Genomic DNA, 57,671 nt, shown 5'->3' with positions numbered 1-57,671 from the left:
CGGCCCCGGCCTGCACGGGCCGCTCGGCCTGCTGTACGGCCCGTACCTCGACCTCAGGGAGCCCTCCTACGGCGCCCTGCACGCCCACGGAGTGGCCCTGGCCTTCCGCAACGTCGAGCACGGCCGGCCGCCCTTCCACTGGCACCAGCAGGTCCACCCGCCCGCCTTCCGCCCGCTGCTCGCCCGGCATCTCGGCGCGCCACGGGTGGCGCTGACCTCGCCGCGCGAGGCGCTGACGGAGTCGGGCGACGGCCGGACGACCCGGCTGCTCCAGTGGATCGACCACGTCGCCGACCTGACCGTCCCGCGCCGGGTCGCCCTCGCCAAGCTGCTGGTCAAGCTGGGGTTCGACCGGTTCGCGCTGGGCCTGTTCTGCGAGCAGGACACGGCCGGCCACCAGGCCGAGGAGGGCCGGGCCGATCTCGCGTACGTCCTGGGCGCGGCCCGCGCCAACCTCGCCACCGGCTACGCCCTGGCCCCGCCGGGCACCGCCGCCGGCTACTGGCCGGCGGACCTGCTGCGGCTGGCCCGCACGGCGCCTCCAGGGAGCCGGGCGCGCCTGTCGGCCGCGATGTTGCTGTGCGTGCTCTTCGGCAAGATCGCCAAGGACGCCGCGGCCGTCGCCCACCACGCCGGTGTCGCCCGCGCGGCCTTCGCCCGGCTCGACACCGGCGGCGACGCCTTCCACCGCGACCTGACCCGCAGCATGATGCTGCGCGCGGTCTCGTTCGAGCCGATGATGCGCGGCGCCCGGGCGGAGGTGACGGCCCAGCTCGCCGAGGCCGAGGAGTTGGCGCGCGGCCTGGTCGCCGGCACCCCGGAACGGGAGCTGCTCAAGGAGGACAACCTCGCGATCCTGATGGAGACCCGCTGCCGCGAGGCGCAGTGGCTCGGCGACCTCGACCTCGCCGAGAGCCGCATCCGCGAGAGCGCCGCCCGCAACCCGCTCGACCCCATGCGGCACATGGTGCTGGGCGAGGTGCTGGAGCGGCGCGGCAAGTGGCGGGAGGCCGCCGGAGCCTACGAGCGCAGCGCCTGGCTCGGCCCGTCCACCAGCCCGATGGCCTGGTTCATGGCGGGCCGGCTCAGGGAGCGGCTGGGCGAGCCGGAGCAGGCGGTCTCCTGCTACCTGTCCTGTCTGTCGATCGACCCCGGCGCGGTCTCCGCCGGGCTGCGGCTCAGCGAGCTGCTGCCGCGCACGGGGCTGCCCGGCCTGGCCGTGCCCTGCCGCGACCACCTGCGTGAGACGTTGCGCGACCAGGAGCCCGTGGCGCCCGCGGGTCCCCGGCGGCTCTGGGACGAGAGGACGGCGGTATGACGACCGATGTGGCTGCCGAGATCGCGGCGGTGCCCTTCTCCGCGTCCGTCGTCGACCGGTTCGAGGACGACTTCCTGCACCGGCGGCCCGTCGTGCTCACAGGGGCCGCCCACGGGCTGCCCGCCCTGTCCCTGTGGGCGGGCGACGCGCTCGCCGGGATCTTCCCCGACGAGACCTTCCCCTGCTACGAGAGCCCGAGCGGCCCCATCTCCACCCACACCGACCTGCGCGGCGGGGTGCTGGAGACCGCCATGACCATCGCCGCCTTCACCGAGCGGGCCGCGGCCCCGGGGCCGTGGCGGGCCCAGCTCCGCGTCCGGCTGTCGGATCCGCTGGTGCGCGACCGCCTCGAACCCGGCCTGCGCTACCCGGCCGGGCTGTTCGCCTCGCCCGCGAACCCGGACGTGACGGCCGTCTGGCTGGCCTCGCCCGGCAGCCGCACCCCCGTGCACCGCGACGGCGGCGACGGCCTGCTCGGCCAGATCGCCGGGCACAAGCGCGCCCATCTCTTCCCGCCGGAGTCCGATCCCGCCGTGCTGGAGCAGATCGCCGCCATCAGGTCGTTCCCCGGCCCGTACGAGGCGTACGCCGCGTCCTGCGCCGCGCCGCCCCCCTGCCTGGCCGCGACCCTGTCGCCAGGAGACGTGCTCTACATCCCGAGCGGGTGGTTCCACGACATCGACAGTCTCGACGTCTCGGCCTCGCTCGTCCTGCGTAACTGATGATCACTACCCGAGGACGGTCAGCCATGCGCATACTCCTGGCGAACATGCCGACACCGCCGCAGGAGTCCTTCGGGCGGCGCAGCCAGCCGCTCGGCATCGCCTACCTCGCCGCCTACCTGCTCGAACGCGGCCACGACGTCGAGATCTTCGAGGGCAACGGCGAAGCCGGCGGGATCGACGCCCTGGTGGAGCGGTGCCTGGCCTCCCGGGCCGGCCTCATCGGCTTCTCCACCACCACGCCGTCGTTCCCGCTGGTCGGGCAGGCGGCGGCCCGCTACCGTGCCGGCGGCGGGACGGCGCTGCTCGTGGCGGGCGGCCACCACGTCAGCGCCGTCCTGCCGACAAGCGTGCTGGCCGAGGTGCCCGAGCTCGACGCCGTGGTGACCGGCGAGGGTGAGCAGACGCTCGCCGAGCTCGTCGAGGCGCACGCGAGCGGCGCGGGTTTCGCCGGCATCCGCGGGCTGAGCTGGCGCGACGGTGACGAGCTGGTCTGGAACGGCTCACGCAAACTGTTGTCGTCGCTCGACTCGCTGCCGCTGCCCGCCCGTCACCTGCTGCCGCCGCTGAGCGAGTACGCGGGCGTGCGCCGCTGGCCCACGCTCGACGTGGTGCCGTGCGCGACGATCGCGGCGAGCCGGGGGTGCCCGTACCGGTGCTCGTTCTGCGACATCCAGTCCTTCTACCGCCGCGAGGACGGGCCGATGCGGCGGGTACGGCGGCCGGAGTCGGTGGCCGAGGAGATGGCACTGGTCCAGCGTGACTTCGGTGCGGAGCACTTCGCGTTCGTGGACGACCTCTTCCCGTACGCGCCCGGCTGGGTGCAGCGCTTCTCCGACGCCCTGACGGAGGCGGGCAGGCCGGGCACCTTCTCGTTCGCCGCGCGGGCCGACCACCTGGTCAAGCACCCCACGCTGCTCGGCCCGCTGGCCGCGGCCGGCTGCTCGTCGATCGAGATGGGCATCGAGAGCGGCAGCCAGAGCGTGCTCGACCGCTACCAGAAGGACCTGAGCGTCGCGGTGAACCTGGAGGCGATCCGGCTCGTCCAGGCCAGCGGCATCCGGACGATCATCGACTTCATCATGTTCGACCCCTGGACGACGCCGGTCGAGCTGGCGGAGAGCCTCGACTTCCTGGAGGCGGCCAAGGCCGACGCCGGATACCCGACGACGGCGTACAGCAGGCTGACCTTCTATCCGGGCACGCCCCTGTACGACCGGTGGGCGGCGGGGCCCATGCCGCATCCCGACGATCCCGAGTGGTTCGGCGATCCCGACGTCCACCGGATCTGGGTCGCGCTCGGCGACTTCCGCGACGCGGCGCAGCGCCGCGTCAACGAGGAGATCGAGGGCTGGCGGCGCGTCCACCGGCAGGCCGTACACGACCAGGCGGAGGACGTACGGGGGGCCGCGGTCCGGCAGATGTACCGGCTGCGCCGGCTCCCCCACCGCGCCCTGCGCGAGCTGGTGTCGCTGACGCTCGGGGCCGGCCTCGACGAGGCGGGCACGGCGGGCGTGATCCGCCGGTCCGTGGCCGTGCTGGACGCCTCGCGCGACGAGCGGCGCGACCTGTCCGGCCGCGCCGCCGCCACGCGGGCGGACGTGCGCGAACGTGACAGCGACCGGCTGCTCAGCGCGTGCGAGTGAGGCCCACACCACGATGACCGGCGGACCACGATGACGGGCGGAGCAGGATGATCGGCCGAGTGCGGGGCGGGGCGCCGCCGGCACGGGCACGGGCACAGGCACAGGCACGGGCACAGGCGCAGGCGCAGGTACGGGCACGGACGCGGGCACAGTCGCGGCCGGGCGGGTCGTTCCGGCTCTTCCTCGGCGCCCGGCTGCTCTCGCTCCTCGGCGACCACCTGTTCACGGTCGCGCTGGTCTTCGCCGTGCTGGAGGCCGGGCACGGACCGGCGGCCCTGGGCGCGGTCATGGCCGCCGAGCTGGTGCCGAAGATCATCCTGACTCCGGCGGCCGGCGCCTGGTGCGACCGGCTCGACCGCCGGCGCGTCCTGATCGCCGGAGACCTCGTGGCGGGCGCGGTGACGGCGGCGGTCGCCGTGACCGTCCTGCTGGGCGTGGCGACCGTACCGGTCCTGATGCTCCTGGCGGCGCTCCTGGGCGCGGCGACGTCGTTCTTCGACCCGGCGGCCATGGGCCTGATCGCGGAGCTGGTGGACGAGCCGGGGCGCAGGGACGCGAGCGCCCGCCTCGGCCTGGCCTCCAGCGCGGCCATGATCGCGGGCCCGGCAGCCGCGGGCGTCCTGGTGGCCGCGGCCGGCCCCGGCCCGGTCATCGCGCTCGACGCGGTCAGCTTCGCGCTCAGCGCGGCCCTGCTCGCCCGGGTACGCCGCCGTACCCTCCCCGCGCGTCCGGCGGCGAAGTCGTCCCTGCTCGCCGGCGTGCAAGAGGGATGGCGGGAGTTCGCCGGGCAGACCTGGCTGTGGCTGCTCACCGCGCAGTTCGCCACGTTCGTGTTCTGCGGGCTCGCGCTGTTCAACGTGCTGGGACCGGTGATCGCCAGGGAACGGTTCGGCGGGGCGGCCGCCTGGGGGCTCATCCAGGCCGGGCTGGGCGCCGGGTTCCTGCTCGGACGGCTGGCCTCGTTCGTCTTCACGCCCGCCCGGCCCGCGCTGGCGGCCTGCCTGCTGGTGGCGGCGACGGTCCCGGCGAACGTGGCGCTGGCCTTCGCCGGCTCGCCCGTCCCCGTCATGGTGTGCCAGGCGCTCACCGGCTGCGCCCTCGCCATGTACGCGACCGTGTGGACCACGCTCGTCACCGTGCGGATCCCCGAGGACCGCCTGTCCCGCGTGGTCGCCACCGACCAGGCGATCTCGCTGGCCACGCTGCCCCTGGCCTCCGCCGCCATGGCGGCCGTGGCCGGCATGATCGGCTTCGCGGCCGCGCTCGCGGGCGGAGCGGTCGTGACCCTGCTCGTCACCGCGTTCGTCGCCCGTACGCGGGCCATCGGCGCGGTGCGCGAACGATCGGCGCCCCCTGACGAAGACGTCCCCCGATGACGTCCCCCGATGAGGAGGAGAGATGGAGCACCTGCAGGACCCGCCGGCCGCGACCTGCCCGGGGATCCGGCGGATCACCACCCCGGCGGGCGACCCCGCCTGGCTCGTCACCGGCTACGCGGCCGCCAGGTCGCTGCTGGCGGACGCCAGGGTCGGACGCTCGCACCCGGACCCGGACAACGCGCCGCGCTTCTCGGACTCGATGCTGCTCGGCCGCCCCTGGGGCACGGTGCGGACCGAGCGGACCGAGCACGCCAGGATGCGGCGGCTCATGGCCCGCGCGTTCTCCTCCGGCCAGTCGGAGGCCCTTCGGCCGCGTATCCAGGAGATGACCGACCGGCTGCTGGACGAGCTGTCCGGGCTGCCGCGGCCGGCCGACTTCCACCAGGCGGTGTCCCAGCCGCTGCCCGCCCTGGTCATCGCCGTACTGCTGGGCGTGCCCGCCGAGGACCGCGACCGTTTCCGCCGCTGGTCGGACGACTGGACGCATGCCGAGGACCACGAACGGGCCCGCTCCGGCATGGAGAATCTGCGGGCGTACATGACCGACCTGGTCGCGGCCAAGCGCGGCCGTCCGGGTGACGACGCGATCTCCGACCTGCTGAGCGTGGCCGACGGCTCCGGCGAGGTGACCGAGGCGGAGGTGGTCGCGCTGGCCACGACCCTGCTGTTCGCCGGGAACGAGACCACGGTCGCCGCCATCGACAAGGGCGTCCTGCTGCTGCTCGGTCACGAGCAGGCACGGGAGGCGGTGTGGCGTGACCCCGCGCTCGCGCCGGCCGCGGTCGAGGAGGTCCTGCGGGCGCGCAGCCCTATGCCGGTCGACCCCGCGACCGAGCAGCTCGGCATCGTCCGCTACGCCCACGAGGACCTCGACACCGGCGGCGCCGGCATCAGGGCCGGGGACCTGATCCTCGTCAGGAAGCTGGACGCCAACCAGGACCCCAGCGTGTTCCCCGACCCCGAGCGCTTCGACGTCGCCCGCCACCCGAACCCGCACCTGACCTTCGGGTACGGCCCCCGCTACTGCCCGGGGGCGCCGCTGGCGCGCGTCGAGCTCCAGGTGCTCTTCAGCACGCTGCCGCGCAGGTTCCCCGGGCTGCGGCTGGCCAACCCCGGCGAGCCGCCGCGGCGCCAGCCGGGGCGGCTCACACCCCACCCCGAGCATCTGCTGGTCACGTGGTGAGCGGTCAGGCCGCCCCCGCCGTGACCGGTCCGGCGGTCGACGCCGGGTCCTTCCGGCAGGCGATGGGACGCCTCGCGACCGGGGTGACACTCGTCACCACCCGGTTCGACGGGGTCGATCACGTGATGACCGCCAACTCGTTCACGTCGGTGTCGCTCGACCCGCCCCTCGTGCTGTTCTGCGTGCGGCGGGGCAGCCGCTTCCATCACGCGGTGCTGGCGTCCGGCGTGTGGGGCGTGTCGGTGCTGCCGGCCGCCATGGAGGACGCGGGACGTTTCTTCGCACAGCCCGGGCGGCCGGTCGGCGGGGTCACCCGCTGGCCCTGCCACCGGGGCGTGCGGGGCGTGGCGCTGTTCGACGCGGCGCTCGCGGTGCTGGAGGCGAGCACGCACGCCGTCCACGACGAGGGCGACCACGCGATCGTGGTGGGGGCGGTGACCGCGCTGGGCCCGCCCCGCGACGACCGCCCGCTGATCTACCAGCGGGGCCGCTACCGGACCTGCTGACCCGGACCTGCTGACCAGAGGCCCAGGACCTGGGCTCAGGATCCGGTCCTGGCGGTGGCGCGTTCCTCGGCCTGGCCGCGCTCGCGCGCGTAGACGACGGTCAGCGGGTGCATGACGAACTCGTCGCCGCCGGCCGCGTCGAGCAGGCAGACCTCCACGAGCCTGGCCAGCAGGTCGTGCGCGGCCGGCAGGTCCGCGCCGAGCAGGGCGGCGGCCGTGGCGGCGGAGAAGCGGGTCCTCCCGTCGAGCCCCAGCGACGTGAACAGCCGCCGGGCCGGCTCCTCCAGCAGCCGGTAGCCCGCCGCGAGCGTGGCCCGCACGTCCGCCGTCCCGTGGCTGAGCTCGTCCAGGCAGAGCCGCGGGTCGGCCAGTCGCGCCGCGAGCCGGCCGACCGGCCAGTGGGGCCTGGCCGCGAGCCGCGCACCCGCCACCCGTACCGCCAGGGGCAGCCCCGCGCACAGGCGGACCAGCTCGTCCGACGCCCGCGGCTCCCGCTCGAACCGTTCACGCCCGGCGATCGCGCGCAGCAGGTCCAGCGCGTCATGGCGGGGGAGCATGCCGAGCTGCCACGGCCGCGCCCCCGGCAGGCCCGGCAGCCGGTACCTGCTGGTGACCAGGACCGCGCTGCCCGGCGCGCCCGGCAGCAGGGGCTGCACCTGCGCCTCGCCGCCGGCGCCGTCAAGCACCACCGTCACCCGACGCTCCGCGAGCAGGTCGCGGTACATCTCGGCCCTCGGCTCCAGCCCGTCGGGGATCGCCGTACGGTGGACGCCGAGCGCGCGCAGGAAACGTTCGAGCACCTCGGCGGGGTCGGCGGGGCGCGGGTCCAGGCCGTGCAGGTCGACGTAGAGCTGCCCGCCGGGGAACGACTGGCACAGCCGGTGCGCCGCCTGCACCGCCAGCGCCGACTTGCCGACGCCGCCAGGGCCCGCGATCACCGCCAGCCCGACACCGTGCTCCGAGCTCCCGGCGAGGTGGCGGACCACCTCGTCGAGGGCCTGATCACGGCCGGTGAAGTCGGCGAGCGCGGCGGGAAGCTGACGCGGCCGCCCCACCACGGGAGCACCCACCACGGGAGCACCCAGCAGGTGAACGCCCGCCACGGGAACCGCGTGAGGAGCCGCGTGCGGAGCCGCCGTCGATGCGGTCGGCGCGGCGGGGTGCCGGTCCGGCAGCACCCGCAGCAACACTCCACGCAGGTCCGGGCCCGGCGCCACGCCGAGTCTGCTGCCCAGGTTCTCCTTGACCGCCTCGTACACCTGAACCGCCTCGGCCTGCCGTCCGCACTGGTACAGCGCCGTCATGAGCTGGGCCGCCAGCCGCTCGTCCAGGGGGTGGGCCATCGCCAGCTCATAGATGCGCGCCACGATCTCCTCCCCGCGGCCCGCGGCGAGCTGGATCTCGTGGTAGCGGAGCGCGGCGGCCACCCGCACCTGCTCCAGCCGGGTTCGCGTCCCCGCCGCCCAAGGGCCGGGCAGCCCTACCAGCAGCTCCCGCCTGCACAGGCTCAGCGCCTCGTGCAGCAGGGCCGCCGCCCACGGGCCCTCGTGGACGGCCTGCGCCTCGTCCACCAGCCTCAGGAACCGGTGCAGGTCCACCTGTTCCTGCTCCACCTGCAGGACATAGCCGCCCGTGTGCCGTCGCAGCTCCACGCCGTGCGCGTGCAGCGCCCTGCGCAGGCGGGCGACGTACGAGTAGAGGGTGCCGCGCGCGCCCGGGGGCGGCGCCGCGCCCCACAGGCCGTCCACGAGCTGGTCGGCGAGGACCACCTCGCCGGCGTCCGACAGGAGCATCGCCAGCACGCTGCGCTGTTTGGCCGGGCCGAGTTCGACCTCCTCGCCGTCGCCGGAGGTCGCGTGCATGTGGCCGAGCAGTCTGAACTTCACCGTCGTCGTCCTCCCGGTGCCGTCCTTCACGGCAGCAGCATGCGCGCGGGCCCGTATGGAAGGCGCAGGAAAAGCGCATGCCGGCGCCGGCGACGGGACATGCGGCCCTCGCCGGACCTCTTTCTGCGGCGATTCGACGATCTTCCCGGCCGTCCGCGCCTACACTTTCGCGAAGTCGCAAGGCACTGGAGACTCTGGAGCCGCTGGTGGAAGCTCGGGGACACGACGCGCCCGCGCCGCTGTTCCGGCTCCTCGGGCCCGTCGTGCTGGAGGCCGGCGCCGGGCGGGTCACGTTCACCGGCAAGCAGGGAGCGCTGCTGACCGTGCTGCTGCTGCACGCCGGCCAGGTGGTCTCGACGCCGCGCCTGGCCGAGACGGTCTGGGACCCGCCGATGCCCAGCGCGCCGGCCGCCCGGGTCAGAATGCTGGTCTCCGAGGTACGCCGGGCCTGCGCCGCGGTCGGCGCCGACGTCATCGAGACCCGCCGGCCCGGCTACCTGCTGTCGCCCGGCGCGGGCGGGATCGACCTCACGCTGTTCCGGTCACAGGTGGCGCTGGCCCGCGAGGCCGCCGCCGCCGGGCGCCACGCCGAGGCCCTCGCGCATTACGAACGGGCGCTGAGCTGGTGGCGGGGCGCGCCGCTCGACGGGGTCACCGGCTCGTTCGCCGAGGCGCGGGCCGAGCGGCTGCACGGGCTCAAGCTCGACGCGCTGGAGGAGCGTCAGGAGGTGCTGCTGACGCTGGACCGGTACGGCGACGTCGTGTCCGAGGTGAGCGCGCTGGCCGACGAGGCTCCGCTGCGCGAGCGGCTGCACGGGCAGCTCATGCGGGCACTGTACGAGAGCGGGCGGCGTACCGAGGCGCTGGAGGTCTACCGGCGGCTGCGCCGGCGGATGGTGGACGAGCTGGGGCTGGAGCCGACGTACGAGCTGCGGCGGTTGCAGTCGCGGATCCTCCGCTCCGACCCGCCGCCCGTCAGCGCCGGGGACGGCGCCGGCCCGCCGGGACCGGACGGCGGCGGCCCGCAGGCCGGCGCACCGGCGGCGGCCCGGCCGGCGGTCGTGCTGCCCGTGCCGTGCCAGCTCCCCGCTCCGCCTCCGTCCTTCACCAACCGCGACCATGAGCTGGAGGAGCTCGACGACCTGCGCCGGCCCGGCACCGACGGTGTGGGCGTCGCCGCGATCAGCGGGCCGGGCGGCATCGGCAAGACCTGGCTCGCGCTGCACTGGGCTCACGCCCGGCGCGACCGCTACCCCGACGGCCAGCTCTACGTGAACCTCCGCGGCTTCGACGAGGCCGAGGAGCCGGTGCCGCCGGGGACGGTGCTGCGGCAGTTCCTCGGCGCGCTGGGCATGCCCGACGCCGTCATCCCCACCGGGCAGGAGGCGCAGGCCGCGCTGTACCGCTCGCTCCTGGCGGACCGGCGGCTGCTCGTCGTCCTGGACAACGCCCGCGACAGCGCCCAGGTGACCTCGCTCATCCCCGGCAGCCCCGGCTGCACCGTGCTCGTCACCAGCCGCAACCCGCTCACGGCCCTGCACACCACCCACTCCGCCAGGCTGCTGAAGGTGGGCGCCTTCTCCGAGGAGGAGTCCCGGCGCATGCTCCGCCGGCACCTCGGCGCGGATCGGATGGCGGCCGACCCTGGCGCGGTCGCGGCGCTGGTGGAGCACAGCGGCGGCCTGCCGCTGGCGCTCGGCGTGCTGACCTCCCGCGCCGCCACCGACCCCGGCTTCCCCCTGGCCGCGCTGACGCAGGAGCTGCGGGACCCGGCCACCAGGCTCGACGCCCTGGAGACCGGCGACCTCGGCGCCGGCCTGCGTGCCGTGTTCAGGTCCTCCTACGCCGCGCTGGACGCCACGTCCGCCCGGCTCTTCCTCCTGCTGGGCTCGGCTCCGGGCCCCGACGTCGGGCTGGCCGCCGCGGCGGTGCTGGCCGGGCTGCCCATGTCCGCGACGCGTACGCTGCTGTCGGCCCTGGAGGCCGCCGGCCTGGTCCGCCGGCTCACCCCCGCCCGCTACTGGATGCACGATCTCGTACGGCTCTACGCCGCCGAGCGGGCTGCCCTGGACCTGCCCGCGCGGGAGCTCGGCCAGGCGCTGTCCCGCCTCGTCGAGACGCAAGCGGCCACGGCCTGCGCCGCCGACCGCCTCCTGTCGCCGCACCGGCTCGCCGTCCCCTCCTCGCCCGCCCCTCTCAGGGGCGTCTCTCCTCCAGGCGCGGTGCCTTTCGCGGACGCCGCCGCCGCGCTCGCCTGGTTCGAGGCGGAGCTGCCGGGTCTGACGGCCACCCAGCTCCTCGCCGAGGAGCTGGGCCTGGACCAGGCGTGCTGGCGGCTCGCGTGGGGGCTGACGACGTTCCTGCTGCGGCGTTACCTCACCCGCGAACGGCTCGGCGTCTGGACGGTCGCCCTGGCCGCCGCCCGGCGGATCGGCGACCTGCGCGTCCTCGCCCTCTGCCACTGGCAGGCCGGATACGCCTACGCCCACATCGGCGCGGACCGGCTCGGCGAAGGGCTGGAGAACCTGAACCGGGCGCTGGAGCTGTTCGAGCAGGCCGGCGACCGCTCCGGTCAGGCCCAGGTGCACCACACGGTGGCCTGGGTCTGGAGTGTACGCGGGCAGCCCGAGCGCGGGCTGGAGCACGCGCGGGCCGCGCTGCGCATCCAGCACGACGCCGGCGACCTCGTCTGGGAGGCGAACGCGCTCAGCGCCCTGGGCTGGATCCACCTGCAACTGGGCGAGCACGAGACGGCACGCGAGCTGTGCGAGCAGGCGCTGACGCTGTTCCGCCACCATCATGACGAGAGCGGCGAGGCCGCCACGCTCGACACCCTCGGCGGGCTCGCCCTGCGGCAGGGCGCCCACGAGCGGGCCCTGGACCTCTACGAGCAATGCCTGGCCGTGCGCGCGGGCAACGGCAACGCCTTCCAGGCCGCCGACACCCTGGTCGGCCTGGGCGACACCCACCACGCGCTCGGGCAGACGGAGCGGGCCCACGCCGCCTGGAGCGAGGCACTGGCTTTGTACGAGTCACAACACCGCCGCGACCTGGCCGAACGGGTACGGTCGAAGCTCCTTCGGCCGGGATCCTCCAGCGACGCTCACTGATCCAGCCGCCGCCGGGCCTGCCGCTCCTCCCGGCGCGCCACCTCCAGCCGGTTCCCGCTGTCGTCGAGCCTGCGGCGCGCCTTGGCGAGTTTGCGCTCCAGCCGTTCGACCTTGGCCGCGCGCTCGTCGAAGTCCCGCTGGGCGATCTCCAGGGCCTCCTGCCACTCCCGGTGCGCGGCCTGCGCCTCGGCCCGTTCCCTGGCCTTCCTCGCCGCCTCCTCCTCTTCCCGGGCACGAGCCGCCGCGGCCTCCTCCTCTTCCCGGGCGCGAGCGGCGGCGGCCTCGTTCTCGGGCGCGGGCTTCCTCTTCCCTCCCGCCCGCGCACCCGGCCCAGCCGCGGGCTTCCTCTTCCCGCCCGCCCGCTCCCCCCGCTCCGGCTCCGGCCTCGTCTTCCGGGCCGGCCGCTCGCGCGGCGTGGGCGCGGGCGCGAAGCCGCTGTAGGCGAGCGGCCTGGCGAGCCGGCCACGGCGCACCTGCTCGGCGGCGCCCGCGTCCACGACGGCCGCGTCCAGTGTCTGCTCCACCTCGGCGGTCGCGGCGGCCGACAGCTCGCCCTCCTGCCTGACGAGCCGGCCGAGCCGGCCGGTGACCTCGCCGCGGCGCCGGGTCAGCTCGGCGAGCGCGCCGGGGTCCTGCTCCTGCCAGGCGGCGCGCAGCCGCTCCCCCACCTCCAGCAGCTCGGCCACCTCGCCGGGGTGCGCGCGGGCGGCCCGGTTGACGGCCGCCGCCGACACTGTTGGCTTGCGCAGCTTGGCTATCTCGCGGGCGAGCCCGGCGTCGCCCGCGTCCCTGGCCGCGCGGGCCTCGGCCGTACGCGCGGCGGTGAACTCCGGGGGCGAGAGCCCGTACAGGCGGTCCGCCACCTCGTCAAGATCCACACAGGACAAATACCCCACATGGCGGGTTTTCTAGCGCATAGTGGAGGCAGCCCCCCAGCCGAACGGAGGCCCCCGGTGTTCGAACGCTTCACCGACCGAGCGCGCAGGGTCGTCGTCCTCGCCCAGGAGGAGGCGCGGACGATGAGCCACGGCTACATCGGCACGGAACACATCCTGCTGGGCCTCATCGCCGAGGGCGAGGGGCTGGCCGCGCTGGTGCTGGAGAGCAGCGGGGTGGAGCAGGACCGCGTACGCGCGTTCGTGGAGCGCGAGACGGAGCACGACGGCAAGCCGCCGAGCGGGCACATCCCGTTCACGCCGAGCGCCAAGAAGGTGCTGGAGCTGTCACTGCGCGAGGCGCTGCAGCTGCGCCACAACTACATCGGCACCGAGCACATCCTGCTCGGGCTGATCAGGGAGGGCGAAGGGCTGGCCTCCCAGGCGCTCGTGGACGTCGGCGCGGACCCGGCCGGGCTGCGCCAGCGCGTGCTCGACCGCGTCGGGCGGGGCTCCAGGGAGCGCCCTCCCGAGATGCTCTTCGCCGGCACCGGCTCACTGAACGAACGGCTCGCCCAGATCCAGGAGAGCCTGGAACGCATCGAACGCCACCTCGGCATCCACCCGCACGCCGACACCTCCGACCACAGGACGGGCGAGGGCGAGGGCGAGGAGGGCGTCGGCTGAACCGCCGTCAGACCGCCGCCATCGCGCCGACCGGCAGCCGCGCCTCCACCACGCCGGGGTCGTCGGTGTAGCCGAGCGTGGCGCCCAGCGACACCAGCAGCCGGCGCATCCGCGCGTTGTCGGACAGCATGGTCGCCCTGACCTCGGCGTATCCAAGGTCGCGGGCCGCGCGCACCAGCATCCGCGCCATGGCCACGCCCAGACCGCGCCCCTGCCAGCGGTCCTCGACGAGGAAGGCCATCTCGGCGATGCCGGGGTCCGGCGTGAACATCAGGTTCGCCATCGCCACGACCTGCCCGTCGTGCCCGGCGACCAGCGAGTGTCCCCGGTTCCTGTCGCACAGCCGGTCGAACATGTGGGGCGGCAGCGTGGGCATGGCGGTGAAGTAGCGGAACCTGCGCGACTCCGGCGAGCACCTGTCGTGCAGGTCGCGTACGGCCTCGCGGTAGATGGAGGTGAGCGGGCGCACCGTGACCTCGACGCCGTCGGACAGCTTGACCGCGCGCTCGACGCCCATCTGGCCGGCGGCGGGCTGGGCGAGCCGGGCGAGGGCGGCGGCCCTGGCGGCCTCGGTCAGCGTGAACGGGAGCTCGGCGCGGCGCAGCCGGACCGCGCGCTTGGCGGCGACGGGCACGACGAGCCTGGTCGGGTCTGGGAGATCACTCACGGCATCACCATAGATCCACCGGGCGTCGTCGGCGCGCAGCAGCTCTGCCAGCAGCTCGGGGAGTCGCCACGGCATCGTACGCAGCCGGGAGGCCAGCAGGAGCACGCGGGTGGGCTCGTCGGTCAGCTCGTGGGCGGTGGCGGGGACCACCCGCACCTCACGGCCGCCGGCCGCCTCAAGGGCCTCGCGCACGGCCTCCGGGCCTGCGGGGATGTCGGCGACGAACTCGTCCACGGTGCCGCCGGTGTCTGACTGGACGCTGAGTCCGAGGATGTTGCCGCCCCTCTCGGCCAGGGCCGAGGCGAGGGAGGCCAGCCGCCCGGGCCGCTCGTCCACCGTGGTGCGAATGCGCAAGAATCCCATGCGGCGAGCATGCCCTGAAGGTGTTACACGTCCGCTAACGACGTGTTTCATCGCGAAATGAACCTATTTATCCCGATAAGAGAGGCCGGTACGGCGAGCCCCTCCCGGTGGGCGCCTTCCGGCGGGCCCCTCCCGGCGGGCCCCTCCCGGCGGGCCCCTCCCGGCGGGCCCCTCCCGGCGGGATCCTTTCGGCGGGATCCTTTCGGTGGGACCCTCGGTGGGCGGCCCACGTCGGACGCGGCGACCCGAACCCCACCCCGGCCCGACCCACCCGCCCAATGGGCCTCGGCAATCTGGGTGCCTTCTTGCGCACCTCGGTCTCGTTGAGGATCCATCACGAATTTCGTTGCGAGATGCGGCACAGTGTCCGGATATAGCAGGATAAGGGGGCATGAGCGTGCGTGTTCCCTTGTCGTCCGAGTTCGTGAACGGCGACGTGTCCTTCTGGTACCGGTCCATGGGCGTCCCCGCCCCCGGCCCCCGTCTCGACGGCGATCTCGATGCCGACGTGGCGATCGTCGGCGCCGGTTATACGGGCCTGTGGACCGCGTACTACCTCAAGCGCGCCCGCCCGTCCCTCCGCGTGGTCCTGCTGGAGCAGGAGTTCGCCGGCTTCGGCGCCTCCGGCCGCAACGGCGGCTGGCTGACCGGCGACCTGGCCGGCTCGCACGAGCGCTACGGCGAGGGCGCCCGCCGCCTGCAGCGCGAGATGTACACCTCCATCGACGAGGTCATCGCCGTCTGCGAGAAGGAGGGCATCGACTGCGACCTGGTCAAGGGCGGCGTGCTGAACGTGGCCCGTACCCCCGCCCAGGTCTCCCGCCTGCGCGAGAGCGTCGAGTCGGCCCGCCCCTGGGGCATCGGCGAGGAGGACCTGCGCCTGGTGAACCCCGACGACCACCTGCGGGTCGCCGGCGCCATCGAGGGCTCGTGGAGCCCGCACTGCGCCCGCATCCAGCCCGCCAAGCTCGCCCAGGGCCTGGCCAGGGTGGTCAGGGACCTCGGCGTGTCCATCTACGAGCGCACGCCGGTCACCGAGATCGTCCCGCACCGCGCGGTCACCCCGTACGGCACCGTGACCGCCGGCCACGTCATCCGCGCCACGGAGGGCTTCACCTCCCGCCTGCGCGGCCTGCGCCGCCAGTGGCTGCCGATGAACAGCTCCATGATCGTCACCGAGCCCCTGCCGCAGTCGTTCTGGGACGAGGTGGGCTGGCGCGGCGCGGAGCTGCTCGGCGACATGGCCCACTACTACATGTACGCCCAGCGCACCGCTGACGACCGCATCGCCTTCGGCGGCCGGGGTCGCCCCTACCTGTACGGCTCCCGCATCGACGCCCGCGGCCACACCCACGAGTGGACGGTCGAGGCGCTGTGGAGCCTGCTGACCGAGTTCTTCCCCGCGGCCCGCTCCTCCTCGGTCGCCCACGCCTGGTCGGGCGTGCTCGGCGTGCCGCGCGACTGGTGCTCGACCGTCCACGTGGACCCCTCCACCGGCCTCGGCTGGGCGGGCGGCTACACCGGCCACGGCGTCACCACCACGAACCTGGCCGGCCGGACGCTGCGCGACCTCGTGCTCGGCGAGGAGACGGATCTCACGTCCCTGCCGTGGGTGGGCCGCAGGGTCCGCGCGTGGGAGCCCGAGCCGCTGCGCTGGATCGGCGTGCACGCGATGTACCGGCTGTACCGGGTGGCCGACGAGCGCGAGCGCACGATGCCCCGCACGTCGGTCCTGGCCCGCTTCGCCGACCTCATCACGGGGCACTGAACCGTAAAGATCACGAAGGAGACCAGATGGACATCCTCTTCCGCGGCGGCCGCGTCTTCACCCCGGACGGCGTCCGGGAGACGGCCGTGCTGGTGTCCGGCGGCCGGATCGCCGCCGTGGGCGCGGAGGGGGAGCTGGCCCGCCGCGCGCCGTCGCACGAGACGGTCGACCTGGCCGGCGGCCTGCTGACGCCCGGCTTCACCGACGCCCACATCCACCCGGTCCAAGCGGGCCTGGAGCGGGCGAAGTGCGACCTGTCGGAGGTCTACGGCCTGGACGCCTACCTCGCCGCGATCGACGCCTACGCCCGGCGCCACCCGGACAAGGAGTGGATCGACGGCGGCGGCTGGGACATGTCCGCCTTCCCCGGCGGCCTCCCCCACCGTTCCCAGCTCGACCACCTGGACCGGCCGGCCTACCTGATCCAGCGCGACCACCACGCCGCCTGGGTCAACGGCCGCGCCCTGGAGCGCGCCGGCATCACCAGGGACACCCCCGACCCGGCCGACGGCCGCATCGAGCGCGACCTCGACGGCACCCCGTCGGGCGTCCTGCACGAGGGCGCCATGGACCTCGTCGGCCTGCTCACCCCACGTCCCGCCCCCGGTGACCTGGACGCGGCGCTGGAGGACGCGCAGCGGCACCTGTTCTCGCTGGGCGTCACGGGCTGGCAGGACGCCATCGTGGGCTCGTACGCGGGCTCCGACGACCAGTTGCCCACCTACCTGTCCGCGGCCCGCCAGGGACGGCTCAGGGCCCGTGTGACGGGTGCCCTGTGGTGGGACAGAACCCGCGGCGCCGAGCAGATCGACGAGCTGGTGGCGCGCCGGGCCGAGGCGGAGGGCCTGGACCGGTTCCGGGCCGGCTCGGTCAAGATCATGCAGGACGGCATCACGGAGAACTTCACGGCCGCGACGCTGGAGCCGTACTGCCTGTGCGGCGGCACCGGCCTGTCCTACGTGGACCCCGCCAAGCTCCGCGAGTACGTCGCCGAGCTGGACCGGCTCGGTTTCCAGGTGCACTTCCACGCGATCGGCGAGCGCGCGGTCCGCGAGGCGCTGGACAGCTTCGAGGGCACCGACCCGGCCAACCGCCACCACATCGCGCACCTGCAGATCATCGAGCCGTCGGACGTGCCGCGCTTCGCGGCGCTCGGCGTCACGGCCAACCTCCAGCCGCTGTGGGCCACCCATCACGCCCAGATGGACGAGCTGACGCTGCCCTACCTTGGCGAGCCGCGCTCGTCGTGGCAGTACCCCTTCAGGGACCTGCTGGAGCACGGCACCCGCCTGTGCGCGGGCAGCGACTGGCCGGTGTCGGACGCCGACCCGATCCAGGGCATGCACGTGGCGGTCAACCGCACCGAGCCCGGCGGCTCGGTGCACGCGGGCTATCCGACGGCGCGCACGCCGTTCCTGCCGGGCCAGCGGCTCGACCTGGCCACGGCCATGGCCGCCTACACCTCCGGCTCGGCCTGGATCAACCGCTCACCCGCCGGCGTGATCGAGGCGGGCCGCCCGGCGGACCTGGTGGTGCTGGACCGCGACCCGTTCGCGCTGCCACCCGAGGAGATCTGGACCACCCGCGTGCGGATGACGTTCGTCGACGGCGAGCCGGTCCACCAGTAGCAGGCCCCGGACACGCGCGAACCCCCCGCCCTCACGGGCGGGGGGTTCGTCGTGACGCCGTCTACCAGGGGGACTTGTTGGCGCGCAGGCGCTCCAGTGCTTCCTCCAGGATCGCCTTGCCGTCCTTGTCGCTCCTGCGCTCCTTGACGTACGCGAGGTGCGTCTTGTACGGCTCGTTCCTCGGCGGGGCAGGGGGGTTCGACTCGTCCTGTCCGGCAGGGAGGCCGCAACGAGGGCAGTCCCACAGCTCGGGGACGGCCGCGTCACTGGCGAAACTGGGGCGCGTCTCGTGCATGTTGGCGCACCAGAACGAGACCCGCACTCTCGGAGCTGCCTCGCCGCGCTCGGCCTCCCCCATAGGGCCGGCGCCGACTCGGCTGCCACGGATCGCGTTGCCACTACCCACGGATGAACTCCTCGCTCGATCGCCCCGCGCGCGAACACGGGGGGAGAATCACTGTCACGCGTTGAACTTGTTGCTCAGGGCTTCACAAGCAGCCCGAGAGCGATGATGCAGACGAACCAGATGGTGCCCGTGATCACGGTCAGCCGGTCGAGGTTGCGCTCCACCACGGAGGAACCGCCGAAGTTCGACGAGAAACCGCCGCCGAACATGTCAGACAGGCCACCACCCTTGCCCTTGTGAAGCAGGACGAGCAGGATCATGAGAAGGCTCGCCAGGATGAGGGCGATGGAGATTCCGAGTTCCACGGTATGCCTGTTCCTTCAATGCTCTGTTACGCGTGACGATTCAAACTTGCCTTCTGAGGGTACGACGTACTGTCAAGTCGCACCCCCCGAACGGCTCTTTCAGCCAGGCATGTCGGAGAATCGGCAGATCTTGGCGAACTCCCCGGCGTCGATGCTGGCACCGCCCACGAGGGCGCCATCGACATCCGGTTGTGCCATGATTCCTGCGACATTTCCTGACTTGACCGAGCCTCCGTAAAGGATACGGACCGCCGAGGCCACTTCGGCGTCGTAGAGCTCAGCGAGTCTGATTCGCAATGCTCCGCACACCTCCTGGGCGTCGTCGGGGGTGGCCACCTCGCCGGTGCCGATCGCCCACACCGGTTCGTAGGCCACCACTATCGATTTTGCCTGCTCGGCCGAGATCTTGCGCAGAGCGCCGTCGAGTTGGCCGAGACTGTGCGCGATGTGACCGCCCTCTTGGCGCACCGCCAGGCCCTCGCCGACGCACAGGATGGGCGTGAGCGAGTGCCGGTAGGCCGCCTGGACCTTGGCGTTGACGACGTCGTCGTCCTCGCCGTGGTACTGGCGCCGCTCGGAGTGGCCGATGACGACGTAGGTGCAGCCCAGCTTGGCGAGCATGGGGCCGGACACCTCGCCGGTGTAGGCCCCGCCGTCGTGCGCGGAGAGGTCTTGGGCGCCGTAGACGATCCTGAGCTTGTCGCCGTCGACCAGGGTCTGGACGCTGCGCAGGTCGGTGAACGGCGGCAGGACGGCGACCTCGGTCCGGTCGAAGTCCTTGTCGTTGAGAGCGAAGGCCAGCTTCTGGACCAGCGCGATGGCCTCAAGGTGGTTGAGGTTCATCTTCCAGTTGCCCGCCATGAGCGGCTTGCGCTGCGACACCTACTCCTCCAGAGCGGCGAGTCCGGGGAGGGTCTTCCCCTCAAGGTATTCGAGACTGGCGCCGCCACCCGTGGAGATGTGCGAGAAGCCGTCCTCGGGCAGGCCGAGCCCGCGCACGGCGGCAGCGGAGTCGCCGCCGCCCACCACGGTGAAGGCGCCGGAGGCGATGAGCGCCTCGGCCACGGCCCTGGTGCCGCCGGAGAAGGCGTCGAACTCGAACACGCCCATCGGGCCGTTCCAGAAGACGGTCTTGGCGTCGGCCAGCTTGGCGGCGAACAGCTCGCGGGTCTTCGGCCCGATGTCGAGCCCCTCGCGGTCGGCCGGGATCGCGGTCGCCTCGACCGTCTCGTGCTCGGCGTCGGCGGCGAACTCGGTGGCGGCCAGCACGTCGACCGGCAGCACGAGCTCCACGCCGCGCTCGGCGGCCTCGGAGAGGAAGCCGCGCACCTGGTCGAGCTGGTCCTCCTGGAGCAGCGACCTGCCGACCTCGTGACCCTGGGCCTTGAGGAAGGTGTAGGCCATGCCGCCGCCGATGAGCAGCCGGTCGACCTTGGTGAGCAGGTTGGCGATGACGCCGAGCTTGTCGGAGACCTTGGCGCCGCCCAGCACCACGACGTACGGGCGCTCGGGCTGCTCGGTGAGCTTGCGCAGCACCTCGACCTCGGCGACGATCAGCCCGCCCGCCGCGTGCGGCAGGATCTTCGGCACGTCGTAGACGCTGGCGTGCTTGCGGTGCACCGCGCCGAAGCCGTCGCCCACGTAGAGCTCGGCGAGGCCGGCCAGCTGCTCGGCGAACGCGCCGCGCGCGGCGTCGTCCTTGGAGTCCTCGCCCGGCTCGAAGCGCAGGTTCTCCAGCAGCGCCACCTGGCCGTCCTGGAGCGCCTCGACCGTGGCGCGGGCGCTGTCGCCCACCACGTCGGTGGCGAAGGCGACGTCCTGGCCCAGCAGCTCGCCCAGGCGGACGGCGACCGGACGCAGCGAGTACTTCGGGTTGACCTGGCCCTTGGGCCTGCCCAGATGGGCGCAGACGACGACCCTGGCGCCGCGGCCGGCCAGCGCCTTGATCGTCGGCACCGACGCGCGGATGCGGCCGTCGTCGGTGATCGTCTCCCCGTCGAGGGGGACGTTGAGGTCGGCGCGCACCAGCACGCGCCGACCCTTCACGTCGAGATCGTCGAGCGTGCGCATGCTCTCATGCTCCTGTTCCCGCGGGGCGCGCGGCGCGCGCCCCGGCACATGGTCGTGGCCGGCCGGGGCCGGCCGGGTCAACCGGGTCAGAGCCCGCGGCCGACCAGCTCGATCAGGTCGACGAGGCGGTTGGAGTAGCCCCACTCGTTGTCGTACCAGCCGACGACCTTGACCTGGTTGCCGATGACCTTGGTGAGGCCGGCGTCGAAGATGCAGGAGGCCGGGTCGGTGACGATGTCGGAGGAGACGATCTGGTCCTCGGTGTAGGTGAGGATGCCCTTGAGCGGGCCCTCGGCGGCGGCCTTGACCGCGGCGTTGACCTCGTCGACCGTGACGTCGCGGCCGACCTCGACGGTGAGGTCGGTGGCCGAGCCCGTGGGGATCGGCACGCGCATCGCGAAGCCGTCCAGCTTGCCCTTGAGCTCCGGCAGCACCAGGCCGATGGCCTTGGCGGCGCCGGTCGAGGTGGGCACCACGTTGAGCGCGGCGGCGCGGGCGCGGCGCAGGTCCTTGTGCGGGCCGTCCTGCAGGTTCTGGTCCTGCGTGTAGGCGTGGATGGTGGTCATCAGACCCTTCTCGATGGTGAAGGAGTCGTGGATGACCTTGGCCATGGGCGCCAGGCAGTTGGTGGTGCAGGACGCGTTGGAGACGATCGTGTGCTTGGCCGGGTCGTAGGAGGAGTCGTTGACTCCCATGACGATCGTGACGTCCTCGTTCTTCGCCGGAGCGGAGATGATGACCTTCTTCGCGCCGTTGTCGGCGTGCGCCCTGGCCTTGTTGGCGTCGGTGAACAGGCCGGTCGACTCGACGACGACGTCCACGCCGAGGTCGCCCCAGGGCAGCTTGGCCGGGTCGCGCTCCTCGAAGACCTTGATCGCCTTGCCGTCGACGGTGATCTCGTCGCTGGTGGCCTTCACCTCGTAGGGCAGGCGGCCCAGGATGCTGTCGTACTTCAGAAGGTGGGCGAGCGTCGCGTTGTCGGTCAGGTCGTTGACCGCGACGATCTCGATGTCCTTGCCGCTGGCGGCGACAGCGCGCCAGAAGTTGCGGCCGATGCGGCCGAAGCCGTTGACGCCTACGCGGATGCTCACGCGATCTCCTCGAACAGATGGCGGGCTGAAACCTCAACCCGAACACTATCGGACCTAAATTGGTTTAGACCACTGCGACCCCCGCCCTGCGCACGCGGGTGCTACACACACTTTTTGCGACCTTCGAGTAAAGTGCCCGACTCATTAGAGTAAAATCGTGCATTCTCTGGGGGCTGAGATGTCACATAACCGGTCCGGGCTGCTTACCGGACTAGCGCTGGGCCTGATCGCGGCGCTCGTCGCCGCCGCCGCGCTGGGGGCGGCCGTGCTGTTCCAGAACCGCCTGCCCACAGGCGTCACGGCGTTCGGCAACGGGCACCCACTCTCGCTGGTGTCGTCCCTGCTGGTCGCGCTCCTGGTCGCGCTGGGGGCCGGCGCGGCCCGCCCGCGCGCGCTCACGCTGATCCCCGTGTCCGCCCTTTACGCCGGGGCCGCCATGGCCGCCGGGCAGGTGCTCGGCTCCTCGATCATGATCGGCGCCTCCCTGCGCACCCCGCCCGACGGACCCGACCCCGCCGCCCTGCCGGACGTCACCGTGGCGGACATCACATGGGACAACTTCACCGCCGGCCTCCCGCACGCGCCCAACCTCTACCGTGACCCGATCGCGGAGACCTGGGCCGCCTGGCTCTACCTCGCCGTCGCCGCCCTGGCCGCCCTCCTGCTGGTCACCCTGCGCGTCCTCGGCGTCCGCCGCGCCCACCGCCGCGGGGCGGAGACCGAGGGAGACGGCCGGGAGGAGGCGGAGTACCGCGCCCCCTTCGAACCCGCCCAGCCCCCGACCCAGCAGCCCACCACAGACCTGTTCGCTCCCCGCAAACCGGCCCGCGACTAACCCAGCCACCGGCCTCGCCGCCACGTCGCCACCACGTCGCCACCACGTCGCCGCCACGTCGCCGCCACCGCTTCGACGCCGCCACTTCGGCATCGCCGCCTTGGCACCGCCCTTTCAGCACCGCCACCTTGGCACCGCCCCTTCGGCACCGCCACCTCGGCATCGCTCCCGACGGCGAGGGGCGGCCCGCTGCCGGTGACGAAGGGCGCTCGCTTCCGGTGTCCGCGGGCGGCATCCGGCCTGGGCCTGCCGCGCGCCGGTCACATGCCGGTCGCCACACCGTCGCATGCGGGTCGCCACGCCAGCTGCGCACCAGCCGCTTGCCCATCGCCACGCCAGCCGCATGCCGGTCACCCACCACACCAGCCCACGCCGGTCTCCGCTCTGGTCGCCACGCTGGTCGCGCGACGGTCGCCATGAACCACGGAACCCGGCCGAGCAGGCGCTCGTCACGGCGAGCGCCCCGTGAGCCTTCACGACCGGCCATGACGGACGGGCACCCACGTCGGCGCGTGCGGCCGACCTGGCCTTGCCGTAAAGGATGGATCTAAAAAAGCGTCAGGGAGCAAGCATGTCGACGGTGAGGTTGGCCTCGGTGTTGGGGATGCCGAGATCGGACGCCCGCTTGTCCGCCATCGCCAGCAACCGCCTGATCCGCCCCGCGATCGCGTCCTTGGTCAGCGGCGGGTCGGCGATCTGCCCCAGCTCCTCCAGGGACGCCTGCTTGTGCTCCACCCGCAGCCGCCCGGCCACCACGAGGTGCTCAGGCGCCTCGTCGCCGAGGATCTCCAGCGCCCGCTGCACCCGCGCCCCGGCGGCGACCGCGGCCCTCGCCGAACGCCGCAGGTTGGCGTCGTCGAAGTTGGCCAGCCGGTTGGCGGTGGCCCGCACCTCGCGGCGCATCCGCCGTTCTTCCCAGGCCAGGACGCTGTCGTGCGCCCCCAGGCGGGTGAGCAGCGCGCTGATGGCGTCGCCGTCGCGTACGACGACCCGGTCCACGCCGCGCACCTCACGCGCCTTCGCGTGGATCTTCAGCCGCCGCGCCGAGCCCACGAGCGCCAGCGCCGCCTCGGGCCCCGGGCAGGTGACCTCCAGCGACATCGACCGTCCCGGCTCGGTGAGCGAGCCGTGCGCCAGGAACGCGCCACGCCAGGCCGCCTCGGCGTCACACGCGGCGCCGGCCACCACCTGCCGCGGCAGGCCGCGTACGGGACGGCCGTGGTTGTCGATCAACCCCGTCTGGCGGGCGAGCGCCTCGCCGTCGCGGTAGACGCGCACCACGTAACGGGAGCCCTTGCGCAGGCCGGCGGGGGCCAGCACGAGCACCTCCGCCTTGTGGCCGAACACCTCACCGATGTCCTTGATCAGGCGCCGCGCGGTGGCGTTGGTGTCGAGCTCCGCCTCGATCACGATCCGCCCGCCCACCAGGTGCAGGCCGCTGGCGAACCGCAGCAGCGTGGAAACCTCGGCCTTGCGGCAGCAGGGCTTCAGCACCGGCAGGCGGCTCAGTTCGTCTTTCACCACACCTGTCATCGCCATAAGCGTTTAGTCCTCTCCCCCATTCAGACCGGCTCACGCCAGTCTCTCGCACCTTCGCGCCACGCCGACCAGGATCAACGCTTCCGGAGGAAAATCTCGTCCAGGACGGAGGCAAGACGTCGTGGGTCGTGCCGGGGAGAGCCGTCGCCGGCCGCCACGTCGGCCATGACGAGCCGCGCGCCGAGCGCGGCGGCGGCCTTCTCCAGTGCGTCGGGGTCGTCGACCACGCCGGTGTCGGCGAGGACGACATCGATCGACAGGTCCGGCGCGTGCTGCCGGAGCACCTCCAGATGCTGCTGGGGGGAGAAGTCGTCGGTCTCGCCGGCCTGCGGCGCCAGGTTGAGCGTGACGAGCCGGCGGGCCCGGGTGGCGTGCAGGGCCCTCGCGAGTTCGGGCACTTTGAGGTGCGGCAGGACGCTGGTGAACCACGATCCAGGCCCGAACACCACCCAGTCGGCCTCCGACACCGCCGCCACGGCCTCGGGCCGCGCGGGCGGGTCCTCGGGCACGAGGGAGATGGCCTGGACGCGGCCGGGGGTCAGGGCGCACGCCACCTGGCCGCGTACGGTCGAGATGACGCCGTCGAGCTCCACCTCGGCGACGATGTCCAGCGGCACGGACGCCATCGGCAGCACCCGGCCGTGCGCGCCCAGCAGCCGCCCGACCCAGTCGAGCCCGGCCACCGGGTCGCCCAGCAGCTCCCACAGGGCCACGATCAGCAGGTTGCCGACGGCGTGCCCGTGCAGGTCGCCCTCGCTGCGGAAGCGGTGCTGCACCACCTCGCTCCAGGTGCTGCCCCATTCGTCGTCGCCGCACAGCGCCGCCAGCGCCATGCGCAGGTCGCCGGGCGGGAGCACGCCCAGCTCACGACGCAACCGGCCGCTGGAGCCGCCGTCGTCGGCGACGGTCACGACCGCGGTCAGCTCGTCGGTGACCATCCGTAATGCGGACAGGGACGCGAACAGCCCGTGCCCGCCCCCGAGCGCCACGACCCGTGGCCCTCTGCCGTCGGCGGGCGGGTCGTCGTCAGCGCGCGTGTCCGCCGGTGCCGCGACGCCGTCATCGGTCACTCCCGCCCCACATCCCGATGGCTCACCTGGACCTCCATGCCGCGGTCACGCAGCCGGGCGGCGACCTGCTCGGCCATGGCCACGCTGCGGTGCTTGCCACCCGTGCAGCCCACCGCGAGCGTCGCGTAGCTCTTGCCCTCGCGGGCGTAGCCGGACGCGACCACCTTCAGGACCTCCTCGTACGCGTCGAGGAACTCCTTGGCGCCCGGCTGCCCGAGTACGTAGTCGCTGACGGAGGCGTCGAGCCCGTTCATGGGCCGCAGCTCAGGCACCCAGTGCGGGTTGGGCAGGAACCGGCAGTCCACGACGAGGTCGGCGTCGACCGGCAACCCGTACTTGAAGCCGAAGGACACCACGTTGAGCCGCAGCCCCGGCCGGTCCTCCCCGCCGAAGTACGCGACGATCTTGTTGCGCAGGTCGTGGACGTTGTGCGAGGAGGTGTCGATCACCAGGTCGGCGTTGGCCCGCACCTCGCGCAGGATGCCCCGCTCGCGGGTGATGCCGTCGACCAGCCGCCCCTCGCCCTGCAACGGGTGGGGCCTGCGGACGTTCTCGAACCGGCGCACCAGCTCCTCGTCGCTGGCCTCCAGGAACACCACCCGCACCCGGACCCCGCGGGCCTCCAGCTCTTCGATGGCGGCGTTGAGGTCGGTGGTGAAGGCCAGGCTGCGCACGTCGACCACGGCGGCGACCTTGTCGGCGGCCAGCTTGACCTTGCCCGCCTCCTCTGCCATGGCGAACAGCAGCCCCGGCGGCAGGTTGTCGATGACGAACCAGCCCAGGTCCTCCAGGGCCTTGGCCGCCGTGCTGCGGCCCGCCCCGGACATGCCGGTCACGATGACGAACGCCGGGTCGGCGCTCATCTGCTCTTTCCGCCCGTCAGTCCGGTCACCGGCACTGCCCTCACGGCTGTCCATGTCAACGCCCTTCCCGGCCGGCGTCGCCCGCCGGCCCAGCGATCCGGGCGCATCCCGCACGGCGGCCCTCCGGCACGCCCGGCCCGGTCATCGCGGCACGCCATCCACCATAGCGGACGGCGGCGATCGCAGAGCGCGACGCGGCCCCTGCACGCCGTCGCCCTTTCACCCCGCTCCACCTTCCCGAGGCGCGACCTCCCCGGCTCCACCCCCGGCCACAAACCCCACCGCCTCGCTCCCCTCCCCGGAACCCGCCGCCACCTCAGCACCGCCCCCAGAACCCAGCGCCACCTCAGCCCCGTTCCCGGAACGCGTCGCCGCCTCAGCTCCGTTCCCGGAACGCGTCGCCGCCTCAGCTCCGTCTTCAGAACGCGCCGCCGCCTCAGTCCCGCCCCCAGAACCCGCCGCCACCTCAGCTGCTGTGTCCTTGGGGCCGGCGGCAGCGCTACCCGTCATGCCCTCCGGGGACGCGGGCCCGGCAGATCCGCCCGCCAGGGTGGCGACGATGACCTCGGCGATGGCCGGCCCGATGCCCGGCACCTCGCAGATCTCGGCCACGCTCGCCTCACGCAGCTTCTTCACCGACCCGAAGTGCTTGAGCAAAGCCTGCCGCCGCGCTGGCCCGAGCCCGGGAACGCCGTCGAGCGCGCTCTCCTTGACGCTGCGCGACCGCTTCGACCGGTGGTAGGTGATGGCGAAGCGGTGAGCCTCGTCACGCACCCGCTGCAGCAGATAGAGCCCTTCACTGGACCGAGGCATGATCACCGGCTGGTCGTCGTCCGGCAGCCAGACCTCCTCCAGCCGCTTGGCCAGCCCGCACACCGCCACGTCGTCGATGCCGAGCTCGTCGAGCGCGCGCTGGGCCGCGGCCGCCTGGGGGCCGGCGCCGTCGACCACGACCAGGTTGGGCGGGTAGGCGAACTTGCGCGGCCGGCCCGTCTCAGGGTCGATCGGGCCGTGAGCGCCCTCCCCGCCGTGCCCGCCGTCCTCGTCGTACTCGTCGGGGACCAGCTCGCCCGTGTCGGACCGTTCCTGCAGGTAGCGGCGGAACCGGCGGAGGATCACCTCGTGGATCGAGGCGACGTCGCCCTCCTTGGTCTTGACCGAGAAGCGCCGGTATTCGCTCTTGCGCGCCAGGCCGTCCTCGAAGACCACCATGGACGCGACGACGTTCTCGCCCTGCAGGTGGGAGACGTCGTAGCACTCGATGCGCAACGGCGCCTGGTCGAGGTCGAGCGCGTCGGCGATCTCCTGCAGCGCCTTGCTGCGGGTGGTGAGGTCGCTGGCTCGCCGGATCTTGTGCTGGGCCAGCGACTCCTTGGCGTTGCGCGCGACGGTCTCCATGAGCGTGCGCTTGTCGCCGCGCTGCGGCACGCGGACCTCGACGCGGGCCCGGCGCTGCTCGCTCAGCAGCTCGGCGACCGCCTCGCAGTCGGGCGGCAGAGCGGGTACGAGCACCTCACGCGGCATCGACTCGGCGCCGGCCTCGCCGTACATCTGCAGCAGGAACTGCTCGACCAGCTCGCCCGGCGTGGTCTCCTCGACCTTGTCGACCACCCATCCGCGCTGGCCGCGGATGCGCCCGCCGCGCACGTAGAAGACCATGACGGCGGCTTCGAGCGGGTCCTCGGCCAGGGCGATGACGTCGGCGTCGGTGCCCTCGCCGAGCACGACCGCCTGCTTCTCCAGCGCGCGCTGCAGCGCCTGGACGTCGTCCCTGAGCCGGGCGGCGCGCTCGTACTCCTGCTCGGAGGCGGCGGCGCGCATCTCCTTCTCCAGCCGCTTGATGAAGCGGCTGGTGTTGCCCGCCATGAAGTCGCAGAAGTCCTCCGCCAGCTCGCGGTGCTCGTCGGGGGTGACCCGGCCGACGCACGGCGCGGAGCACTTGTCGATGTAGCCGAGCAGGCAGGGGCGGCCGATCTGCCCGGCCCGCTTGAACACCCCGGCGCTGCACGTGCGTACGGGGAAGACGCGAAGCAGCAGGTCGACGGTCTCGCGGATGGCCCAGGCGTGCGAGTAGGGGCCGAAGTAGCGGGTGCCCTTGCGCTTGGCGCCGCGCATGACCTGCACGCGCGGGAAGTCCTCCCCCATCGTGACCGCGAGGTAGGGGTAGGACTTGTCGTCGCGGTATTTGACGTTGAAGCGCGGGTCGAACTCCTTGATCCAGGAGTATTCGAGCTGCAGCGCCTCGACCTCGGTGCCGACGACGGTCCAGTCCACGTCGGCGGCGGTGGTCAGCATCGACTGCGTGCGCGGGTGCAGCGCGGAGAAGTCGGCGAAGTACGAGTTGAGCCGCTGGCGCAGGCTCTTGGCCTTGCCGACGTAGATCACCCGGCCGTGGGCGTCCCTGAACCGGTAGACCCCCGGGGACTCGGGGATCGAACCCGGCTTCGGCCGGAAACTCACAGGACTGCGCGCAGATCTCGCCACATTTGAAGCCTAGTAGCCCCCACCGACAGACTCATCCGCCCACCAAGGAGCCCACCCCACCGCACCCCACCGCACGCCGCCGGCGCCGGGACACGAGGACGCGGGCCCGCCTTCGCGCCATGGGCGGACCCGCGTCCTCGCGCGCTCATCACCGTCGCTCAGGCGACCGTCAATCGGATCACCATCGGTCAGGCCAGGATGATCTGGTCACCCTCGACCTTGATCACCTGCTCCGGCAGCGGCCCCTGTGCAGGCCCGCCCGTCACAGCCCCGTCGGCGATGTTGAACTTGCTGTTGTGGCACGGGCAGACGATGGTGCCACCGTCGACGCTGCCCACCACGCACCCCTTGTGCGTGCAGACCGCGCTGAACGCCTTGAACTCCCCCTCGGTGGGCTGCACGACCACGATCTTCTGGTCCTTGAGGATCGTGCCGCCCCCCACGGGAATGTCGGCCGTCTTGGCCAGTGCTGCGCCGCCGGCCTGCGGCGCGCTGGACTCACCTGCGCCCGCCTTGGGCGCGGCAGAGCCGGTGGCATCGCCGCTGGTCGGCGCATCGGTGCCGGTCGCCGTGTCGGTGCCGCCACAGGCCGCGAGGGCCAGCGTGAGGCCACCTGCGCCGACGCCCGCTATCACTACCCGTCGGCTTCGAAGGTCATCTCCCATGCGGATCACCCAACCGCAGCCAGGTGAGAAATTCATGAGACCTGCATGAGAGACGCCCACCGGTCCGCTAAGCCAGGCGGATCTTGCCGCCGTCCACCGTGATCTTCTTCTCCTTGAGCGGCTCGGGCGCGGGTCCGTCGGTGACCGAGCCGTCCTCGATGCTGAACTTGCTGCCGTGGCACGGGCAGTTGATCGTCTTGTTCTGGACGGTGGCGACCGTGCAGCCCGCGTGCGTGCAGACCGCCGAGAACGCCTTGAAGTCGCCCTCCACCGGCTGCGTGACCACGATCTTCTGCGCCTCGAAGACCTTGCCGCCGCCCACCTCGATGTCGGAGGCGTCAGCCAGCGCCTTCTTGGCCGACTTCTTCTTCGGCGCCGCGGACGACGCCTCGTCGGCCGGCTCGTCCTCGGGCGCCGCGCTGGCCTCGGTCGTCGGCGTGCCGTAGCTCGCGCACGCCGTCAGGAACGCCGCGAGCCCGGCGCCTCCCGCGCCCAGCATCATCGTCCGGCGCGTCGTATCCGTCATGGTGCGTCCTCCCAGGTTGCTTCTCCTTCAGGTACGGGCAGCGCCCGCGCGCCGGTTCAGCGTGCCCGAACCCAATCCGGGGGACCACGTAGAAATACCTGCTCAGGCCACCACGATGCCGTCGCCTTCCACCTTGACCTCGATGGCGGTCAGCGGCGCGGTGGCCGGCCCTTTCTTGGGGGCGCCACTGTCGGCGGCGAACTCACTGCCGTGGCAGGCGCACGTGATGACGTTGTCCTTCGGCGTGCTGACGGTGCAGCCCTTGTGCGTGCAGGCCGCACTGAACGCCTTGTAGACGCCCTGCTGCGGCTGCGTCACCACGAGCTTCAGGTCGCCGAGGAGCTTGCCGCCGCCCACGGGCACGTCGGCCGTCTTGGCGATGACCTGCCCCTTCAGGGTGGGCCGCGACTTGGCGTCGCCCGTGCCGCAGGCGGCCAGCGCCACGCCGCACACCGCCACTCCTGCCACCCCCAGCACCTCACGCCGCCCGGGCACGCCCCCGGACCCCTGCGTGGACTCTCGCACGGACTCCCGCGCCGACCCCCGTCCGGCGCCACCGTCCTCGCGTCCGGCCACGCCACCGTCCTCGCGTCCGGCCATGTCACCCGCCGCCCGTCCGACCACGCCGCTCCGCTCCTGCAGCGTCGTGTCCTCAGGCCGCCCGATTCCAGGCATGGCTCCGCCCCGCTCCATAGCTGTCATGATCGCCTCGACCCTTCGCGTCGCCGCTGACCCCCTGCAGGTCAGGCCGTTACCCGTGCGACAACTGTATTGCCGTACCCCGCCGGTCCCGCCTCCGGGTACGGCTTCCCGGCGGGACCGGCGTCGGCTCAACCGGCGCTCGTAAAGGCGCTCAGACAGACAGGATCTTTCGCAGGAACCGCCCCGTGTGGCTCTCCTCGACCAGCGCGACCTCCTCCGGCGTGCCGCTGGCGACGAGCGTGCCGCCCCGCGAGCCGCCCTCGGGCCCCATGTCGATGATCCAGTCGGCCGTCTTGATGACATCGAGGTTGTGCTCGATGACGATGACGGTGTTGCCCCCGTCGACCAGCCGCCCGAGCACGCCCAGCAGCCTGCGGATGTCCTCGAAGTGCAGACCGGTGGTGGGCTCGTCGAGCACGTAGATCGTCCGGCCGGTCTGCCGCCGCTGCAGCTCGGAGGCGAGCTTGACGCGCTGCGCCTCGCCGCCGGAGAGCGTGGTGGCCGGCTGCCCGAGCCGTACGTAGCCGAGGCCCACGTCGTGCAGGGTCTGCAGGTGACGCCGGATCGCCGGGATGGCGTCGAAGAAGCCGAGCGCCTCCTCGATCGGCATGTCGAGCACCTCGGAGATCGTCCGGCCCTTGTAGTGGACCTCCAGCGTCTCCCGGTTGTAACGGGCGCCGTGGCAGACCTCGCAGGGGACGTAGACGTCCGGCAGGAAGTTCATCTCGATCTTGATGGTGCCGTCGCCCGCGCACGCCTCGCAGCGGCCGCCCTTGACGTTGAAGCTGAAGCGCCCGGGCTGGTAGCCGCGGACCTTGGCCTCCGTCGTGGCCGCGAACAGCTTGCGGACGTGGTCGAAGACGCCGGTGTAGGTGGCCGGGTTGGAGCGCGGGGTGCGCCCGATCGGCGACTGGTCGACGTGGACGACCTTGTCCACGAGGTCCATGCCGTTGATGCGCGAGTGCCGCCCCGGCACTGTGCGCGCCCCGTTGAGCTCCTTGGCCAGCGCGTTGTAGAGGATGTCGTTGACCAGCGTCGACTTGCCCGACCCCGACACACCGGTGACGGCGGTGAACACGCCGAGCGGGAAGTCGATGTCGACGCCCTTGAGGTTGTGCTCGCGCGCGCCCTTGACGGTGATCTGCCGCTTCTTGTCGCGCTTGCGCCGCCCGGACGGCACCTCGATGCTGCGCCGGCCCGACAGGTATTGCCCGGTCAGCGACTCCTCGCTGCTCAGCAGCTCCTGTACGGTGCCGGACACGACGACCTGGCCGCCGTGCTCGCCCGCGCCGGGGCCGATGTCGACCACCCAGTCGGCGGCGGCGATGGTGTCCTCGTCGTGCTCGACCACGATCAGCGTGTTGCCCATGTCGCGCAGCCTGACGAGCGTGTCGAGCAGCCGCAGGTTGTCGCGCTGGTGCAGGCCGATGGAGGGCTCGTCCAGCACGTAGAGGACGCCGACCAGGCCGGAGCCGATCTGCGTGGCCAGCCGGATGCGCTGGGCCTCGCCGCCGGCCAGGGTGGCCGCGGCGCGGTCCATGGTGAGGTAGTCGAGGCCCACGTCGAGCAGGAACCCGAGGCGGGCGTTGATCTCCTTGACCACCCGCTCGGCGATGTGCATGTCGCGGTCGGACAGCTTGAGCTCGGCCAGGAACCGGGCGCACTCGCCGATGGACATCGAGGCGACGTCGGCGATCGACTTCTCGGCCACCGTGACGGCCAGGGTGACCGGCTTGAGCCGGGCGCCCTTGCAGGCCGGGCACGGGATCTCGCGCATGTAGCCCTCGAACCGCTCGCGGCTCGAGTCGCTCTCCGCCTCGGCGTGGCGGCGCTGCACCCAGGTGATGACGCCGGTGTAGTCGGTGTAGTAGGAGCGCTGGCGGCCGTAGCGGTTGCTGTAGCGGACGTGGACCTGCTCGTCGCAGCCGTAGAGCAGGGCCTTCTGCGCCTTCTTCGGCAGTTGCTCCCACGGGGTGTCGAGGCCGAAGCCCATGGTGTTGCCCAGGGCCTCGATCATCCGTACGAAGTATTCGCTGGTGTGGCCGCCGGACCACGGGTGCAGCGCGCCCTCGCGCAGCGTGCGCTCCGGGTCGGGCACCACCAGGTCGGGGTCGACCTCCATCTTGGTGCCGAGGCCGGTGCACTCGGGGCAGGCGCCGAACGGGGAGTTGAAGGAGAACGAACGCGGCTCCAGCTCCTCGAACGACAGGTCGTCATAGGGGCAGTAGAGGTGCTCGGAGTAGAACCGCTCACGGCCCGGGTCGTCCTCGGGCAGGTCGACGAAGTCGAGGGTGATCGTGCCGCCGGACAGCTGCAGCGCCGTCTCGACGGAGTCGTTGAGCCTGCGGCGCGCCGACTCCTTGACCGACAACCGGTCGACGATGACCTCGATGTCGTGCTTCTCGTACTTCTTCAGTGTCGGCGGCTCCTCCAGCCGCACCACCGTGCCGTCGACCCTGGCCCGCGCGAAGCCCTTGGTCTGCAGCTCGCGGAACAGCTCGGCGTATTCGCCCTTGCGCCCGCGCACGACCGGCGCGAGCACCTGGAAGCGGGTGCCCTCGTCGAGGTCCATCACGCGGTCGACGATCTGCTGCGGCGTCTGGCGGGCGATGGGGCGCCGGCACACGGGGCAGTGCGGCTTGCCGATGCGGGCCCACAGCAGGCGGAGGTAGTCGTAGACCTCGGTGATGGTGCCGACGGTCGAACGGGGGTTCTTGCTGGTGGCCTTCTGGTCGATCGACACCGCGGGCGACAGGCCCTCGATGAAGTCGACGTCGGGCTTGTCCATCTGGCCGAGGAACTGGCGGGCGTACGCCGACAGCGACTCGACGTAGCGCCGCTGGCCCTCAGCGAAGATCGTGTCGAAGGCCAGGCTCGACTTGCCCGAGCCGGAAAGGCCGGTGAAGACGATCAGCGAGTCTCGCGGCAGATCGAGCGAGACGTCCTTGAGGTTGTGTTCTCGTGCACCACGCACGATCAGGCGGTCGGCCACGGCGATCCCGGTAGTCGAAAGGCGGATAGGTCCACGGGGGATGGTAGACGGGGGCTCCGACAATTTCGGCGGCCCGCGGTGCGTCCTCCGAAAACCCGTCCCTCTCAGATTACGGCCATCCGGCAGCTCGCCAGGATGCCTTCGGAACTCAACGCCTTGACCTGGAGTTTTATGCCCTGACGGGACGTGGCCGGGCCGCCGGCCGACATGCCGGTCCGGCGCGCGGGGAGATCCAGGGGTGAGGGCGTTAGGCTGGTGCTCGTGGGGCGGACGTTCCTGCCCGGCCGCGCGGGGTGGTCCTCACCCCCGCCGTCGTGGCCGACGATGCCGGCCCCGCTGATCTGCCCGCGACGCCCCCGAGAAGGACTGTTCATGACCTACACAGGTGACGTCCAGGTCGGCGGTCCCGCCGACGTGCGCGAGCTGCCCGCGCTGACCATCTCCAAGCTCGCCGTCGGCCCGTTCGACAACAACGCCTATCTGCTGCGCTGCACGGAGACCGGTGAGGGCCTGCTCATCGACGCCGCCGCCGAGGCCGACCGCCTGCTCGCGCTGATCGCCGACCAGCCGCTCGGCGCGATCGTCACGACGCACCAGCACGGCGACCACTGGCAGGCGCTGGAGCAGGTGGCCAAGGTGACGGGCGCCCAGGTGATCGCGCATCCGCTCGACGCCCCCGCGCTCCCGGTGCCGGCCGGCCGCACGGTCGAGCACGGCGAGACGATCCCGCTGGACGGCGTCTCGCTGGAGGTCATCCACCTGCGCGGTCACACGCCGGGCTCCATCGCCCTGCTGTACGACGGCGGCGAGGCGGGGCCGCACCTGTTCACCGGCGACTCGTTGTTCCCGGGCGGGGTCGGCAACACCTGGAAGGACGCCGAGCGCTTCACCCAGCTCTACGACGACGTGGTCACCCGCGTCTTCGACCGCCTGCCGGACGAGACCTGGGTCTACCCGGGCCACGGCAAGGACACCACTCTCGGCGCCGAGCGTCCCTCCCTGCCGGAGTGGAAGGCCCGGGGCTGGTAGCCGCGCCGGCTGCGAGGTCAGCGGCGGGCGGGTGCGCGCGGAGCGTCGCCGTCAGCCCGCGCGCTGCTCCTGCTCCATGGCCGGCTCGCCGAGATGCCACGTACGCGGGCGGGTGCTCGCGCGGCGTCGCCGACCTGGATCCATCAAAAAAGCCGAATTATGCCGAAAAATCCCGTCAATTGTGGATTCGCTCGGCCACCCGGCGCTGCTCCCGCTTGTAGAACATCATCCGCAGCGGGATCGCCGCCACGAGCGCGATCTGCATGGTCGCACCGATCTTGATCGGCAGGTCACCGCCCTCGGGCCAGGCCACCCAGAAGGTGAGGAAGGCCACGTTGACCATGATCCAGCCGAGGACGACCGCCGCGAGCTGCCCCTTCGGCTTGGGGTACTCGATCCGGCTGACCATCAGCCAGGCCACGCCGAGCACGCCGATCAGCGTCCAGATGCTCGGCTGGAACAGCAGCACGATCGAGATCACCGTCATGGCGCCCATCGGGATGGGCAGCCCCATGAAGTCGCCGCTCTTGGTCTTGACGCAGGCGAACCTGGCCAGCCGTACGACACCGGCGACCAGCACGGACGCCGCCGCCACGAGCACCGCCGCGAACGGCACCTGCTCGGTGAACCCGCCCCAGATCACCACCATGAACGCGGGCGCGAACCCGAAGCTGATGACGTCGGCGAGGTTGTCGAGCTCGGCGCCCATCGCCGAGGCACGGAAGCGCCGCGCCACGAGGCCGTCGAACAGGTCGCACGTGGCGCCGATGAGCAGCAGCACGATCGCGGTGGCGAAGTAGCTCGGATCGGGCGTGAAGCGCCCGCCCGCGACCTGGAGCTGCTGGATGGCGGAGTAGGCGAGCACGCAAACGGCGAGGAAGCCGCAGACCGCGTTGCCGAGCGAGAGCGAGTCCGCCGCGGAGAGGCGGAAGGCCTTGCCGACCGGGCCCCGCGGTTCTTCCTCGCTCGCCTGCCAACTGCCGGCGTCAGCCGCGGTCAATTCTGGTCACCCCCGCAACCGTCTTCTCGCCCACGGACACCGCGGGCGAGATCCCTTCGGGTAGGTAGATGTCGACCCGCGAGCCGAACCGGATGAGCCCGATCCGGTCGCCCTGCGCGACCTTCGCGCCCGCGGTCAGATAGGGCACGATCCTGCGCGCGACCGCACCCGCGATCTGCACCATCTCGATGTCACCCAGCGCGGTCTCGAAATGCCACACCACACGCTCGTTCTGGTCGCTGTCCTTGTTGAACGCCGGCAGGAACCCACCTGCCACATGCTGCACGGAGGCGACATTTCCCGCAAGAGGGGCGCGGTTGACGTGCACGTTCAGTGGACTCATGAAGATCGCGACCCGGGTGCGGCCGTCGGGCCAGGGGTCGATGCTCTGCACCACGCCGTCGGCGGGCGACAGGACGCGCCCCTGTCCGAGGGTCCGGTCCGGGTCGCGGAAGAACCAGAGCATTCCCCCGGTGAGCGCGCTCAACGGCACCGCCGCGAGCGCCCATCGCCGGTCCTTGCGCGTCAGCAGCGCGGTGGCGGCCGCCGTGGCCGCCGTCGGGAGAAGCCACGGGGAGACCCCGCGTGCGAGCCGGATGCGGCTCGACTTAGCAGAATCGTCTGACACGTACAACCTTTGGTGGTGACTGGACTGGGCGCTTTGCCATGATGTTACAGAACTCGCAACTATTACACGGCACGGCTACACAAAGCAAAGCGCCTCGAAGCCCATCACGCTAGACCTGCTCAGGATGCGGCTGCTCGCCCCTCCGCGCGTCGATGCGCGCCTTGATCAGGCTGGCCCCGGTGGTGATCACCATGGTGGTGCCGATGACCGTGAGCGAGACCCAGATGGGAATTTCGGGCGCCCAGGAGACATTGCTGGAGTGCAACGCTTCCAATACCAGCTTAACCCCGATGAACCCGAGAATGAACGCCAAACCGTAGCTGATGTACACCAGCCGCTGCAGCAGTCCGCCCAGGAGGAAGTACAGCTGACGCAGCCCCATCAGGGCGAACGCGTTGGCCGTGAAGACGATGTAGGGGTCCTGCGTGAGCCCGAAGATGGCCGGAATCGAGTCGAGCGCGAACAGCAGGTCGGTGGTGCCGATGGCGATCATCACGATGAGCATCGGGGTGACCATGCGCTGGCCGTCGATCTTGACGGTGATCTTCGATCCGGCGTAGCCCTCGGTGGTCGGGAATGCCTTGCGCACCCAGCGGAGCAGGAGGTTCTCGTTGAACTCCTCCTCCTCGCCCTTGAGGTGCTGGCGGACGATGTTGACCGCGGTGTAGACGAGGAAGGCGCCGAAGACGTAGAACAGCCAGCTGAAGCGCTCCAGCGCCGCCGCCCCGAGCGCGATGAAGATGCCGCGCATGACCAGCGCCAGCAGGATGCCGACGAGCAGCACCTTGTGCTGGTAGGCCCGCGGGACGGCGAACCTGCTCATGATGATGAAGAAGATGAACAGGTTGTCGACACTGAGGCTGTATTCGGTGATGTAGCCGGCGAAGAACTCCCCGGCCTTGTCGCCGCCGAGAGTGGCCCACAGCCCCACCCCGAACGCGATGGCCAGAATGACGTAGAACGTCACCCAGTAGCCGGCCTGCCTCATGGAGAACTCGCGGGCTTCGCCCCGGTCCACGATCCACAGGTCGATGGCGATCACGAGCAGGAGTCCGCCGATCACGGCCAGCCAAGCCCACAGGGGTACCATGATGTTCCAAACCTCCGGCATGCAGGACTCAGTGCCGGAGGTCTCTCCCGCCCGCGAACCGCGGACCGGCAGCCCCGGGGGCCCCGTGGAGCGGGGCTGCACCGTGATGACGAGGCTGTCGCGAAGGGATACTCCCCTCCCTAACCCAGGCAGTATACGAGAACGTCTTGACCTGACCTAATCATCCCGTGGCATCCGCACTGTCTCGTACACGACCAGGACATTCTCCGTCGCTTCGTCGCCGTCCGGCATCTCCTGTCCTCGCCGCACGGCCGCCGCCGACAACCGTTCCGCGGTCCCGGGCTCCTCCAGAAACGTCCGTACGGCCTCGCGCAGCGCGCGGACGTCCCCGTAAGGGACGAGAATTCCGGCATCTCCCACGATCTCCGGAATTCCCCCTACGGCGGTGGCTATCACCGGCTTCCCGGCCATGAGCGCCTCCCTGATGCTGAGGGGCTGGCCCTCCCAGCGGGTGGCGGTCACCACCGCGGTCGCCGCGCCGAGCAGGTCGGGCACGTCGTCGCGGTTGCCGAGCAGCGTCACAGGCAGCCCCTCGGTCGCGATCCGCCGCTCCAGCTCCCCGCGCAACGGCCCTTCCCCGGCGACCACGAACAGCGGCCTCCCCCGCCCCGTCCTGCCCTCGCCGTCGGCCGGGGCCTCCTCCCACGGCCCGGCGGCGACATCGAGCAGGGTCTCCAGGCCCTTCTGCTGGGCCAGCCGCGCGACCGTCAGCAGGATGGGCCGCTCCCCCGCGCCCAGCTCGTCCGCGACCTCGCGCGGGGTGCGCTTCGCCGGGCGCAGCGGCGGCGCGGGCACCACGGCGGCCCGTACGTCCCGCGCCCCGAGCGCCGTCATGCGGTCGCCGAGGTCGGGCGAGACCACCAGCACCCGGTCGGCCCGCCTGGCCACGATCCGCTCCAGCACGCCGTAGACGAACCCGACGAGCCCGCCCGCGGTCAGCGCGTTGTGCAGCGTCACCACCAGCGGCCGGCGCCGCCCCCATCCGCCGAGCGCCGCCAGCGCCCCGGCGCGCAGCCCGTGGGCGTGCACGACGTCGGCGTCCCGCGTCACCCGCCGCAGCGCGAGCACCGCGCGCACGTCGGCCACCGGACGGGGCCGGTCCGCCACGGCCACCTCCACGAAGCGCGCCCCTGTCTCGCCGTACGCGAACTGCTCCTCCACGCTGCGCGGCCCCGCCACGAGCACCTGATGCCCCCGCCGCGTCAGCCCTTCGGCCAGCATCCGCACGTGCCGACCCGTACCGCCGGACGTGGTGCCCAGCACGAACGCCACCCGCACGCCCACCCCTCCCTCAGTCCAACCCTCACCAACAACCAGCCGAACTCCGGCCCCTCACCCCACCGCCCGTCCCTCACCTACCACCAGCCGGCCCCGGCCCCTCACCTCTCGCCGCCCCCACACCACCGGTGCTCTGCACCGACCTCACAGTGCCGACGGCCGCTCCAGTTCGACGACGCTTGGTGCTGACAGCCCATCAACGGCCTGCCCGCCCATCAGCCCCGGCGGCGGCGGAGCAGCGCGGTCACCGCGGCGGCGTCGGGCCGGTCCGTCACGGCCACGACCGCGCCGCCCACGCCCACCGCCACCACGGCGGCGAGCACCGCGGCGCCCACGTTCGCCCAGATCCCCTCGGCACCGAGCCAGCCGGCCACGGCGTCGCCGGCGAGGTAGCCCAGCACCCCGCCGCCGGCCGCCGCCCCCAGGGCCCGTCCAAGTCCGGCCGCGGCGCCGCCGCCCCGCGCCCGTACGACGGCGGCCAGCAGGAGCGCCCCTCCCGCGGTCATGCCGACGCTCATCCCGAGCGCCATCCCGCCGATCTGCCACCCTTCGGGCAGCGCCAGCGCGAGACCGGTCTGCGCGACCATCGTCACCGCCCATCCCGCCACGGTGCCGGCCGCCGCCTCCCGCCCGCGCCCGGCCGCGTACAGCACCCGGCTGAGCTGCGCGATGAGCCCGTAGCCCACCAGTCCCGGCGCGAACAGCGCGACCGCCCGCGCCAGATCCACGGCCGGCACCTCGCTCTTCATGCCGAGGAACACGACCGCTCCCGGCCCGGAGGCCGCCGCCAGCACGCCTGCCGCCAGCCCCGACACCAGCACCACGGCCCGCGTGGTGCTTGACGCCAGCCTCGCGAACGCCTCGGGGTCCCCGGCCTGCGCGGACAGCCGGGGGAACGCGCTGGTGGCGATGGGCACGGCCAGCACCGCGTACGGCACCAGATAGATCGCCCACGCGTAGTTGTAGACCGCGATCGCCCCGGTGCCGACCACCTTGTTGGCCAGCAGCACCACCACGATCATGGCCGCCTGCTGCGCCAGCAGCGCCGCGACGCCCGCGAGCGCGAGCCGGCGCACCTGCCCGGCCACTCCCTCGGGGAAGCGCAGCACCGGCCGCCACCGCAGCCCCAGCCGCGCCGTCGGCCCGAGCACGGTGAGCACCAGCGACAGCACCCCCAGGCTGGTGCCCACGGACAGCGCCAGCTCAGCCGGCCCGGGCACGGAGGCCGGATCGCTGTCGCCGCCGCTGAGCGGCACGAACATCAGGTATGCCACGATCACCACGATGCTCGACACGAGCGGCGCCACCGCGGGCCCGGCGAAGCGGTGGTGCGCCTGCAGCACGCCGTAGAGCACGACGGCGACGCCGTACAGCGGGATCTGCGGCGCGAACACCACGAGCATGCGCGTTGCCACGGACGTGACCGCCTCGACGTCGAGGCACCCTTCGAGCTGCGACCCGAAGAACAGGCCGATGACCGGCCCGGCGAACACCGCGGTGAGCACCGCCAGCGGCACCAGCACCACGACCACCCAGGTCAGCAGCGCAGAGCCGATCCAGCCGGCCCGCTCACGGTCGTCCTCGCCCCCGCCGGCGTGCCGGGCCAGCACCGGCACGACCATCCCGGCCAGCGCCCCGCCGACGACCACCTCGAAGACGATGTTGGGGATCTGGTTGGCCGTCATGTAGGCCGAGGCCAGGCAGTTGGTGCCGACGGTCTGCGCGAAGGCGTACTGCTTGGCGAAGCCCGCGACGCGCGCGAGCACCGTGATGGCCCCGATGAGCACGGCCCCGCCGGCCACTCCCCGCGCCGTCACGACTCCCATCCGGCCTCCCTCGCCCCCGCGCGGACTTTCCGCGCGGACATCATCCTGGCAGGCCGCGCCGACACTCGCGCGTCAAGGGGCGCCACCTGTGGACAACGCGGGACCGGCCGGGTCAGGCGGGCGCGACGGGCCGGCGGCCGAGCATGTCGATGCGATTGAGCACCGGGTTCCCGGCGATGACCTTGGTGAAGCTGACCTTCTCCGAAGCGGCAGTGAGCGCCGCCACGGTGCCGAGCAGGGCGTAGCGGCCGGGCCGGCCGAGCCGGGTGACGGCGGCGAGGCCGAGCAGCGCGCCCAGGGCGTTGGCGCCGGCGTCGCCGAGCATGGCGCGCTCGCCGAGGTCGTCGGGCAGCAGCGCGGCGGCGGCGCCGAGCGGCACGGCGGCCAGCGCCGCGGCGGCGGGTGAGCCGCGCAGCAGCGAGGCGGCCAGCAGCGGCCCGCCGGCCAGCAGGGCGACCTTGATGGCGCGGCCGGGGCGAAGGTCGAAGAGGTTGGCGAGGTTGGCGGCGCCGGCGATGGCGGCCCCGTTGACCAGGACGTCGAGCGGGCCGCCGCCGGCGAGCGCAGCGGCGCCGAGCCCCGTGGCGCCGATGCCGAGGATCTTCACCGCGCCGCTGGTGACCTCGCCGCGGGCAAGCGCGGTCAGGTGGCCTTTGAAGCCCTTGGAGGACGTGGTGCCGTACAGGTCGTCGTAGGCGCCGAGCGCGCCGCTGCCACCGCCCGCGACGAGGGCGGCCAGGCGCAGCCGGCCGGGCAGGCCGGGCGTGAGCGCGGCGGCCGCGCCCGCACCCGCCACGAACGCGGGGCCCCCCAGGAGGGTGATGGGCTCGCCGCGGTGGTTCTTGCGCGTCCAGCGGCCGGTCAGGTCGTCGGGCTGCCGGTTGCGGGTGAAGACGGCGTAGGCGGCGCGGGCCGCGACGGCGCCGATGGCGGCGCCGGCGAAGGCGTGGAGCAGTCCTCGGGCCATGTCAGCTCCCTGACTGGGCGGATGGGGTCGGGCTGGGGGTGACGGCCGCAGGCAGGGCCCCGGTGGCGCCCTTGCCGATGCCGTACTGGCCGGCGTGCCCGGCCAGTTGCTCCCGCAGAGCGTAGACCATCACGACCCGGCCCATGGGCATGTCGGCGGTGTCGACGGTGGACACGCGCTTGGAGACCTCGCCGTCGTCACGGACGGCGCCGATGAGGTCGCCGGGCAGCGCGATGTTCGCGGCGGTCCCGGCGAGCACGGTGCCGCCGCCCGCCGCGTCGAACCCGTCGGCGACGGAGACCAGCGCCCCGGCCAGGGTCTCGGCGGTCTCGCCCTCGAACGGCTTCTCCGGCGCGAACATGACGGCGAGCGTGGCCCGTTCGGCCGGGTTGTCCTCGACGTTGAGCAGGCCGCCGGTCTCGAACGCGTCGAGCACACCGGCGGTGGCGGTGTTGGCGGTGCCGGCCTGGGCGGGATCGTTGGTGACGAGGGCGCCGGCCAGCAGCGAGGCGGCCCGGTCGTAGCTGGTGGCAGTCGCGGGGAAGACCATGTTGGCGGGCTTGAGCTGGTCGACCAGCCCGTCGAGGACGCCCTTGCTCTCGGGGTCGAGGAACTTCTCGGTCAGCGTGACCCGCCCGCTGACCTTGGCGCCCGCCTCGTCGAGCACCTGCTGGGCGGCCTCGCGCACGTTCGTGCTGGAGCCGGGCGTCTCGACGAGCAGCACGCGCTGCCCGGCGAGCTCGGAGGCCACCATCTGCGGGGTGCGGGCGGTGATGAACGCGTCGTTGCCTGCCTGCCGCCCGCGCAGCGCGTCGAGGTCGGCGCGCAGGCCGTTGTTGGCGCTGGTCAGCTCGTCGCTGGTGCGCTTGGCCAGGTCGAGCGCGGGGTCCTGGAGCAGGGTGGTGCCCAGGATGATGCCCACCGCCAGCGCAAGGAAGATCGCGACGATGGAGACGAGGTGATAGCGGAAATCGATCACGAGAAGAGTCCGACCAGCCAGAAGATGAACGCGTTCCAGACGTCTTGCAGGCCGTTCAGCCAGGTCTTGCCGAGCGGCGAGAAGGCCAGCGCGACGCCCATCGTGAACAGCGCGGTGAGCACGAGGAGCAGCAGCTGCGAGGTGGAGATGCGGCTGCGGTAGAGCCTGCTGACGCCCTTGGCGTCGATGAGCTTGCTGCCGATGATCAGCCGGGTGAGGAAGGTGCTGGCCATGCCGGAGCGCCCCTTGTCGAGGAACTCCTCCAGCGTGCCGTGCGTGCCGACGGCGACGATCAGCTCGGCGCCCTTGTCGTCGGCGAGGAGCATCGCGATGTCCTCGCTGGTGCCGGTGGCGGGGAAGATCACCGCTTCGCGGCCGAGCTGGTGCACGCGCTCCAGGCCGGGAGCACGGCCGTCGCGGTAGGCGTGCACGACGAGCTCGGCGCCGCAGGTCAGCGCCTTGGTGGAGACCGAGTCGAAGTCGCCCACGATCACGTCGGGCAGGTAGCCGGCCTCCAGGAGCGCGTCGGCGCCGCCGTCCACGCCGACCAGGACGGGCCGGTATTCGCGGATGTAGGGGCGGAGGGTGGCGATGTCCTCCTTGTAGTGGTAGCCGCGCACGACGATGAGGACGTGCCTGCCCTCCATGTCCGTGCGGATCTCGGGCACGCCGACGCCGTCGATGAGGAGCTTGCCCTCGCCGCGGACGTACTCCATGGTGTTGACCGCGAACGCCTCGATCTGCACCGACAGCCCTGCCCTGGCCTCGGCCATGGCGGCCTCGACCGCTTCGAGGGTCTGCTCCTCGCCCTTGCCGACGACGTCGTCGTCCAGGTGGACGACGCCGTCGCAGAGCCGGACGACGTCGCCGTCCTTGACGCGCTCGAACAACTCCGCGCTGGCGTTGTCGACGAACGGCACGCCGGCTTCGAGCAGGATCTGCGGCCCCAGGTTGGGGTAGCGGCCGCTGATGCCGGCCGCGACGTTGACCACGGCGGCGGCACCGCATGCGACCAGCGCCTCCGCGCTGACCCGGTCCACGTCGACATGGTCGATAATCGCAATTTCACCGGGCCCGAGGCGCTTGGTGAGCCTCTTGGTGCGCCGGTCGATCCTCGCCACTGCCGTGATGCCGGGAAGGTCACCGACCTTCCTGCCGCGGAGGCCCGGCAATCTGCTTCCCGGAACCTTCATCATGACCATCCTGCCAGAGCCGAACAGCGGAGAGGCCACGCATCACGTGGCGTGTCCACTATGTCACCCACGATCACCTGTCCGCGGCGGCGAGCCCCAGCAGCTCCTCGGCGTGCGCCCGGCCGAGCTCGGAATCCTCCAGACCGGCCAGCATGCGCGACAGTTCGCGTACGCGGCCCTCGTGGTCGAGGGTGGTGACGCCACTGCGCACCACGCTGCCGTCACTGGCCTTCTCGACCACCAGATGCTGGTCGGCGAAGGCCGCCACCTGCGGCAGATGTGTGACGACAATCACCTGCGCGGTGCGGGCCAGCCGGGCCAGCCGGCGGCCGATCTCGACCGCCGCCTTGCCACCAACCCCGGCGTCCACCTCGTCGAAGACGAACGTCGGCACCGGGTCGGCGCCCGCGAAGACGACCTCGATGGCGAGCATGACGCGGCTCAGCTCGCCGCCGGAGGCGCCCTTGGTGAGCGGCAGCGGCGGCGCGGCGGGGTGGGCGGCCATCCGCAGCTCGACCTCGTCGACGCCCTCCGGCCCGAACTCTGCGCTCCGCGTGAGCTGCACCACGACCCGGGCGTGCGGCATGGCGAGCGCGGTCAGCTCCTCGGTGACGGCCAGGCCGAACCGCTCGGCGGCGGCCTCGCGCACCTGGGTGAGCTCGGCGGCGAGGTCGGTGAGCTTGTCGGTCAGCTCGTCGTGCTCGCGGGTCAGCTCGTCGATGCGCTCATCGTCGCCCTCCAGCTCGGTGAGGCGGGCGGCGGCGCGCTGCGCCCAGGCGAGGACGCCCGCGCTGTCGGCGCTCTGTTCGCCGTACTTGCGGATGAGCCCGGACAGCACCGAGCGGCGCTCCTGTACGACCGCCAGCCGGGACGGGTCGGCCTCGATCGACTCGGCATAGGAGGCGAGGTCGGTGGCGACGTCGGAGATGAGGTAGCCGGCCTCGGCGAGCCGGTCGGCGACCCCGGCAAGCTGGGCGTCGAAGTCGCGCACCGCCTCGACGGCCGCGCGGGCCTCGCCGAGCAGGGAGATCACGTCGTGCGCGCCGCCCGCGGCCTCCATGGGGTCGCCGAGCAGCGCGGTGTGGGCCGTGGTGGCAGCGCTGCGCAGGGCGTCGGCGTGCGAGAGCCGCTCCTCCTCCTCGCGCAGGTCGGCGTCCTCGCCCGGCTTGGGGTCGACCTTCTCGATCTCCTGCAGGCCGAAGCGGAGCAGGTCGGCCTCCTGGGTCCGCTCCCTGGCGCGGGTGGTCAGCTCCTCCAGCAGCGCGGTGACCTGCTTGTGCCGTTTGTACGCCTGCGTGTACGCCCGCAACGGCTTGACCAGCTCGTCACCGGCATAGCGGTCGAGCGCGGCGCGCTGCCTGGCGGGCTGGAGCAGCCGCTGCTGGTCCATCTGCCCGTGCACGGCCACGAGGTCGTCGGCGAGGTACGTCAGAGTGCCGACGGGCACCGTGCGCCCGCCGAGCCAGGCCCGGGAGCGGCCCTCCGCCGAGACGGTGCGCGAGATGATGAGCTCGCCGCCCTCGACGTCGCCGCCGGTGTCCTCGACCTGCTGGGCCACCCGGCCGCCGGGCTCGACGACGATCGTGCCCTCGACCCTGGCCCGCTCGGCCCCCGGCCGGATCCTGGAAGGGTCGGCCCGGCCGCCGAACAGCAGCCCGAGCCCGGTCACGACCATCGTCTTGCCCGCGCCCGTCTCACCGGTCACCACGTTGAAGCCCGGGCTGAGCTCTAGGACGGCCTCGTCGATGACGCCGAGCCCCTGGATGCGGACCTCCTCGACCCTTGGTCGCACTGCCCACTCCCGTCACTGCTGTGCCTGCCGATCACACGGCCCGTTCCCCGAACACGTGTGCCCACGCGATCCTACGCGGTCCTGCTTCCATTCACTCAGGGTCGCACCCTTCCGCGCCAGCCCTGGACGGGTAGCTCGAACTTGGCGACCAGCCTGTCGGTGAACGGCGCGCCGGTGTCCTCGACACCGTGCAGCCGCGCCAGCCGGACCGGCTCGGCGCCCCTGCGCACCTCCACCCTCGTGCCGGACGGCAGCTCGAAACGGCGCCGACCGTCGCACCACAGCACCCCGCCGGGAGTCTCCGGCAGGATCTCCACGGCCAGCGTGGAGCGTGGCGAGACCACCATTGGCCTGGCGAACAGGGCGTGGGCGCTGATGGGCACCATGAGCAGCGCCTCGACCTCAGGCCACACGACCGGCCCGCCCGCGGAGAAAGCATAGGCGGTCGAGCCGGTCGGCGTGGCGCAGATCACGCCGTCGCAGCCCCACCGTGACAGCGGCCGGCCGTCGATCTCGGCGACGACCTCCAGCATGCGCTCCTGCTTCTCGACCGTGGCTTCGTTGAGCGCCCACGTGTCGGCCAGGATCTTGCCGTTCTGCCGGGCGAGAACGTCGATCGTCATGCGCTCCTCGACGTCGTACCGGCCGGCCACGACGGCGTCGACCGCCCCCGCCAGGTCGTCGACCTCGGCCTCGGCCAGGAACCCGACATGCCCCAGGTTGACCCCCAGCAGCGGCGTGCCGGCCGGCCTGGCCAGCTCCGCGGCGCGCAGCAGCGACCCGTCGCCGCCGAGCACGATCATGACCTCGGCGTCCTTGACCGCGCCCGGGTCGTCGCCGGGGACGGCCTCGACTCCGGTGGAGCCGATCTCGGCGTACTCGGATTCGAGCACCCGCACGGCGATGCCCGCGTCCACCAGCCGGCTGATCACCAGGCGGGCGCTCTCGACGGCGGCGTCCCGCCCGGTGTGTACGGCGACCAGCACGGTCCGTTTCATTGCGGCCCTTCCGCCACGGCACGCTCGATCTCGGCCTCCAGGTCGGCGACCGGAGACCCGCCCTCTCCCTTGCCCAGCCAGAGCAGGTATTCCACATTGCCCGACGGCCCCGGCAGCGGGCTCGCGGTCACACCGCGTACGCTCAGCCCCAGCTCCAGGGCCTTGGCCGCGGCGTCGCGCACGGCCTGCGCGCGCAGCGTGGGATCGCGGACCACGCCGCCCGCCCCCACGAGCTCCTTGCCCACCTCGAACTGCGGCTTGACCAGCATCACGAAGTCGGCGCGCGGTGCGGCGACGGCGGCCAGCGCGGGCAGCACCAGCCGCAGCGAGATGAACGACAGGTCGCCCACGACCAGCGTCGGCGGCTCCCCCACCATCTCCGGGGTCAGGTCGCGGACGTTGACCCGCTCCATCACCGTCACCCGCTCGTCGGTGCGCAACGACCAGGCGAGCTGGCCGTAGCCGACGTCGACGGCCAGCACGTGGGCCACGCCGCGGCGCAGCAGCACGTCGGTGAACCCGCCGGTGGACGCGCCCGCGTCGAGGCACCTGCGCCCTTCGACGGCGAGCGCCGGGAACGCCTCCAGCGCGCCAAGCAGCTTGTGCGCGCCGCGCGAGACGTAGTCGGGGCCGTCGGGGGAGGGGGCGACGACGATGGCGGAGGCGGTCTCGACCTGGGTGGCGGGCTTGCGCGCGGTCTGGCCGCCGACGGTGACCCGGCCGGCGTCGATGAGCTGGGCCGCCTGCTCGCGCGACCTCGCTAGGCCGCGGCGCACCAGCTCGCTGTCGAGGCGGATGCGCCGGCTCACCGGTCTCCCCGCGACGGGAACCCCATGCCCTGAGAGGATCGCGGGTCACCAGGCTGGGGGGCCGGCTGCCGATGGTCGGCGGGGTGAGCCGTCGCCCGGTTCTCCGCCTGGTGGGCCGCGCGCGCCATCTCGTGCACGGCCCGCGCCGGGTCGTCGTCCACGGCCCCCAGGGTGGCCTCCAGCGCCGAGAACGCCTCGTCGAAGATCCGCGGGTGCTCGCCCACGGGCAGCTCGCCCAGGCGACCCAGGCCGGCCACGATGGCGTCGACCCGGTCGTCGCCGGTCTCGTGCGGCAGCTCACTCATGTCTCGACCGTAACGCCTCCCGCGAGCGCCCGGGACCTTGGCAGGCGTGTCACACGTTGTACGTCGTACGGGGGTGCTAGTCATGTGGAACGCTACGGTCCGCATAGGCCCGACCAAGAAGGAGAGGATGCTCACCATGGCAAGCGTCGAGGAGTGCCGTACGGCACTGGCCAAGCTCGTCGCGCAGTTCGACGAGATCGACGAGCAGGACCGTGCCAAGCACGTGGTCGAACGCACGGTCAGCTGCCGGATCTCCGATCTCGACGTGACCTTCTATGGGCGGCTGCACCACGGGGGGCTGGATCCGTTCGCGGAGCAGCCGCCGCCGGGCGGCAAGCCTACCGACGTCAAGCTCACGATCGTGAGCAACGACCTGATCGCGCTGGTGGACGGCGAGCTGGACCTGGCGCGAGCGCTGCTCGGGGGCCGGGTGAAGGTCGACGCCAGCTTCGGCGACCTCCTCCGCCTACGCCGCCTGCTCTGACCGCCTCCCCACCTTTCGGCGACGAGCGAACAACGAATCCACCCACCGAAGACCACGTCCCACCAACCCGGCGATCACCCAGTCAGCCGACGACAGTCTGCGACCCCCGATTCAGCCCCCGAGCGAGCACCCGACCACCGGAAGGGCCCGACCGTCGCCAAGGCGCTCGGTCATCACGGGCAGCTCAACCGGCGATCCGTTCAAGGACCGGTTTGACGGCGTCCTCCTCCACCCGCCCTTCCCCGGCCGCCGCCCAGGCCGCGTCACACGCCGCCCGCAGCCCGTCGATCCGGCTGCCGTCGCCCTCCAACTGCAGCACGCCGTCACGCCATCGCGCCTGCCATCCACCGCACGCGCCATCCCGCACCTCGGGATAGTCCGCGCGCAGGGCCCCCAGGTCCTCGGCCACGAACGTCGGCCGATGCCGTGGCTCAGCCGTCAGCACATCGGCCGCCGTGGCCACCCCGGTCAGCACCAGCAGGGACTCCACCCCGGCGTTGGACGCCCCTTCGATGTCGGTGTCCAGCCGGTCCCCCACCACCAGCGGCCTTCGGGCCCCCGTGCGAATCATCGACTCCCTGTGCAACGGCGGGTCCGGCTTTCCCGCGTACACCGGCTCGACCCCGGTCGCGGTCGCGATGGCCCGGACCATGGCCCCGTTGCCTGGCAGTTCGCCACGCCCGGTGGGCATGGTGCTGTCCCCGTTGGACGCCACGAACCACGCCCCTTGCCGCACCGCCAGCGCGCCTTCCGCCAGCAGCCCGTACGACAGCCCCGGCGCGATCCCCTGCACCACGGCGACCGGCGCCTCGAAGGCGGTCGAGACCGGCCGCAGCCCCCGGGCCCGTACGGCCATCCGCAGCCCCGACCCACCCACCACGAGCACCGCCGACCCCGGCGGCACCCGCTCCGCGATCAGCCGCGCCGCCGCCTGCGCGGACGTCACGACGTCCTCGGCGGTGGCCGGGGCGCCCAGTTCCCGCAGGTGCGCCGCGATGGCGGCGGGCGTCCGCGAGGCGTTGTTGGTGACGTACGCCAGCCGCACCCCCCGCGCCCGCGCCTCACCGAGCGCCGCCGGCGCGCCCGGCACCGCCCGGGGGCCCAGGTAGACCACGCCATCCAGGTCGAGCAGCAAAGTGTCGTACCCGTCGATCAGCACCGCGCCTCTTCCGTTCGACTCACAACGCCGCGTGAGACTCTAGCGTCGCGCCCCGCCACCCTCGCGCACCCGGCGATCCGGCCATGAAGACCGCTCCCACCTCACCGACGGGTGCAACACATGTGCCTAAGCCAGCCTCGGCGATCCGCCCGTCACCGCCGGCACAAGCCGGAGAACGCCCACCGATGACCACCCGCCACCCACCACCAGCCCGCAGGAACGAGCCGCCCCTCCTACGCCTACATCTCCCGCCGAGCCCTCAAAGTGGCACGCACACTCTTCAACGCCGACACGTAATGCCGCTCATCGGGACGCATCGCAACAGCGATCGCCAGCGGTTCCTGCGCCCCTTCGACGTCCCCGGTACGCCACAACGCCAGCCCAAGCCCGAAGTACGCGTAGTCCTCAGCAGGATTGGCCTCGACGATCTGCCGGAAACTCGCCGCCGCCTCGGTGTACTGCCGCGAGTTGAACTGCGCCCGCGCCAACGCCTCCCGAATGCTGCGCGACTCCGGCTCGACCTCCGCGGCCCGCTCCAGCAACGCGGCCGCCGCCGCTGGACTGCCATCCTTCAGCAGCTTTACCCCACGCTGGTACCAATCGTAAACACTGCCCCGGGGAGCACCCGAGGTCTCATCATTAGCGTTTCCTTCTCCAACCATCGGCGAGACTCCCTCCATCGCTGGACGACGAACACGCCCTGCCCTGTGCCACGGAGGCAGGGCACGGTTGTAAACCGAGGGGCGATTTCCGGAAGGCATGACCATCTATGGCAGCATGCCCGGTATGGGGACTCCTGAACTGCCAGTGCCCGATGGACTGGTGCTACGGCCCTTCCGAGGCGTACGTTTCGCCGTCGAAGATCCTGCCAAGGTGACCTCCCCGCCCTACGACCTGATCTCCGACGCGGACGTCGACACGCTCCTCCACCTGCACCCCAACAACGTCGTCCGCCTCATCCTTCCCCGCACCTCCCACCCCGGCCCCGCCCACCCCCTTCCTCCCACCCCCACCCTTCCTACCGCTCACACCACTCCGGCCGCTCAGACCGTTCCTGCCACCGACACCCTCGCTGCCGGCGACGAGCCCCCGCCGGAGACGCGTTACGCCGAGGCCCGGGACACCCTGCAGGCATGGCTTCACGCAGGCATCCTGGTCCCGGACGACCACCCGGCCCTGTACGTGTACGAGCAGCATGGCCCGCACTTCCTGCAACGCGGCCTGATCGGCGACGTCGCCCTGACGGACCCGGGTCAGCACGTCATCCTCCCGCACGAGGACGTGATGCCCGGCCCCATCGCCGACCGCCTGGCCCTCATGAGCACCACCCAGGCGAATCTGGAGCCGATCTTCCTCCTCTACGACGGCGCCGGCGGCCCGACGACCCGCCTCGTGGAAGAGGTGGCGACCCGGCGTCGCCCCCTGGTGTCGGCCGAGACCGAGGACGGCGTCACCCACCGCCTATGGGCGATCACCGACGCGTCCGAGATCGCCACCGTCAACGCCGACCTCCACGACCGCCAAGCTCTGATCGCCGACGGCCACCACCGTTACGCCACCTACCGCGTCCTCCAACGCCAGGAACGCCTGACCAACCCTCCTACCGAACCCTCACTCACGCCCAGCGACACCGCCCTCAGAGGCATGGCATCCGGCAACGCGACACCCAGCAGCGCCGGGTTCACCAGCAGCGCCGCAATGCCTGGTGGCACCGCCGCCGCCCCCTCACCAGCCCCCTCCTCGTCAACAGACGACGACTTGCACGAGCCTCCTTCCACCACTCTGGTAGCCCCCTGGGACTTCGGTCTGGCCTTGCTGGTCGACTCGACCGCCTATCCGCCCGACCTCAAAGCGATCCACCGCGTCATCCCCGGCCTCCCCCTGGCGAAGGCGGCCGCCCAGGCCCGCCAATCCTGGCGGGTCCAGGAGTTCAGCACCCTCGCAGAGGGTTTGGCCGCGTTCGAGAACAGCCCGGACCCTGCTTTCCTCCTGGCTGACGCAACCGGCGCATACCTGATCACCGACCCCGATCCCGTCCAGCTCGCTCGTGCCATGCCGGCTGACCACTCCGACCGCTGGAACTCGCTCAACACCTCCATCCTGAGCGAGTTCATCCTGCCGAAGGTGTGGGGGATGCGTGACGACGAGCAGGCGGTACGTATCGTGCATCACGACATCGAGGCCGCCGCCGAACTCGCGACCAGCACCGGCGGCACTGCCGTGATCCTCAAGCCGCTGGCGACCGAGGACGTTCTGGCCGTCGCCGCCGGCGGCGAACGCGTCCCCCGCAAATCCACCTCCTTCGGCCCCAAACCCCGAACCGGCCTGGTCCTCCGCACCTTCGCCATCAACTGACCGGCAAACAGCTGCCCAGGCAGGACACCACTCTCAGGCCCCAGGCTGTCCCCCGTCCCTGCCCGCAACAAAACCGTCCCGCAACCAACCGGGCCGCAGCCAACCCAAGCCTGCAGCCAACCTCCGCCCGTAGCCGACTGTCGACTGGGCGCATAGCCGACTGGGCGCATAGCCGATTGGGCCCGTAGCGAGCTGGACCCGCAGCCAAGCGGGACCCACAGCCAACCTGAGCCCGTCACCAACTGAGCCCGTCACCAACTGAGGCCGTAGCCAACGCGGCGCCAGACCCGGCGCACAACGCACCGAAGCCGAAGCTCACCGTTGAGCGAGCCCACAACGGCCCCGACTACGCTCACCTCGCCACCCCTGGGGACCAGCGGCGTGCACCTCGTCGCACCCAGGAACCAGCGGCGTGCGCCTCGTCGCCGGCAGACGAGGCGCACGGGGCCCTGCGCGACAGCCCTTCGCCCGCGTGTTCTCATCCCCTTCGCCACGGTGGATGAGGCAGGAGATCAGCTTGCCCTGGCCAGTTGCAGCACCCGCCTCGGCACCAATGGCGTGACCGTCCCCTGGACCTCCTCGCCGACGCCGTCCCCGCCCCCGTCCGGTGGATCTTCCGCGACCACGACCGTATCCACGGGTTTCGCGCTGGTCACCTCCACCTCGTACTTCCAGGTCTTGGCCCCTGCCGGGCCGAAGACACGGCAGCGGAAGGAGCCGATGACCTGCAGATAGTCTCGTGGTTTGAGGCCGCGGACGACGTCCGCCGTCTCCGGGCTGAAGGTGACGCACGGGACGCTGTCCGTCAGCGTCGCGCCACGTCGCTGCCGCCGGTGCCGCCGTACGATGATGCGCCACTTCGTGGCGGTGTCACCACTCGGCAGGGTGTGGTCCTCGGGCTCCGCCGAGAGCCGTCCCACCAGCAAGACCTCGTTCCGGTCCATTACTCGTCCCTCCTGTCGGCGCTCTGCCGAGATCACTCTTTACGATGAGGAGGAGCCCGGAACGGCCGAACGCCATTCTGGGGACAACGGCTGCACGCTCGGGAGTACCTGTGGACAACATCACCGCGCTAGGCGGCGACGTCTATGAGATCGACACCAGAATGGCCGGATACGCGGGCATCACCGCCGGATACCTCATTCTGGGCGACCGGCCATGTCTGGTAGAGACCGGTACCTCGACGTCCGCCCCGGTAGTCCGTGACGCGCTCGCGTCCCTCGGCGTCGGTCCGGAGGATCTCGCCACCGTCGTCGTGACCCACATCCACCTCGACCACGCCGGCGGTGTCGGCGACATCGCCAGGTTCTTCCCGTCCGCCCAGGTCGTAGTTCACGAGAAGGGCGCGCGGCACCTGGCCGACCCCTCGCGGCTCATGGCGAGCGCCCGGATGGTGTGGGGCGACCGGCTCGACACCCTCTTCGGAGAGCTGTCCCCCACCGAGGCTGAACGCATCGTCGCCCTCGGCGACACCGGCGCCATCGATCTCGGCAACGGGCGCACACTGAGCAGCCACTACTCCCCCGGTCACGCCAAGCATCACGTGGGCCTCGTCGACTCCGCGACCGGCGATCTGTACGTGGGCGACGCCGCAGGCGTCTACCTCCCCGAGACCGGCGACCTGCGTCCCGCCACGCCGCCGCCGGACTTCGACCTGCAGACCGCCCTCGATTCGATCGCCCTGTTCAAGGCGCTCGGGCCTCAGCGTCTGCTCTTCAGCCATTACGGCCCGGTCGAGGCAGTTCAGGACACCCTCGACCGGTCCGCCGAGGAGCTCCGCGTCTGGGTGGACCTGACCCGGCAGGCCCATTCCGAGGGCTTGGACCTGGACCATGCCATCGCCATGGTCCGAGACCGTACGAAGGAGCGCTACACCGCGCTGAAGGCGGACGACGCGACGGCCGAGCAGTTCGAGTTGTTGAGCGGAGCTCCGTCAAACGTCGCCGGCATCCTCCACTGGCTCGACCGCGTGTCGCCGTAAGCTCCCGCCAACCCGCCGACCTACTGACCTGCGAACAGGCGGCGCGCAGCCATCGCGCGAGAGCGGTCAGCTCGGCTGATCACGGGGAATGCCCCGCGATCAAGCCCATCGGACGTGCCCGGAGGTCTCTCTGCCGTAGGTACGGGGACCACCGCCAGTACGCCAATGGCCGACCAGCAGTCACGTCGGTGCCGGAAGACCGACCGAAGCATGTGGCGTCGTACGGCTCAACGCGACAGCACTGGCATGCCCAGCGGCGACAGTCAGGCTGCAGCGTCACACTGGCGGACCTGGCACCCGCTGTCGCACGGTGGTCCTTCGGGCGGGCCCAGCGTCGAGTAGTCGGACGGGGAGCAACGGCACGAACAGTCATGTCACCGGCAGACGGACCGGCATCACGCACGTGCGAGCCTGACGGGGCGAGACCCGGCGCGCGCATGGGGCGTTCGGCCGCAGAATGCACAAACTCCGCCGTACCGCGCACATCGCGGCGGTACGGCGGAGCTTGTGTCCAGCTTTCAGCCTTGGGCGAGCAATGCTAGTCGTCCGCCTTCGGCCGCTTGGGCGCGGGCCCGTCCTCCTCCTCCAGGACATCGCCGAAGTTCGGCTCGATGAAAGCCGGCGTTATGCCAGGAGTCTCCGTCGGAGCGACGACAGCGCCTGCCGGGCTGCCCTGCTGCGCAGCGGAGTCGTCTGCGCCATCCTCCCCGTCAGAACTATCCGAATCAGCCGAATCATCGGTCTTGTCGGACTCGTCGGCGGAGTCGGCCTCCCTGGTCTCCGCCGCCTCCGTCACCTCATCGGCGAGGCCGGCAGCCTCGTCCGACGCGACATCGGTGGCAGCAGCGCGGTCGGCGACGTCCTCGCCATCCGTTGCGCCGGCAGGCTCGGGCTCCTCCTCCAGCAGGTCGTCTGCCTCGGCGAGAGAGGCGTCGTCGTCCTCCGGCTCCTCGTCCACGATCGGGGCGCTCTCTCCGCCGTCCGCCGTGCCGGCGTCGTCGAAGTCGTCCTCGTAGTCCGTGTCCTCTTCGACGTCCTCGATGACGGAGCCGGTCAGCTCGGCGTACCGCTCGGCCGCGTCCGTCTCGCCGTCCTCGTCGAACGCCATGGCCCGCGCGAACCACTCGGTCGCCGCCTCCGTCTGCCCGGCGTCGATCAGGGCGTCGGCGTACGCGAACGCCAGACGCGCCGACCACGGCCTCGGCTGCGGGTCGCGCAACTCCGGCAGGCGCTGGAGCGTGATCACGGCTGCGTCGTGCTGGCCCAGGTCACGGCGCGCGCCGGACTCGACGATGGTCAGCTCGATGCGCCCGGCCCGGTCGAGGCGCTCGGCCTCGGGCGAACGCACAAGGTCGATGGCCCGCTCGGGACGTCCCATGCCGCGTTCGCAGTCGGCCATGACCGGCAGGTACGCGTCGGACCCCGTCAGCCGCCGCGCCGCCCGCAGATCGCTCAGGGCCTCGGAGAAATGTCCGGCACGGTACGCGACAATGCCGGCAGCCTCCCGCACGACCCCGATCCGGGCCGCGAAGCGGCGCGCCACCTTGGTGTGCTCGTGCGCCCGTTCGGGGTCTTCGTCCTCCAGGGCCCGCTCGGCGGCGACCAAGTGCCGGCCGACCAGGTTGGCGAGGTCGCTAGGCAGGGAACGCAGCTCCTCAAGGACTTCCTTGTCGAGCTCGTCCGCGGTGATGTCGGGCGCGATCTCGGGCATCTGCTCGCGCTGCGCGTTCTCGGAGTCGCGGTCGGACCTGCCGTATCTGGCGCGGGTGCCGGCTCCGCCGTGATCGTCACGCCTGGCGCGGTCGTCCCGCGAGAACGGCCGAGGGCCGCGGTCGCCGCCCTCGCGACGCGGGCCCCGGTCATCGCGGAACCCGCCGCCCTCGCGGCGCGGCCCACGGTCGCCGTAACCCGATCCCTCGCGGCGCGGCCCACGGTCATCCCGATCCCGGAACCCGCCGCCTTCCCGACGCGGCCCGCGGTCACCTCTGTCCCGGAACCCGCCGTCCTCACGACGAGGACCCCGGTCATCGCGGTAACCGCCCTCACGGCGCGGACCCCGGTCGTCCCGGAAGCCGCCGCCCTCGCGGCGCGGCCCACGATCGCCGTAACCCGATCCCTCACGACGCGGCCCACGATCATCCCGATCCCGGAACCCGCCACCTTCACGACGAGGACCCCGGTCATCACGGAAGCCACCCTCACTACGCGGCCCGCGGTCGTCCCGGAAGCCGCCGCCCTCGCGACGCGGCCCACGATCGCCGTAACCCGATCCCTCACGACGCGGCCCACGATCATCCCGATCCCGGAACCCGCCGCCCTCACGACGAGGACCCCGGTCATCGCGGAAGCCACCCTCACTACGCGGCCCGCGATCGCCGTAACCGCCCTCTCGCCTGGGACCGTAACCCGGCCCCTCACGGCGCGGTCCACGATCGTCCCGGTCCCGGAACCCGCCGCCCTCGCGACGGGGGCCCCTGTCACCGTAACCACCTTCGCGCCGGTCGCCGCCGTAGCCTCCACGGCCGCCTCGGCTCTCGCCGTAACCGCCCTCGCGGCGCGGCCCGCGGTCATCACGGTCCCGGAAGCCGCCGCCCTCACGGCGCGGCGCGTAGCCGGACCCCTCGCGACGGGGCCCCCGGTCGTCCCGGAAGCCGCCGCCCTCACGGCGCGGCGCGTAGCCGGACCCCTCGCGACGGGGCCCCCGGTCGTCCCGGAAGCCGCCGCCCTCGCGACGCGGACCACGGTCGCCGTAACCCGATCCCTCGCGGCGCGGCCCACGATCGTCCCGATCCCGGTACGTTCGCCGCTCCTCGCCGCCCTCGCGGCGCCCGCCCCGATCGTCCCGATCGCGGTACGGCCGACGGTCGTCGCCTCGCTGCCCGCGGTCGAATCCTTCGCGGCCCTCACGGCGCGGCCCGCGGTCGCCATAACCGCCTTCGCGCCTGCCGCCATATCCGGAGCCTTCACGGCGCGGACCTCGATCCTCGCGGGAGCCGTCGTCCCTGCGCGGCCCGCGGTCGTCCCGGCCGTACGAGCGGCCCCTGTCGCCGGAACGGAACGGACGGTCGCTACCGGAGTCCCGCCCGCGCGAGCCGTATCCCCCGCTCCTGTCGCTCCCTCCGGAGCGCCTGTCCTCGAAGTCGCCGCGCCCGCGCTCTCCGTCGTCCGGTCCGTTTTCTCTGTTCACTTCTGGTCCATTTCGTTGAGCTCACCCAGCGGACTCACAACGACGGTCCACCGTGGCTGGTCGCCGCCCGCCCTCGGGCCTTACGCGACGAAGGCCACCGTGGAGGTGGCCCGGTCCCTCCAGCCTAGCAAGCCGAAGTACGTCCACGAGACCGGCTCATGCCCATAAATGGGTTGGTCATAAATTCGGGACGCGCGAGACTTCTCGTCATGTCACTACGTTTCCACGAAATCGCCGAGGACCGGCACCGCATTCTGAACCCGATGACCGACGACAAACTCGCCCTGCTCGGCGAGATCTGCCGCATCACTCCTGGCACCCGCCAGCTGGACCTGGCCTGTGGTAAAGGAGAGCTCCTTTCCCGCTGGTCCGCCGAACACGGCCTGGAAGGCGTCGGCGTGGACATCAGCCAGGTCTTTCTCGGAGCAGCAAGAGCCCGCGCGGAGGAGCTGGGCGTGTCCGAACGCGTCGAATTCGTGGAAGCCGACGCCGGCACGTACGAAACGGCACCTGAATCGTTCGACATCGTTTCCTGCATCGGCGCGACCTGGATCGGCAACGGCCTCAAGGGCACCCTGTCCCTCATGCGCCGGCACCTCCGCCCGAACGGCATCATCCTCGTCGGCGACTGCTATTGGCAGACCCCGGCTCCGCGTGAGGCCCGTGCAGCACTGGGAATGGAGGACGACAACCTGGTCACCTCGCTCATCGGTACGAACGACCGCATCGAGGAGGCCGGCTTCGAGCTGCTGGACATGGTCCTGGCCAGCCCGGACAGCTGGGACAGGTACGTAGCCAGTCAGTGGTGGACGATCAGCGACTGGTTGCGTGACAACCCGGATGATCCTGACGCGCCCGCGATGCGCGACTTCCTGACCCGGGCACGCCGCTCCCACCTGGAGTACGGCCGCCAGTACCTGGGCTGGGGCGTCTTCGTCCTCCGTGCGAAGCCGTAAACACAGAAAGGCCCCGACGCTAAGCGTCGGGGCCCTCCATAAAGATTGTCCGGCGGTGACCTACTCTCCCACACCCTCCCGAGTGCAGTACCATCGGCGCAGAGAAGCTTAACTTCCGGGTTCGGAATGTAACCGGGTGTTTCCTTCCCGCCATAACCGCCGTAACCCTCCGAAACAAACAAACACAGACGTGTTTGCAGTCTCAGAATTGCCTAGTGGACGCGAGCAAAAAATCTCAGAAAGAATGCTTTGTGGTCAAGTCCTCGGCCTATTAGTACCGGTCAGCTCCACACGTTACCGCGCTTCCACCTCCGGCCTATCAACCCGGTCGTCTACCGGGAGCCTTAC

General features: G+C 72.0%; 46 protein-coding genes, 2 rRNA genes and 2 pseudogenes (1 of these 50 running past the window's edge). 16 read left to right on the top strand and 34 right to left on the bottom strand.

Annotated features, from left to right (window positions below; translation table 11 throughout):
* The 6 genes in view from BMW85_RS28215 to BMW85_RS28190 are tightly spaced (at most 47 nt apart) and all read left to right on the top strand, a layout consistent with a single transcriptional unit that may run on beyond the window.
* A protein-coding gene (locus tag BMW85_RS28215) for a tetratricopeptide repeat protein (RefSeq protein ID WP_091087258.1) crosses the window boundary here: on the top strand, window positions 1–1,318 show its 3' portion. Its footprint begins 119 nt before the window's first position; only the last 1,318 of its 1,437 coding nucleotides appear in the window; its start codon lies beyond the left edge, outside the window; the stop codon is at window positions 1,316–1,318.
* Window positions 1,315–2,040, top strand: coding sequence for a cupin-like domain-containing protein (locus tag BMW85_RS28210; protein WP_091087257.1), 726 nt, complete (start codon window positions 1,315–1,317; stop codon window positions 2,038–2,040). The genes BMW85_RS28215 and BMW85_RS28210 overlap by 4 nt, the downstream gene beginning before the upstream one ends.
* Before the next feature lie 26 nt (window positions 2,041–2,066).
* Window positions 2,067–3,686, top strand: a complete 1,620-nt coding sequence (locus BMW85_RS28205) for a B12-binding domain-containing radical SAM protein (RefSeq protein ID WP_177240923.1) — start codon at window positions 2,067–2,069, stop codon at window positions 3,684–3,686.
* Between the two features lie 47 nt (window positions 3,687–3,733).
* Window positions 3,734–5,062: an MFS transporter gene (locus BMW85_RS28200; RefSeq protein WP_091087252.1), complete on the top strand. Its 1,329-nt coding sequence runs from the start codon at window positions 3,734–3,736 to the stop codon at window positions 5,060–5,062.
* Window positions 5,063–5,084: 22 nt separating this feature from the next.
* On the top strand, window positions 5,085–6,248 hold the full coding sequence (locus BMW85_RS28195; RefSeq protein WP_091087250.1) for a cytochrome P450: 1,164 nt from the start codon (window positions 5,085–5,087) through the stop codon (window positions 6,246–6,248).
* Complete coding sequence (locus BMW85_RS28190; protein ID WP_245775117.1) at window positions 6,242–6,754, top strand: flavin reductase family protein; 513 nt, start codon at window positions 6,242–6,244, stop codon at window positions 6,752–6,754. Before BMW85_RS28195 ends, BMW85_RS28190 begins: the two co-directional genes overlap by 7 nt.
* 35 nt (window positions 6,755–6,789) lie before the next feature.
* Here the strand turns inward: BMW85_RS28190 and BMW85_RS28185 are convergent, their stop codons facing one another.
* The gene (locus BMW85_RS28185; RefSeq protein ID WP_091087246.1) at window positions 6,790–8,640 is read right to left on the bottom strand and encodes an AfsR/SARP family transcriptional regulator; all 1,851 of its coding nucleotides are present in this window, start codon (window positions 8,638–8,640) and stop codon (window positions 6,790–6,792) included.
* A gap of 206 nt (window positions 8,641–8,846) precedes the next feature.
* Here BMW85_RS28185 and BMW85_RS28180 point away from each other — a divergent pair, with 206 nt between their 5' ends.
* Window positions 8,847–11,750 carry an AfsR/SARP family transcriptional regulator gene (locus BMW85_RS28180; protein WP_177240922.1) on the top strand — a complete coding sequence of 968 codons (2,904 nt, stop codon included), beginning with the start codon at window positions 8,847–8,849 and terminating at the stop codon, window positions 11,748–11,750.
* On the opposite strand, the gene BMW85_RS28175 is transcribed toward BMW85_RS28180, so the two are convergent.
* Window positions 11,744–12,628 carry a hypothetical protein gene (locus tag BMW85_RS28175; RefSeq protein WP_143082424.1) on the bottom strand — a complete coding sequence of 295 codons (885 nt, stop codon included), beginning with the start codon at window positions 12,626–12,628 and terminating at the stop codon, window positions 11,744–11,746. The genes BMW85_RS28180 and BMW85_RS28175 overlap by 7 nt on opposite strands.
* A gap of 75 nt (window positions 12,629–12,703) precedes the next feature.
* Between BMW85_RS28175 and BMW85_RS28170 the strand changes: the two are divergent.
* Window positions 12,704–13,240: pseudogene (locus BMW85_RS28170) on the top strand (Clp protease N-terminal domain-containing protein); the annotation flags it as partial.
* Between the two features lie 79 nt (window positions 13,241–13,319).
* Here BMW85_RS28170 and BMW85_RS28165 read toward each other — a convergent pair.
* Entirely contained in the window at window positions 13,320–14,342 is a 1,023-nt protein-coding gene (locus BMW85_RS28165; RefSeq protein WP_091087240.1) for a GNAT family N-acetyltransferase, read from the bottom strand.
* A gap of 391 nt (window positions 14,343–14,733) precedes the next feature.
* Between BMW85_RS28165 and BMW85_RS28160 the strand changes: the two genes are divergently transcribed.
* Together BMW85_RS28160 and BMW85_RS28155 are read left to right on the top strand one after the other, a co-directional pair.
* Window positions 14,734–16,110, top strand: coding sequence for an NAD(P)/FAD-dependent oxidoreductase (locus tag BMW85_RS28160; RefSeq protein WP_091087238.1), 1,377 nt, complete (start codon window positions 14,734–14,736; stop codon window positions 16,108–16,110).
* A 26-nt stretch (window positions 16,111–16,136) separates the two neighbouring features.
* Window positions 16,137–17,738, top strand: coding sequence for an amidohydrolase (locus tag BMW85_RS28155; protein WP_091087236.1), 1,602 nt, complete (start codon window positions 16,137–16,139; stop codon window positions 17,736–17,738).
* A gap of 61 nt (window positions 17,739–17,799) precedes the next feature.
* On the opposite strand, the gene BMW85_RS28150 is transcribed toward BMW85_RS28155, so the two are convergent.
* The 5 genes from BMW85_RS28150 to gap form a co-directional block, all read right to left on the bottom strand.
* Window positions 17,800–18,144 (bottom strand): RNA polymerase-binding protein RbpA, encoded by a 345-nt coding sequence (locus tag BMW85_RS28150; RefSeq protein WP_084685755.1) that lies wholly within the window; start codon window positions 18,142–18,144, stop codon window positions 17,800–17,802.
* Window positions 18,145–18,218: 74 nt separating this feature from the next.
* A complete protein-coding gene (secG, locus tag BMW85_RS28145; protein WP_020544771.1) occupies window positions 18,219–18,449 on the bottom strand; it encodes a preprotein translocase subunit SecG in 231 nt (76 codons plus the stop codon).
* A 99-nt stretch (window positions 18,450–18,548) separates the two neighbouring features.
* On the bottom strand, window positions 18,549–19,331 hold the full coding sequence (tpiA, locus tag BMW85_RS28140) for a triose-phosphate isomerase (protein ID WP_091087234.1): 783 nt from the start codon (window positions 19,329–19,331) through the stop codon (window positions 18,549–18,551).
* Complete coding sequence (locus BMW85_RS28135) at window positions 19,332–20,519, bottom strand: phosphoglycerate kinase (protein WP_091087232.1); 1,188 nt, start codon at window positions 20,517–20,519, stop codon at window positions 19,332–19,334.
* Between the two features lie 86 nt (window positions 20,520–20,605).
* Window positions 20,606–21,610 (bottom strand): type I glyceraldehyde-3-phosphate dehydrogenase, encoded by a 1,005-nt coding sequence (gene gap / locus BMW85_RS28130; RefSeq protein WP_091087229.1) that lies wholly within the window; start codon window positions 21,608–21,610, stop codon window positions 20,606–20,608.
* A gap of 178 nt (window positions 21,611–21,788) precedes the next feature.
* Between gap and BMW85_RS28125 the strand changes: the two genes are divergently transcribed.
* Window positions 21,789–22,445 (top strand): hypothetical protein, encoded by a 657-nt coding sequence (locus BMW85_RS28125; protein WP_091087228.1) that lies wholly within the window; start codon window positions 21,789–21,791, stop codon window positions 22,443–22,445.
* 558 nt (window positions 22,446–23,003) lie between these two features.
* Here the strand turns inward: BMW85_RS28125 and whiA are convergent.
* The 8 genes and pseudogenes from whiA to uvrA form a co-directional block, all read right to left on the bottom strand.
* On the bottom strand, window positions 23,004–23,984 hold the full coding sequence (gene whiA / locus BMW85_RS28120) for a DNA-binding protein WhiA (RefSeq protein WP_026214667.1): 981 nt from the start codon (window positions 23,982–23,984) through the stop codon (window positions 23,004–23,006).
* A 74-nt stretch (window positions 23,985–24,058) separates the two neighbouring features.
* Complete coding sequence (locus tag BMW85_RS28115; protein WP_393188695.1) at window positions 24,059–25,054, bottom strand: gluconeogenesis factor YvcK family protein; 996 nt, start codon at window positions 25,052–25,054, stop codon at window positions 24,059–24,061.
* Window positions 25,051–25,917 (bottom strand): RNase adapter RapZ, encoded by an 867-nt coding sequence (gene rapZ / locus BMW85_RS28110; protein ID WP_091087225.1) that lies wholly within the window; start codon window positions 25,915–25,917, stop codon window positions 25,051–25,053. Before rapZ ends, BMW85_RS28115 begins: the two co-directional genes overlap by 4 nt.
* 540 nt (window positions 25,918–26,457) lie before the next feature.
* A pseudogene (gene uvrC, locus BMW85_RS28105) lies at window positions 26,458–28,377 on the bottom strand (excinuclease ABC subunit UvrC); the annotation flags it as partial.
* Window positions 28,378–28,589: 212 nt separating this feature from the next.
* On the bottom strand, window positions 28,590–29,066 hold the full coding sequence (locus BMW85_RS28100; protein WP_091087223.1) for a Rieske (2Fe-2S) protein: 477 nt from the start codon (window positions 29,064–29,066) through the stop codon (window positions 28,590–28,592).
* A 67-nt stretch (window positions 29,067–29,133) separates the two neighbouring features.
* The gene (locus tag BMW85_RS28095) at window positions 29,134–29,592 is read right to left on the bottom strand and encodes a Rieske (2Fe-2S) protein (RefSeq protein ID WP_091087221.1); all 459 of its coding nucleotides are present in this window, start codon (window positions 29,590–29,592) and stop codon (window positions 29,134–29,136) included.
* Between the two features lie 102 nt (window positions 29,593–29,694).
* Window positions 29,695–30,285 carry a Rieske (2Fe-2S) protein gene (locus tag BMW85_RS51365; protein WP_245775116.1) on the bottom strand — a complete coding sequence of 197 codons (591 nt, stop codon included), beginning with the start codon at window positions 30,283–30,285 and terminating at the stop codon, window positions 29,695–29,697.
* Window positions 30,286–30,445: 160 nt separating this feature from the next.
* Window positions 30,446–33,286: an excinuclease ABC subunit UvrA gene (gene uvrA / locus BMW85_RS28085; RefSeq protein ID WP_091087218.1), complete on the bottom strand. Its 2,841-nt coding sequence runs from the start codon at window positions 33,284–33,286 to the stop codon at window positions 30,446–30,448.
* 372 nt (window positions 33,287–33,658) lie between these two features.
* Between uvrA and BMW85_RS28080 the strand changes: the two genes are divergently transcribed.
* Window positions 33,659–34,315: an MBL fold metallo-hydrolase gene (locus BMW85_RS28080; RefSeq protein WP_091087215.1), complete on the top strand. Its 657-nt coding sequence runs from the start codon at window positions 33,659–33,661 to the stop codon at window positions 34,313–34,315.
* 175 nt (window positions 34,316–34,490) lie between these two features.
* Here BMW85_RS28080 and pssA read toward each other — a convergent pair whose 3' ends face one another.
* The 12 genes from pssA to BMW85_RS28020 all read right to left on the bottom strand — a co-directional run bounded on the left by pssA (window position 34,491) and on the right by BMW85_RS28020 (window position 47,201).
* Entirely contained in the window at window positions 34,491–35,315 is an 825-nt protein-coding gene (gene pssA, locus BMW85_RS28075) for a CDP-diacylglycerol--serine O-phosphatidyltransferase (protein ID WP_091087212.1), read from the bottom strand.
* On the bottom strand, window positions 35,302–35,943 hold the full coding sequence (locus BMW85_RS28070; RefSeq protein WP_091087209.1) for a phosphatidylserine decarboxylase: 642 nt from the start codon (window positions 35,941–35,943) through the stop codon (window positions 35,302–35,304). Before BMW85_RS28070 ends, pssA begins: the two co-directional genes overlap by 14 nt.
* A 109-nt stretch (window positions 35,944–36,052) precedes the next feature.
* Window positions 36,053–37,033: a TerC family protein gene (locus BMW85_RS28065; protein ID WP_091087754.1), complete on the bottom strand. Its 981-nt coding sequence runs from the start codon at window positions 37,031–37,033 to the stop codon at window positions 36,053–36,055.
* 177 nt (window positions 37,034–37,210) lie between these two features.
* Window positions 37,211–38,332: a glycosyltransferase family 4 protein gene (locus tag BMW85_RS28060; RefSeq protein ID WP_091087753.1), complete on the bottom strand. Its 1,122-nt coding sequence runs from the start codon at window positions 38,330–38,332 to the stop codon at window positions 37,211–37,213.
* 215 nt (window positions 38,333–38,547) lie between these two features.
* Window positions 38,548–40,158 (bottom strand): murein biosynthesis integral membrane protein MurJ, encoded by a 1,611-nt coding sequence (gene murJ / locus BMW85_RS28055; RefSeq protein ID WP_091087206.1) that lies wholly within the window; start codon window positions 40,156–40,158, stop codon window positions 38,548–38,550.
* Between the two features lie 112 nt (window positions 40,159–40,270).
* Entirely contained in the window at window positions 40,271–41,125 is an 855-nt protein-coding gene (locus BMW85_RS28050; protein WP_091087203.1) for a hypothetical protein, read from the bottom strand.
* A 1-nt stretch (window position 41,126) separates the two neighbouring features.
* A complete protein-coding gene (locus BMW85_RS28045) occupies window positions 41,127–42,104 on the bottom strand; it encodes a copper transporter (RefSeq protein WP_091087201.1) in 978 nt (325 codons plus the stop codon).
* Window positions 42,101–43,297: a putative cytokinetic ring protein SteA gene (gene steA / locus BMW85_RS28040; RefSeq protein ID WP_091087750.1), complete on the bottom strand. Its 1,197-nt coding sequence runs from the start codon at window positions 43,295–43,297 to the stop codon at window positions 42,101–42,103. Before steA ends, BMW85_RS28045 begins: the two co-directional genes overlap by 4 nt.
* A gap of 73 nt (window positions 43,298–43,370) precedes the next feature.
* Complete coding sequence (gene recN / locus BMW85_RS28035; protein WP_091087199.1) at window positions 43,371–45,089, bottom strand: DNA repair protein RecN; 1,719 nt, start codon at window positions 45,087–45,089, stop codon at window positions 43,371–43,373.
* 95 nt (window positions 45,090–45,184) lie between these two features.
* A complete protein-coding gene (locus BMW85_RS28030) occupies window positions 45,185–46,087 on the bottom strand; it encodes an NAD kinase (protein ID WP_091087196.1) in 903 nt (300 codons plus the stop codon).
* Complete coding sequence (locus BMW85_RS28025; RefSeq protein WP_218155959.1) at window positions 46,084–46,896, bottom strand: TlyA family RNA methyltransferase; 813 nt, start codon at window positions 46,894–46,896, stop codon at window positions 46,084–46,086. The genes BMW85_RS28030 and BMW85_RS28025 overlap by 4 nt, the downstream gene beginning before the upstream one ends.
* A complete protein-coding gene (locus BMW85_RS28020) occupies window positions 46,893–47,201 on the bottom strand; it encodes a hypothetical protein (protein ID WP_091087191.1) in 309 nt (102 codons plus the stop codon). Before BMW85_RS28020 ends, BMW85_RS28025 begins: the two co-directional genes overlap by 4 nt.
* A 127-nt stretch (window positions 47,202–47,328) precedes the next feature.
* On the opposite strand from BMW85_RS28020, the gene BMW85_RS28015 reads away from it, so the two are divergent.
* Window positions 47,329–47,685: an SCP2 sterol-binding domain-containing protein gene (locus BMW85_RS28015; protein WP_091087188.1), complete on the top strand. Its 357-nt coding sequence runs from the start codon at window positions 47,329–47,331 to the stop codon at window positions 47,683–47,685.
* A 184-nt stretch (window positions 47,686–47,869) separates the two neighbouring features.
* On the opposite strand, the gene BMW85_RS28010 is transcribed toward BMW85_RS28015, so the two are convergent.
* A complete protein-coding gene (locus BMW85_RS28010; protein ID WP_091087185.1) occupies window positions 47,870–48,844 on the bottom strand; it encodes an HAD-IIA family hydrolase in 975 nt (324 codons plus the stop codon).
* A gap of 239 nt (window positions 48,845–49,083) precedes the next feature.
* On the bottom strand, window positions 49,084–49,506 hold the full coding sequence (locus BMW85_RS28005; protein WP_091087184.1) for a tetratricopeptide repeat protein: 423 nt from the start codon (window positions 49,504–49,506) through the stop codon (window positions 49,084–49,086).
* A 97-nt stretch (window positions 49,507–49,603) separates the two neighbouring features.
* Here BMW85_RS28005 and BMW85_RS28000 point away from each other — a divergent pair, with 97 nt between their 5' ends.
* A complete protein-coding gene (locus tag BMW85_RS28000) occupies window positions 49,604–51,199 on the top strand; it encodes a DUF1015 family protein (RefSeq protein WP_342743443.1) in 1,596 nt (531 codons plus the stop codon).
* Between the two features lie 512 nt (window positions 51,200–51,711).
* Here the strand turns inward: BMW85_RS28000 and BMW85_RS27995 are convergent.
* The gene (locus tag BMW85_RS27995; protein ID WP_091087179.1) at window positions 51,712–52,143 is read right to left on the bottom strand and encodes a single-stranded DNA-binding protein; all 432 of its coding nucleotides are present in this window, start codon (window positions 52,141–52,143) and stop codon (window positions 51,712–51,714) included.
* 110 nt (window positions 52,144–52,253) lie between these two features.
* Here BMW85_RS27995 and BMW85_RS27990 point away from each other — a divergent pair, with 110 nt between their 5' ends.
* Entirely contained in the window at window positions 52,254–53,180 is a 927-nt protein-coding gene (locus BMW85_RS27990) for an MBL fold metallo-hydrolase (RefSeq protein ID WP_091087176.1), read from the top strand.
* A 538-nt stretch (window positions 53,181–53,718) separates the two neighbouring features.
* Here BMW85_RS27990 and BMW85_RS27985 read toward each other — a convergent pair.
* Window positions 53,719–54,891, bottom strand: a complete 1,173-nt coding sequence (locus BMW85_RS27985; protein WP_091087173.1) for a hypothetical protein — start codon at window positions 54,889–54,891, stop codon at window positions 53,719–53,721.
* Between the two features lie 1,685 nt (window positions 54,892–56,576).
* Here BMW85_RS27985 and BMW85_RS27975 point away from each other — a divergent pair.
* The gene (locus BMW85_RS27975; RefSeq protein WP_091087168.1) at window positions 56,577–57,323 is read left to right on the top strand and encodes an SAM-dependent methyltransferase; all 747 of its coding nucleotides are present in this window, start codon (window positions 56,577–56,579) and stop codon (window positions 57,321–57,323) included.
* 47 nt (window positions 57,324–57,370) lie between these two features.
* Here the strand turns inward: BMW85_RS27975 and rrf are convergent.
* Both rrf and BMW85_RS27965 read right to left on the bottom strand, forming a co-directional pair.
* Window positions 57,371–57,487: ribosomal RNA gene (gene rrf, locus BMW85_RS27970) — 5S ribosomal RNA — on the bottom strand.
* Window positions 57,488–57,574: 87 nt separating this feature from the next.
* Window positions 57,575–57,671: ribosomal RNA gene (locus tag BMW85_RS27965) — 23S ribosomal RNA — on the bottom strand; the annotation flags it as partial.

Origin of the sequence: Nonomuraea wenchangensis (genome assembly GCF_900111685.1) — a bacterium.
Taxonomy (GTDB): Bacteria; Actinomycetota; Actinomycetes; order Streptosporangiales; family Streptosporangiaceae; genus Nonomuraea; species Nonomuraea wenchangensis.
The sequence above is the reverse complement of the archived record's forward strand: the minus strand, read 5'-3'. Positions and strand labels throughout refer to the sequence as shown.

Excerpts from the sequence above, each read along its gene's own strand:
- BMW85_RS28030 (WP_091087196.1), bottom strand. The coding sequence starts at position 46,087 with ATGAAACGGACCGTGCTGGTCGCCGTACACACCGGGCGGGACGCCGCC.
- BMW85_RS28165 (WP_091087240.1), bottom strand. The coding sequence starts at position 14,342 with ATGGGATTCTTGCGCATTCGCACCACGGTGGACGAGCGGCCCGGGCGG.
- BMW85_RS28125 (WP_091087228.1), top strand. The coding sequence starts at position 21,789 with ATGTCACATAACCGGTCCGGGCTGCTTACCGGACTAGCGCTGGGCCTG.
- BMW85_RS28005 (WP_091087184.1), bottom strand. The coding sequence starts at position 49,506 with ATGGTTGGAGAAGGAAACGCTAATGATGAGACCTCGGGTGCTCCCCGG.
- BMW85_RS51365 (WP_245775116.1), bottom strand. The coding sequence starts at position 30,285 with ATGGAGCGGGGCGGAGCCATGCCTGGAATCGGGCGGCCTGAGGACACG.
- BMW85_RS28135 (WP_091087232.1), bottom strand. The coding sequence starts at position 20,519 with ATGCGCACGCTCGACGATCTCGACGTGAAGGGTCGGCGCGTGCTGGTG.
- BMW85_RS28200 (WP_091087252.1), top strand. The coding sequence starts at position 3,734 with ATGATCGGCCGAGTGCGGGGCGGGGCGCCGCCGGCACGGGCACGGGCA.
- BMW85_RS28100 (WP_091087223.1), bottom strand. The coding sequence starts at position 29,066 with ATGGGAGATGACCTTCGAAGCCGACGGGTAGTGATAGCGGGCGTCGGC.
- BMW85_RS28020 (WP_091087191.1), bottom strand. The coding sequence starts at position 47,201 with ATGAGTGAGCTGCCGCACGAGACCGGCGACGACCGGGTCGACGCCATC.
- BMW85_RS27985 (WP_091087173.1), bottom strand. The coding sequence starts at position 54,891 with ATGCCCGAGATCGCGCCCGACATCACCGCGGACGAGCTCGACAAGGAA.
- whiA (WP_026214667.1), bottom strand. The coding sequence starts at position 23,984 with ATGGCGATGACAGGTGTGGTGAAAGACGAACTGAGCCGCCTGCCGGTG.
- BMW85_RS28155 (WP_091087236.1), top strand. The coding sequence starts at position 16,137 with ATGGACATCCTCTTCCGCGGCGGCCGCGTCTTCACCCCGGACGGCGTC.
- rapZ (WP_091087225.1), bottom strand. The coding sequence starts at position 25,917 with ATGAGCGCCGACCCGGCGTTCGTCATCGTGACCGGCATGTCCGGGGCG.
- steA (WP_091087750.1), bottom strand. The coding sequence starts at position 43,297 with ATGAAGGTTCCGGGAAGCAGATTGCCGGGCCTCCGCGGCAGGAAGGTC.
- BMW85_RS28015 (WP_091087188.1), top strand. The coding sequence starts at position 47,329 with ATGCTCACCATGGCAAGCGTCGAGGAGTGCCGTACGGCACTGGCCAAG.
- BMW85_RS28195 (WP_091087250.1), top strand. The coding sequence starts at position 5,085 with ATGGAGCACCTGCAGGACCCGCCGGCCGCGACCTGCCCGGGGATCCGG.
- BMW85_RS28000 (WP_342743443.1), top strand. The coding sequence starts at position 49,604 with ATGACCATCTATGGCAGCATGCCCGGTATGGGGACTCCTGAACTGCCA.
- BMW85_RS28080 (WP_091087215.1), top strand. The coding sequence starts at position 33,659 with ATGACCTACACAGGTGACGTCCAGGTCGGCGGTCCCGCCGACGTGCGC.
- BMW85_RS27995 (WP_091087179.1), bottom strand. The coding sequence starts at position 52,143 with ATGGACCGGAACGAGGTCTTGCTGGTGGGACGGCTCTCGGCGGAGCCC.
- BMW85_RS28160 (WP_091087238.1), top strand. The coding sequence starts at position 14,734 with ATGAGCGTGCGTGTTCCCTTGTCGTCCGAGTTCGTGAACGGCGACGTG.
- murJ (WP_091087206.1), bottom strand. The coding sequence starts at position 40,158 with ATGGGAGTCGTGACGGCGCGGGGAGTGGCCGGCGGGGCCGTGCTCATC.
- BMW85_RS28050 (WP_091087203.1), bottom strand. The coding sequence starts at position 41,125 with ATGGCCCGAGGACTGCTCCACGCCTTCGCCGGCGCCGCCATCGGCGCC.
- BMW85_RS28205 (WP_177240923.1), top strand. The coding sequence starts at position 2,067 with ATGCGCATACTCCTGGCGAACATGCCGACACCGCCGCAGGAGTCCTTC.
- BMW85_RS27975 (WP_091087168.1), top strand. The coding sequence starts at position 56,577 with ATGTCACTACGTTTCCACGAAATCGCCGAGGACCGGCACCGCATTCTG.
- BMW85_RS28210 (WP_091087257.1), top strand. The coding sequence starts at position 1,315 with ATGACGACCGATGTGGCTGCCGAGATCGCGGCGGTGCCCTTCTCCGCG.
- BMW85_RS28095 (WP_091087221.1), bottom strand. The coding sequence starts at position 29,592 with ATGACGGATACGACGCGCCGGACGATGATGCTGGGCGCGGGAGGCGCC.
- BMW85_RS28065 (WP_091087754.1), bottom strand. The coding sequence starts at position 37,033 with ATGGTACCCCTGTGGGCTTGGCTGGCCGTGATCGGCGGACTCCTGCTC.